This window comes from Ruegeria sp. CH10 (assembly GCF_056537125.1).
The window spans coordinates 449,378-505,152 of the sequence record NZ_JBQFQY010000001.1 but is presented as its reverse complement, the minus strand read 5'-3'; the positions used below and the strand labels follow the sequence as shown (position 1 = coordinate 505,152).

53 protein-coding genes and 1 riboswitch are annotated in these 55,775 nt (G+C 60.1%); of the genes, 29 read left to right on the top strand and 24 right to left on the bottom strand.

The window, feature by feature from the left end:
* Window positions 1–43 precede the first annotated feature (43 nt).
* Entirely contained in the window at window positions 44–1,417 is a 1,374-nt protein-coding gene (locus tag ACRZ94_RS02490) for an L-serine ammonia-lyase (protein WP_480796597.1), read from the bottom strand.
* A 1-nt stretch (window position 1,418) separates the two neighbouring features.
* Window positions 1,419–2,120 (bottom strand): glutathione S-transferase family protein, encoded by a 702-nt coding sequence (locus ACRZ94_RS02485; RefSeq protein ID WP_480796596.1) that lies wholly within the window; start codon window positions 2,118–2,120, stop codon window positions 1,419–1,421.
* A gap of 167 nt (window positions 2,121–2,287) precedes the next feature.
* Between ACRZ94_RS02485 and rpiA the strand changes: the two genes are divergently transcribed.
* The 6 genes from rpiA to ACRZ94_RS02455 all read left to right on the top strand — a co-directional run bounded on the left by rpiA (window position 2,288) and on the right by ACRZ94_RS02455 (window position 8,735).
* Window positions 2,288–3,073 carry a ribose-5-phosphate isomerase RpiA gene (rpiA, locus tag ACRZ94_RS02480; protein ID WP_480650538.1) on the top strand — a complete coding sequence of 262 codons (786 nt, stop codon included), beginning with the start codon at window positions 2,288–2,290 and terminating at the stop codon, window positions 3,071–3,073.
* A 391-nt stretch (window positions 3,074–3,464) separates the two neighbouring features.
* Complete coding sequence (gor, locus tag ACRZ94_RS02475) at window positions 3,465–4,823, top strand: glutathione-disulfide reductase (protein ID WP_480650540.1); 1,359 nt, start codon at window positions 3,465–3,467, stop codon at window positions 4,821–4,823.
* Between the two features lie 72 nt (window positions 4,824–4,895).
* Window positions 4,896–6,041 (top strand): FtsH protease activity modulator HflK, encoded by a 1,146-nt coding sequence (gene hflK / locus ACRZ94_RS02470; protein ID WP_480650542.1) that lies wholly within the window; start codon window positions 4,896–4,898, stop codon window positions 6,039–6,041.
* Entirely contained in the window at window positions 6,041–6,919 is an 879-nt protein-coding gene (hflC, locus tag ACRZ94_RS02465) for a protease modulator HflC (protein ID WP_480650544.1), read from the top strand. Before hflK ends, hflC begins: the two co-directional genes overlap by 1 nt.
* The gene (locus tag ACRZ94_RS02460) at window positions 6,919–7,113 is read left to right on the top strand and encodes a DUF2065 domain-containing protein (protein ID WP_480650545.1); all 195 of its coding nucleotides are present in this window, start codon (window positions 6,919–6,921) and stop codon (window positions 7,111–7,113) included. The genes hflC and ACRZ94_RS02460 overlap by 1 nt, the downstream gene beginning before the upstream one ends.
* A 185-nt stretch (window positions 7,114–7,298) precedes the next feature.
* Complete coding sequence (locus ACRZ94_RS02455; RefSeq protein ID WP_480651435.1) at window positions 7,299–8,735, top strand: Do family serine endopeptidase; 1,437 nt, start codon at window positions 7,299–7,301, stop codon at window positions 8,733–8,735.
* A 215-nt stretch (window positions 8,736–8,950) separates the two neighbouring features.
* Here the strand turns inward: ACRZ94_RS02455 and ACRZ94_RS02450 are convergent, their stop codons facing one another.
* From ACRZ94_RS02450 to ACRZ94_RS02430, 5 genes are all read right to left on the bottom strand, one after another.
* Window positions 8,951–9,619, bottom strand: coding sequence for a Crp/Fnr family transcriptional regulator (locus tag ACRZ94_RS02450; protein ID WP_480796595.1), 669 nt, complete (start codon window positions 9,617–9,619; stop codon window positions 8,951–8,953).
* 152 nt (window positions 9,620–9,771) lie between these two features.
* Window positions 9,772–10,377, bottom strand: coding sequence for an inner membrane-spanning protein YciB (locus tag ACRZ94_RS02445; RefSeq protein ID WP_480796594.1), 606 nt, complete (start codon window positions 10,375–10,377; stop codon window positions 9,772–9,774).
* 16 nt (window positions 10,378–10,393) lie between these two features.
* Complete coding sequence (locus ACRZ94_RS02440) at window positions 10,394–11,296, bottom strand: EamA family transporter (protein ID WP_480650551.1); 903 nt, start codon at window positions 11,294–11,296, stop codon at window positions 10,394–10,396.
* Between the two features lie 85 nt (window positions 11,297–11,381).
* Window positions 11,382–12,533, bottom strand: a complete 1,152-nt coding sequence (ftsY, locus tag ACRZ94_RS02435; RefSeq protein ID WP_480650553.1) for a signal recognition particle-docking protein FtsY — start codon at window positions 12,531–12,533, stop codon at window positions 11,382–11,384.
* 58 nt (window positions 12,534–12,591) lie between these two features.
* Entirely contained in the window at window positions 12,592–13,230 is a 639-nt protein-coding gene (locus ACRZ94_RS02430) for a lysoplasmalogenase family protein (RefSeq protein WP_480650555.1), read from the bottom strand.
* Between the two features lie 116 nt (window positions 13,231–13,346).
* On the opposite strand from ACRZ94_RS02430, the gene ACRZ94_RS02425 reads away from it, so the two are divergent.
* Window positions 13,347–13,742, top strand: a complete 396-nt coding sequence (locus tag ACRZ94_RS02425; protein WP_480650557.1) for a hypothetical protein — start codon at window positions 13,347–13,349, stop codon at window positions 13,740–13,742.
* 3 nt (window positions 13,743–13,745) lie between these two features.
* Here ACRZ94_RS02425 and xseA read toward each other — a convergent pair whose 3' ends face one another.
* Complete coding sequence (xseA, locus tag ACRZ94_RS02420) at window positions 13,746–15,239, bottom strand: exodeoxyribonuclease VII large subunit (protein WP_480650559.1); 1,494 nt, start codon at window positions 15,237–15,239, stop codon at window positions 13,746–13,748.
* A 75-nt stretch (window positions 15,240–15,314) separates the two neighbouring features.
* Here xseA and purD point away from each other — a divergent pair, with 75 nt between their 5' ends.
* Entirely contained in the window at window positions 15,315–16,577 is a 1,263-nt protein-coding gene (gene purD / locus ACRZ94_RS02415) for a phosphoribosylamine--glycine ligase (protein WP_480796593.1), read from the top strand.
* Window positions 16,578–16,668: 91 nt separating this feature from the next.
* Here the strand turns inward: purD and ACRZ94_RS02410 are convergent, their stop codons facing one another.
* Both ACRZ94_RS02410 and ACRZ94_RS02405 read right to left on the bottom strand, forming a co-directional pair.
* Window positions 16,669–17,457, bottom strand: coding sequence for an FG-GAP repeat domain-containing protein (locus tag ACRZ94_RS02410; RefSeq protein ID WP_480650563.1), 789 nt, complete (start codon window positions 17,455–17,457; stop codon window positions 16,669–16,671).
* Entirely contained in the window at window positions 17,457–17,780 is a 324-nt protein-coding gene (locus ACRZ94_RS02405; protein WP_480650565.1) for a 2Fe-2S iron-sulfur cluster-binding protein, read from the bottom strand. The genes ACRZ94_RS02410 and ACRZ94_RS02405 overlap by 1 nt, the downstream gene beginning before the upstream one ends.
* Window positions 17,781–17,907: 127 nt before the next feature.
* Here ACRZ94_RS02405 and ACRZ94_RS02400 point away from each other — a divergent pair, with 127 nt between their 5' ends.
* Entirely contained in the window at window positions 17,908–18,279 is a 372-nt protein-coding gene (locus ACRZ94_RS02400) for an OB-fold nucleic acid binding domain-containing protein (RefSeq protein ID WP_480796592.1), read from the top strand.
* A gap of 301 nt (window positions 18,280–18,580) precedes the next feature.
* Here ACRZ94_RS02400 and ACRZ94_RS02395 read toward each other — a convergent pair whose 3' ends face one another.
* Complete coding sequence (locus ACRZ94_RS02395; RefSeq protein ID WP_480796591.1) at window positions 18,581–19,075, bottom strand: hypothetical protein; 495 nt, start codon at window positions 19,073–19,075, stop codon at window positions 18,581–18,583.
* A 115-nt stretch (window positions 19,076–19,190) separates the two neighbouring features.
* Window positions 19,191–19,880 carry a glutathione S-transferase N-terminal domain-containing protein gene (locus ACRZ94_RS02390; protein WP_480796590.1) on the bottom strand — a complete coding sequence of 230 codons (690 nt, stop codon included), beginning with the start codon at window positions 19,878–19,880 and terminating at the stop codon, window positions 19,191–19,193.
* Window positions 19,881–19,998: 118 nt separating this feature from the next.
* Window positions 19,999–20,076: riboswitch (SAM riboswitch) on the top strand.
* A 59-nt stretch (window positions 20,077–20,135) separates the two neighbouring features.
* On the opposite strand from ACRZ94_RS02390, the gene metZ reads away from it, so the two are divergent.
* The 5 genes from metZ to ACRZ94_RS02365 all read left to right on the top strand — a co-directional run bounded on the left by metZ (window position 20,136) and on the right by ACRZ94_RS02365 (window position 26,783).
* Window positions 20,136–21,326 (top strand): O-succinylhomoserine sulfhydrylase, encoded by a 1,191-nt coding sequence (gene metZ / locus ACRZ94_RS02385; protein WP_480650573.1) that lies wholly within the window; start codon window positions 20,136–20,138, stop codon window positions 21,324–21,326.
* Between the two features lie 173 nt (window positions 21,327–21,499).
* Window positions 21,500–22,603, top strand: coding sequence for a GTP cyclohydrolase FolE2 (gene folE2 / locus ACRZ94_RS02380; RefSeq protein WP_480650575.1), 1,104 nt, complete (start codon window positions 21,500–21,502; stop codon window positions 22,601–22,603).
* Between the two features lie 189 nt (window positions 22,604–22,792).
* A complete protein-coding gene (locus ACRZ94_RS02375; RefSeq protein ID WP_480796589.1) occupies window positions 22,793–23,710 on the top strand; it encodes a hypothetical protein in 918 nt (305 codons plus the stop codon).
* 50 nt (window positions 23,711–23,760) lie between these two features.
* Window positions 23,761–25,209 carry a TrkH family potassium uptake protein gene (locus ACRZ94_RS02370; RefSeq protein ID WP_480650579.1) on the top strand — a complete coding sequence of 483 codons (1,449 nt, stop codon included), beginning with the start codon at window positions 23,761–23,763 and terminating at the stop codon, window positions 25,207–25,209.
* A complete protein-coding gene (locus tag ACRZ94_RS02365) occupies window positions 25,209–26,783 on the top strand; it encodes a thiamine pyrophosphate-binding protein (protein WP_480796588.1) in 1,575 nt (524 codons plus the stop codon). Before ACRZ94_RS02370 ends, ACRZ94_RS02365 begins: the two co-directional genes overlap by 1 nt.
* Before the next feature lie 50 nt (window positions 26,784–26,833).
* Here ACRZ94_RS02365 and ACRZ94_RS02360 read toward each other — a convergent pair whose 3' ends face one another.
* Window positions 26,834–28,573 carry a serine protease gene (locus ACRZ94_RS02360; RefSeq protein ID WP_480796587.1) on the bottom strand — a complete coding sequence of 580 codons (1,740 nt, stop codon included), beginning with the start codon at window positions 28,571–28,573 and terminating at the stop codon, window positions 26,834–26,836.
* 205 nt (window positions 28,574–28,778) lie between these two features.
* On the opposite strand from ACRZ94_RS02360, the gene ACRZ94_RS02355 reads away from it, so the two are divergent.
* Entirely contained in the window at window positions 28,779–29,708 is a 930-nt protein-coding gene (locus ACRZ94_RS02355; RefSeq protein ID WP_480650585.1) for a glycine--tRNA ligase subunit alpha, read from the top strand.
* 8 nt (window positions 29,709–29,716) lie between these two features.
* On the opposite strand, the gene ACRZ94_RS02350 is transcribed toward ACRZ94_RS02355, so the two are convergent.
* The gene (locus ACRZ94_RS02350) at window positions 29,717–30,343 is read right to left on the bottom strand and encodes a MarC family protein (protein WP_480650587.1); all 627 of its coding nucleotides are present in this window, start codon (window positions 30,341–30,343) and stop codon (window positions 29,717–29,719) included.
* A 97-nt stretch (window positions 30,344–30,440) separates the two neighbouring features.
* Here ACRZ94_RS02350 and ACRZ94_RS02345 point away from each other — a divergent pair, with 97 nt between their 5' ends.
* The 9 genes from ACRZ94_RS02345 to glmM all read left to right on the top strand — a co-directional run bounded on the left by ACRZ94_RS02345 (window position 30,441) and on the right by glmM (window position 42,664).
* Complete coding sequence (locus ACRZ94_RS02345; protein ID WP_480650589.1) at window positions 30,441–30,962, top strand: DUF6446 family protein; 522 nt, start codon at window positions 30,441–30,443, stop codon at window positions 30,960–30,962.
* 7 nt (window positions 30,963–30,969) lie between these two features.
* Entirely contained in the window at window positions 30,970–32,184 is a 1,215-nt protein-coding gene (gene gltS / locus ACRZ94_RS02340) for a sodium/glutamate symporter (RefSeq protein WP_480650591.1), read from the top strand.
* 9 nt (window positions 32,185–32,193) lie between these two features.
* A complete protein-coding gene (glyS, locus tag ACRZ94_RS02335) occupies window positions 32,194–34,392 on the top strand; it encodes a glycine--tRNA ligase subunit beta (RefSeq protein ID WP_480796586.1) in 2,199 nt (732 codons plus the stop codon).
* A 64-nt stretch (window positions 34,393–34,456) separates the two neighbouring features.
* Entirely contained in the window at window positions 34,457–36,997 is a 2,541-nt protein-coding gene (locus tag ACRZ94_RS02330; RefSeq protein WP_480796585.1) for a putative PEP-binding protein, read from the top strand.
* 186 nt (window positions 36,998–37,183) lie between these two features.
* Window positions 37,184–37,825 (top strand): cell wall hydrolase, encoded by a 642-nt coding sequence (locus ACRZ94_RS02325; protein WP_480650597.1) that lies wholly within the window; start codon window positions 37,184–37,186, stop codon window positions 37,823–37,825.
* Window positions 37,826–37,898: 73 nt separating this feature from the next.
* Window positions 37,899–39,266, top strand: a complete 1,368-nt coding sequence (locus ACRZ94_RS02320) for a multicopper oxidase family protein (RefSeq protein ID WP_480796584.1) — start codon at window positions 37,899–37,901, stop codon at window positions 39,264–39,266.
* Window positions 39,267–39,368: 102 nt separating this feature from the next.
* A complete protein-coding gene (locus ACRZ94_RS02315) occupies window positions 39,369–40,289 on the top strand; it encodes a dihydroneopterin aldolase (RefSeq protein WP_480650601.1) in 921 nt (306 codons plus the stop codon).
* Window positions 40,286–41,284 carry a dihydropteroate synthase gene (gene folP, locus ACRZ94_RS02310; protein ID WP_480796583.1) on the top strand — a complete coding sequence of 333 codons (999 nt, stop codon included), beginning with the start codon at window positions 40,286–40,288 and terminating at the stop codon, window positions 41,282–41,284. The genes ACRZ94_RS02315 and folP overlap by 4 nt, the downstream gene beginning before the upstream one ends.
* A 36-nt stretch (window positions 41,285–41,320) precedes the next feature.
* The gene (glmM, locus tag ACRZ94_RS02305; protein WP_480650604.1) at window positions 41,321–42,664 is read left to right on the top strand and encodes a phosphoglucosamine mutase; all 1,344 of its coding nucleotides are present in this window, start codon (window positions 41,321–41,323) and stop codon (window positions 42,662–42,664) included.
* On the opposite strand, the gene ACRZ94_RS02300 is transcribed toward glmM, so the two are convergent.
* Window positions 42,661–43,563, bottom strand: coding sequence for a DMT family transporter (locus ACRZ94_RS02300; RefSeq protein WP_480796582.1), 903 nt, complete (start codon window positions 43,561–43,563; stop codon window positions 42,661–42,663). The genes glmM and ACRZ94_RS02300 overlap by 4 nt on opposite strands.
* 78 nt (window positions 43,564–43,641) lie before the next feature.
* Window positions 43,642–44,664 carry a ketol-acid reductoisomerase gene (ilvC, locus tag ACRZ94_RS02295; protein ID WP_480650608.1) on the bottom strand — a complete coding sequence of 341 codons (1,023 nt, stop codon included), beginning with the start codon at window positions 44,662–44,664 and terminating at the stop codon, window positions 43,642–43,644.
* 131 nt (window positions 44,665–44,795) lie between these two features.
* Here ilvC and ACRZ94_RS02290 point away from each other — a divergent pair, with 131 nt between their 5' ends.
* Together ACRZ94_RS02290 and ACRZ94_RS02285 are read left to right on the top strand one after the other, a co-directional pair.
* Window positions 44,796–45,251 (top strand): Lrp/AsnC family transcriptional regulator, encoded by a 456-nt coding sequence (locus ACRZ94_RS02290; RefSeq protein ID WP_480650610.1) that lies wholly within the window; start codon window positions 44,796–44,798, stop codon window positions 45,249–45,251.
* Window positions 45,248–45,706, top strand: a complete 459-nt coding sequence (locus tag ACRZ94_RS02285; RefSeq protein ID WP_480650612.1) for an Lrp/AsnC family transcriptional regulator — start codon at window positions 45,248–45,250, stop codon at window positions 45,704–45,706. The genes ACRZ94_RS02290 and ACRZ94_RS02285 overlap by 4 nt, the downstream gene beginning before the upstream one ends.
* Before the next feature lie 6 nt (window positions 45,707–45,712).
* On the opposite strand, the gene ACRZ94_RS02280 is transcribed toward ACRZ94_RS02285, so the two are convergent.
* Window positions 45,713–46,414, bottom strand: a complete 702-nt coding sequence (locus ACRZ94_RS02280; RefSeq protein WP_480796581.1) for a GntR family transcriptional regulator — start codon at window positions 46,412–46,414, stop codon at window positions 45,713–45,715.
* A 234-nt stretch (window positions 46,415–46,648) separates the two neighbouring features.
* On the opposite strand from ACRZ94_RS02280, the gene ACRZ94_RS02275 reads away from it, so the two are divergent.
* Window positions 46,649–47,776: an aminotransferase class V-fold PLP-dependent enzyme gene (locus tag ACRZ94_RS02275; RefSeq protein ID WP_480650616.1), complete on the top strand. Its 1,128-nt coding sequence runs from the start codon at window positions 46,649–46,651 to the stop codon at window positions 47,774–47,776.
* A 12-nt stretch (window positions 47,777–47,788) separates the two neighbouring features.
* On the opposite strand, the gene ACRZ94_RS02270 is transcribed toward ACRZ94_RS02275, so the two are convergent.
* The 3 genes from ACRZ94_RS02270 to ACRZ94_RS02260 form a co-directional block, all read right to left on the bottom strand.
* Window positions 47,789–48,985, bottom strand: coding sequence for a UbiH/UbiF family hydroxylase (locus tag ACRZ94_RS02270; RefSeq protein ID WP_480796580.1), 1,197 nt, complete (start codon window positions 48,983–48,985; stop codon window positions 47,789–47,791).
* A 73-nt stretch (window positions 48,986–49,058) separates the two neighbouring features.
* Complete coding sequence (locus ACRZ94_RS02265) at window positions 49,059–49,307, bottom strand: hypothetical protein (RefSeq protein WP_480650620.1); 249 nt, start codon at window positions 49,305–49,307, stop codon at window positions 49,059–49,061.
* 86 nt (window positions 49,308–49,393) lie between these two features.
* Window positions 49,394–50,038, bottom strand: a complete 645-nt coding sequence (locus tag ACRZ94_RS02260; RefSeq protein ID WP_480796913.1) for a pyrimidine 5'-nucleotidase — start codon at window positions 50,036–50,038, stop codon at window positions 49,394–49,396.
* Window positions 50,039–50,138: 100 nt separating this feature from the next.
* Between ACRZ94_RS02260 and ACRZ94_RS02255 the strand changes: the two genes are divergently transcribed.
* Complete coding sequence (locus tag ACRZ94_RS02255) at window positions 50,139–50,786, top strand: GntR family transcriptional regulator (RefSeq protein WP_480650623.1); 648 nt, start codon at window positions 50,139–50,141, stop codon at window positions 50,784–50,786.
* 3 nt (window positions 50,787–50,789) lie between these two features.
* On the opposite strand, the gene ACRZ94_RS02250 is transcribed toward ACRZ94_RS02255, so the two are convergent.
* On the bottom strand, window positions 50,790–52,664 hold the full coding sequence (locus tag ACRZ94_RS02250) for a glycosyltransferase (protein WP_480650625.1): 1,875 nt from the start codon (window positions 52,662–52,664) through the stop codon (window positions 50,790–50,792).
* An 84-nt stretch (window positions 52,665–52,748) separates the two neighbouring features.
* The gene (carA, locus tag ACRZ94_RS02245; RefSeq protein WP_480650627.1) at window positions 52,749–53,915 is read right to left on the bottom strand and encodes a glutamine-hydrolyzing carbamoyl-phosphate synthase small subunit; all 1,167 of its coding nucleotides are present in this window, start codon (window positions 53,913–53,915) and stop codon (window positions 52,749–52,751) included.
* A gap of 184 nt (window positions 53,916–54,099) precedes the next feature.
* On the opposite strand from carA, the gene ACRZ94_RS02240 reads away from it, so the two are divergent.
* A complete protein-coding gene (locus ACRZ94_RS02240) occupies window positions 54,100–54,585 on the top strand; it encodes a GatB/YqeY domain-containing protein (RefSeq protein WP_480650629.1) in 486 nt (161 codons plus the stop codon).
* A 22-nt stretch (window positions 54,586–54,607) separates the two neighbouring features.
* Here the strand turns inward: ACRZ94_RS02240 and ACRZ94_RS02235 are convergent, their stop codons facing one another.
* Window positions 54,608–55,102 carry a DUF2244 domain-containing protein gene (locus ACRZ94_RS02235; RefSeq protein WP_480650631.1) on the bottom strand — a complete coding sequence of 165 codons (495 nt, stop codon included), beginning with the start codon at window positions 55,100–55,102 and terminating at the stop codon, window positions 54,608–54,610.
* A gap of 44 nt (window positions 55,103–55,146) precedes the next feature.
* Window positions 55,147–55,746, bottom strand: coding sequence for a DsbA family protein (locus tag ACRZ94_RS02230; RefSeq protein ID WP_480650633.1), 600 nt, complete (start codon window positions 55,744–55,746; stop codon window positions 55,147–55,149).
* Window positions 55,747–55,775 lie beyond the last annotated feature (29 nt).

Genomic DNA, 55,775 nt, shown 5'->3' with positions numbered 1-55,775 from the left:
ACGCTAATTGTTTTGCCGCTTGGGGCAAAGCGCCAATAGCATCTCAGCAGTTGGGAACATTCACGGCCAGGCCGCCCAGCGAGGTTTCCTTGTATTTATGATGCATGTCCATGCCGGTCTGGCGCATGGTCTCAATCGCGGCATCCAGAGGCACAAAATGCTGCCCATCCCCCCGTAGCGCCAGTGAGGCCGCCGAAACCGCCTTGATCGCGGCCAGTCCGTTGCGTTCGATGCATGGAACCTGCACCAGCCCCGCGACCGGATCGCAGGTCATGCCAAGGTGATGTTCCAAGGCGATTTCCGCCGCGTTCTCTACCTGCTCGGGGGTGCCCCCCATCACTGCGCACAGACCGGCAGCCGCCATGGCCGACGCGCTGCCGACCTCGGCCTGACACCCGGCTTCGGCACCTGAAATCGAGGCGTTATACTTGACCAGTCCGCCAATTGCGGCTGCGGTCAACAGGAAATCCTCAATGTGGCTTTCCGACGCGCCGGGCACGTGGTCCAGATAATAGCGCAGAACCGCAGGCAACGTCCCTGCAGCGCCATTTGTCGGGGCGGTTACAACCTGACCGCCCGCTGCGTTTTCCTCGTTCACGGCCATCGCATAGACGCTCATCCAGTCGTTGATGGTGTGAGGTGCGGTCAGGTTCATGCCACGCTCGGCCATCAGGGCGTCATAAATCCCCTTGGCCCGGCGGCGTACTTTCAGACCTCCGGGCAGGATGCCATCGGTGTTCAGCCCGCGTTCGATGCAATTGTTCATGACCTCCCACAACCGCGCCGTGCCCTTGGCAAAGCTGTCGGCGCATCCGCGTGCGATCTCATTCTCGCGTTTCATTTGTGCGATGCTTTTGCCGCTGGACTTGGCCATCTCAAGCATTTCAGCGGCAGAGTGAAAGGGGAACGGGATAGGGGGACCTTCGTTCTTGGCTTTGCCTTCGGCCAGTTCCTCTTCGGTCAGAACAAAACCGCCCCCGACCGAGTAGTAGACCTGACGCAGGATCACGTCCCCTTGTGCATCGGTTGCCATCAGGATCATCCCGTTCGCATGTCCGGGCAGAGTGTCGTCGTAGTCGAAGATCAAATCGGTTTTCGGATCGAATTTCAGGCGGGGCAGGCCCTCGGGTGTGACCGAATGGGTTTCGGCTATTTCTGCCAGTGCTTTCTCGGCCTTGTCATTGTCATAGCTCTCGGGGACGAAGCCTGCCAACCCCAGGATCGTGGCGCGGTCGGTGGCGTGGCCGACACCGGTAAAGGCCAGCGAGCCATGCAAGGATCCGCGCAGCCCGGCAAATTCAAAGGGCGAGGCGCGCATCAGGTCCAGGAACCGCGCCGCTGCCACCATAGGACCCATAGTATGAGACGAAGACGGGCCAATACCCACTTTGAACATATCGAACACGGAGAGAAACATGTTATGTAGCTGAGCCTTCCTGAGGATTAGCGTAACTTGGGGACGTGAATGGCGTTGGACCCAACCCCTCGGCTGCGATTGCGGCACGCGTTGCGAGGCGGGTTTCTGAGTGCATGAGAATGGCCTGAAGATAGGGGGTGTCCGGCAGTTGATACCAGCTGCGATCAGCCCGCGCGGGGTAAAGGGCCATCCATCGCATCTGACAGGCCAGGTAATAGGTCAGAACCGACGGTTGATCGGGTGACAGCCACACAGGTTTTTTTGCAGCCTCTGCATCCAGAATTGCCAAGTGCTGACGCAGGCGCGGGCGGATGCCAGTACGCAGGGTGTCGGCCTGCGCTTCATCGATATACTTTTCGGCGTAAAACAGGATGCGCAGGTCTGCATGCAGCGTGTTGGAGGCAAAAAACAGCCATTTCAGAAAACCCGCACGATCAGGGCTGTCAGGCGCAGGTGCCAGTTGTCCATGCGTATCGGCCAGCCACAGCAGGATGGCTGCGGTTTCAAAGATGGGTCCTTGTGGTGTTTCAAGCACCGGGATCAGGCCGTTGGGATTCAGCTTTCGGTAGGCCGCACTGTTGTGCGCATCCTGACGGCGATCCACCAAAACGGTCTCATAGGGTTGGCCCATCTCTTCCAGCACCAGTCTGATGACCAGTGAGGCATTGTCGGGGGCATAGTGTAGGCGATAGGGCGGTGTCATAAGGATTGTCTATATCGGATCAGGTGGGAAAAATGCGGCGATTGCGACGTTTCCCATCGGAAACACGCAGTTTTCTCCAGTGTTTGCTTGGGGTCGAGGCGATTTGGCTCTCGAAGTTGCGGGTTGCATTCCGTATAAACCCGCCAAGACAAGAGGGGAACGCTGCCATGTCACAAGAAATGTCGTCAATCGATAAGGCCAAATATGTCGCTGCCCGCAGCGCTGCCGACCTGGTGCAGGACGGTATGCGGGTAGGATTGGGGACAGGGTCCACTGCCGCGTGGATGGTGCGTCGCATTGGGGAAAGAGTGCAAGAGGAAGGGCTGCGGATCAAGGCTGTTCCAACCTCGAATCGCACCGCCCAACTGGCCCGCGAGGTCGGGATCGAGGTGGTCTCGCTGGATCAGGCCGGATGGCTGGATATGACAATCGACGGCGCGGATGAATTCGACGGAGAGCTGAACCTGATCAAAGGCGGCGGCGGGGCGCATCTGCAGGAAAAGATCGTGGCAACCGCCAGCGATCAGATGATCGTGATCGCCGATGCGGGCAAAGAGGTCGAAACGCTGGGCGCCTTCCCCTTGCCGGTCGAGGTCGTGCCTTTTGGCTGGCAGACCACGCGCACCCTGATCGAAGAGGCGCTGGACACGATGGATGTGCTTGGCAAGACTTCAATGCTGCGGATGAACGGCGAGGCGCCGTTTATCACGGACGAAGGCAACCACATTCTGGACCTGCACCTGCAACGGATCGGCAATGCACGGCAGTTGGCTTTTGTTCTGAACCAGGTGCCCGGCGTGGTTGAAAATGGGTTGTTTATCGACATCTGCGACAAGGTTGTCATCGGTCATGGCGACGGTCGTGTCGAACTGCGCGACCTGAACACGGGCACGACCGAGCTGGATCAGATGGTGGACGGCGGAGAGAACCTGTTTTCCGATCTGGCGGACTAAGGGTTGCAGCCAGGGCTTGCTTTTGTGGTCAGAGAAACCATGGCCATACGTGTTTTTTACTTAGTGTTCAGGGGGTGCAGCGCTGCCGGCCGTGTATTTTGGGTATGCTCTGCGCGTAGAGACTCAATTGGTGAAGTTTTTCCACGCTGACACAGTGCAAGGTAACAATTCGTCTATTCAACGGCCGCAGTTCTGCGGACTTTCCGTTGAAACGAATTCCGCAGCGCATATCTGACCAATTCATCGACGCGCTGCGACACTATTGGCCTGATCTGGACAGTCCCCGGAAAGAACAGCTTGCCAATCGTAAGCCTATGGACAGTGGCGCAAGATAGAGTACACCCCTAAGCATCGCGATGGCGCTTGCTGAAATCTGGAAGAGGCACGGTAAATGAGCTTTGATTATGATCTTTTCGTCATCGGAGGCGGCTCGGGCGGGGTGCGCGCGGCGCGCGTTGCGGCGGGCGAAAACGGTGCCAAAGTGGCGCTGGCCGAAGAGGACCGCTATGGCGGCACCTGCGTCATCCGGGGCTGTGTGCCCAAAAAGCTGATGGTCTTTGCCAGTGAGTTTTCCGGCATGGTCGGGGATGCGCGGGAATATGGCTGGGATATTCAACCCGGTGCCTTTGACTGGAGTACGTTCCACGGCAAGCTGGTGACGGAACTGGACCGGCTGGAAGGCATCTATCGCAATATCCTCAAGAACAATGGCGTCGAAAGCTTTGACCAGCGCGCGCATATCGTGGATGCGCATACGGTCGAACTGGCCGATGGTACGCGCAAAACGGCCAAGCATATCCTGATCGCCACCGGCGGACGCCCGGTCGTGCCTGAGTTTCCGGGGTCCGAGCTGGCCATAACTTCGAACGAGATTTTCCACCTGCCCAAGTTGCCCGAAAGCATCCTGATCGTTGGCGGCGGCTATATCGCCAGTGAATTCGCCGGCATCATGAACGGGTTGGGCGTGAAAACCACGCAGTTTTATCGCGGTGCGCAGATTTTGCGTGGTTTCGACGAAGAGGCGCGCGGTCTGATCTGCGAAGAAATGCGTCAGAACGGCATCGACGTGCGTCTGGGCACCAATGTGCTTGAGATGACCAAAGAGGGCGACAAGATCCGCGTTAAGGCGACCGACGGCACCGAGGATCATTTCGACGTGGTCATGTATGCTACCGGGCGCGCGCCGAACGCGGACAATCTGGGGCTTGAGGCCGTGGGCGTCGAACGCGGCCGCAAGGGTGAGATCATCGTGGATGAATACAGCCAGACCGGTGTGCCCTCGATCTATGCCATCGGGGATGTGACTGATCGTGTGAACCTGACCCCGGTTGCGATCCGCGAAGGGATGGCCTTCGTGGAAACTGTGTTCAAAGCCAACCCGACCCCGGTGGATCACGATCTGATCCCGACGGCGATCTTTACCCAGCCGGAATTCGGCACAGTGGGCCTCAGCGAAGAAGAGGCCGCCGCGCAGGAACCGGTTGAGGTGTATGCAACCTCGTTCAAACCGATGCAAAAGGCGTTTGCGGGGGGCACTCAGCGTGTTCTGATGAAGCTGATCGTATCGCAGGCCACCCGCAAGGTGCTGGGCTGTCACATTGTCGCGCCGGGCGCGGGTGAGATGATCCAGCTGGCCGGCATTGCCGTAAAGATGGGCGCTACCAAGGAAGATTTCGACCGCACCGTCGCCGTTCATCCGGTCATGGCCGAGGAACTGGTGACAATGCGGCAACCTGTTCGCACGGCTTGATTTGCAACCGCGCGCACACAAGTTACAAGGGAACCCGTGATCACACGGTCCAACACAAGGGAACAGAGACATATGGCGGGCAACAGCGGTGGCCCCTGGGGCGGCGGAGGCTCCTCAGGTGGCGGAGGAAATCGGGGCAATAACGGGGACGGGCGCAAGCCTCCCGAAGGCGACAGCCCGCAGATCCCCGAGATCGATGAGCTGATGAAAAAAGGCCAGGAACAGCTGCGCGTCCTTATGGGCGGTCGCGGTGGTTCAGGCCGTGGCGGAAACGGTCAGGGCAGCGGTGGGGGTGGTCCCATCTTTACCAAAGGTACTGTGCTGATCGGTCTTGTAGTTGGTGCAGTCCTGTGGGGCGCGGCCAGCTTTTATACCGTCAAACCCGAAGAACAGTCGGTTGAACTGTTCCTGGGTGAGTTTTCGGCCGTGGGCAATCCCGGCCTGAACTTTGCCCCGTGGCCCTTTGTGACGGCCGAGGTTATCCCGGTCACCCGCGAACAGACCGAAGACATGGGCGGCCGGAGCGCAAGTGACGATGGCCTGATGCTGACCGGCGACGAAAACGTGGTCGATATCGACTATCAGGTCGTCTGGAATATCAACGACCCGGCCAAGTTCCTGTTCAACCTGCGTGATGCGCGTCAAACGATCCGCGCTGTGTCGGAATCGGCGATGCGTGAGATCATCGCGCAAAGCGAACTGGCCCCGATCCTGAACCGCGACCGGGGTATCATCGGTGAGCGCCTGCAAGAGCTGATCCAATCGACCATGGACAGCTACGATTCGGGCATCAATATCGTCCGGGTGAACTTTGACAAGGCCGACCCGCCACAGGACGTAATCGCCGCGTTCCGCGACGTTCAGGCCGCCGCGCAGGAACGTGACCGCCTGCAAAACGTCGCCGACGCCTATGCCAACCGCGTTTTGGCCGAAGCGCGCGGTGAAGCCGCGCAGGTATTGGAAGAGGCCGAGGCGTATCGCGCCCAGCAGATCAACAGCGCACAGGGTGAAGCCAGCCGTTTCAGCGCGGTTCTGGAGGAATATTCCAAAGCGCCCGACGTAACCCGCAAGCGTCTGTATCTCGAGCGGATGGAACAGGTTTTGGGTGATGTCGACAAAATCATTCTGGATGAAAACACCGGCGGGAGCGGGCAGGGTGTTGTGCCCTATCTGCCGCTGAACGAATTGCGACGTAACTCGGGCGAGGAGAGCAACTGATGCGAAAGTCACCCATTATTCTCATCCTTGTCGTAATTCTGGGCGTCGTTGGCCTGTCGTCGATCTTTATTGTTGACGAACGCGAGCGCGCCTTGGTTCTGCAATTTGGTCGTGTTGTATCTGTCAAGGAAGACCCTGGTCTGGCCTTTAAAATCCCGCTGATTCAGGAAGTGGTGCGCTACGATGACCGCATCTTGTCGATTGATGTGCAGCCGCTTGAGGTCACACCTCTGGATGATCGCCGGTTGGTGGTCGATGCCTTCGCGCGTTATCGGATTTCAGACTTGAACCAGTTCCGTCAGGCTGTTGGTACAGGTGGTATTCCTGTCGCCGAGAATCGTCTGGACAGTATTCTGCGTGCGGAAACCCGCGAAGTGCTGGGTTCGGTGTCGTCCCGTGACATCCTCAGCTCGGATCGTGCGGCTTTGATGCTGCGTATTCGCAACAGCGCGATTGCCGAGGCGCGGGCGCTGGGCGTGAACGTGATCGACGTGCGTCTGAAGGCAACCGATCTACCGCAAGCCAACCTTGAGGCAACTTTTGACCGGATGAAGGCGGAACGTGAACGTGAGGCCACCGACGAACGTGCTCGTGGTAACGAGGCGGCGCAGCGTGTTCGCGCGCAGGCTGACCGGACCGTGGTCGAACTTGTGTCGGACGCCAACCGTGAGGCCGAGATCATTCGCGGTGAGGCTGACGCCGAACGCAACGCGATCTTTGCAGAAGCCTATGGCGCAGACCCCGAGTTCTTCGAATTCTACCGCTCGCTTACTGCTTATGAAAAAGCACTGGGTGGCGGCAATAGTTCGATGGTTCTGAGCCCGGATTCCGAGTTCTTCAACTACCTGAAATCGCCCACAGGGCAGAGCGGCCAGTAATGGGTCTGATCTTTCTGGCCTTCGGGCTGGTGCTGATTGTCGAGGGGCTGGCCTATGCGCTGGCCCCTTCGCTTATTGAACGCATGCTTGAGGCATTGCGAAGTTTGCCCGAACAGGCGCGGCGGCTGGCCGGTCTGCTGTGCGTTGTCAGCGGTCTGGTGCTGCTTTGGGCCGCATATCAGGTCGGGTTTTAACACGGGGTTTTCAATTGCCGGTGATTTCCCCGCGATCCTTAGTTGCGGGCTTTGACAAACCGACTACATTGGATGCCAAGCAGGGCCGCTTGCGGGCGATCCACCAAGAATTGACGACAAGGAGTTCCCAAGTGCAGGCACAAGCGCGCAGTATTTCCGTCCGGCGGGACGAGGTTGTTGGTTTCATGCGGCTGATGTGGTTGGCCGTTGCAGGGATGCTTCTTGTGCTGGCGCAGACCGTCGCCGCGCAGGCGCGGGGCGAAAGCCTGGCACCCTTGGCCGAAAAGATCAGCCCGGCGGTGGTTAACATCACCACCTCGACCCTGATCGAAAATCAGACGGGCCCTCAGGGCATCGTGCCCGAAGGCTCTCCGTTCGAGGATTTCTTCCGCGAATTTCAGGACCGCAACGGCGATGATCAAAACCGCCCACGCCGCAGCAACGCGCTGGGGTCGGGATTTGTGATCTCTGAGGATGGCTATATCGTCACCAATAACCACGTCATCGCTGAAGCCGATGAAATCCTGATTGAATTCTTCCCGGGCGATGGTCAACCGGTGAAGGAATTGCCTGCCAAGGTGATCGGCACGGATGAAAAGACGGACATCGCGTTGCTCAAGGTCGAGGCGTCAGGCCCGCTGCAATATGTGCAGTTCGGCGACAGCGACGTGGCCCGTGTGGGCGACTGGGTGATCGCAATGGGCAACCCGCTGGGGCAGGGGTTCTCGGTTTCGGCCGGAATCGTATCTGCCCGCAACCGCGCGCTGAGCGGATCGTATGATGACTACATCCAGACAGATGCGGCGATCAACCGGGGCAACTCGGGCGGGCCGCTGTTTAACATGGATGGCGAGGTGATCGGCGTGAACACTGCGATCCTGTCGCCCAACGGTGGCTCGATTGGCATCGGGTTCTCGATGGCGTCGAACGTTGTGATAAAGGTCGTCGATCAGCTGCGCGAGTTTGGCGAAACGCGCCGCGGATGGCTGGGCGTGCGCATTCAGGACGTGACCGAAGATATGGCCGAGGCGATGGGTCTGGACAAACCCGGCGGCGCGCTGATCAGCGATGTGCCGGACGGACCGGCCAAGGATGCGGGCCTGCTGGCCGGGGACGTGATCCTCAGCTTTGATGGGGTCGAGGTCGAGGATACGCGCGGTCTGGTACGGCAGGTCGGCGAGACGACAGTTGGTAAATCGGTCCGCGTGGTCGTGCACCGCGACGGGGGTACTCAGACCGTTCTGGTGACGCTGGGCCGTCGTGAGGACGCCGAGCGCGCCGAAGATGGGGAAGAGGAAACCCCGGATCAACCGGCCGACGAGAACGCGGATATCCTTGGTCTTACGATCTCACCGCTGACCGACACGCTGCGCACGGATATGGGTCTGGATGCCGAGGCGGAAGGTCTGGTTGTGACCGAGGTGGACGAGGCGTCAGAAGCCTTCGCCAAGGGGCTGCGGGCTGGCGATCTGATTACCGAAGCTGGCCAACAAAAGGTCACCTCGATCGAAGACCTCGAAACCCGCATGGAAGAAGCGCGCGAGGCCGGGCGCAAGTCGCTGCTGTTGCTGGTGCGCCGCGGTGGCGAACCCCGGTTCGTGGCGCTGAGCCTCGGCGAGTAGTCAACCGCATCAAATCCAAAAGGGCCGGAGCGTGTTCTCCGGCCCTTTTAATGTCCTGCTGTCAAGAAATGAGCCACACACCGGGGAAGGTGCGTGGCTCTGATACAGGGAGAGGTCAGTGGACAGATATCGGGGATGATTCTCTGACCTCCTACGGTAACATCTATTAACGTAGTCTTAATTTGAGCTTTGATCTGTGAAGCAGATCACAGGGGTCAGATCAGATCGGATTCGGCCAATTCCCGCAGGGCCTCAAAATCCTGAATCATCAGGCCGCCGCGTGTCGCTTCAACCACGTTATCCCGTTTCCAGGTGGAAATGGTCTTGGACACAGCCTCGCGCGTGGCACCGACAAATTCTGCCAGCTCGCTTTGCGATAGGGTGATGCGGTCTGTTGGATTGTCTTGCAATTCGGACAGATGCAGCAGCTTACGGGCCAGGCGGATCGGCATGGGCAGGAAGACCTGCTCATTCAATTGCGAGCCCATCCAGCGCATGCGCAACCCGGCCAGACGGATCAGATCAACGGCCAGATCGGGATGATTGCGCACTTGCGCCATCACATCCTGTTGTCGGACACGCAGAATACGTGAGGGCTCGGCCGCCGACACCGAGGCGGTACGGGGGCCGCTGTCGAACAGGGCGATCTCACCAAATACTTCTCCGGGGCGCATCAGTGTCAGCGACAGTTTGCGGCCGCTCATGGCCAGAAACGAAACCTCAAGCGTGCCTTCCAGAATGGCGTAGAGGGCATCACCCGCGTCGCCTTGTTCAAACAGGACTTCGCCCCGCTCAAGTGAGATTTCGGTCGCCTGAGCGGAAAGCATGGCTTTCAGCCTGTCGGACGCTTCGGACAGAAAGCCGCTGTCAGGGAAAGCCGTCATGAATGTTTGGTGCTCCGGCTGTGAGTGGTGTCACAACTTTCCACAGCTTCGGCATTTAGCCAAGGATTTTTGTCCTGTTTTCCCGGGTTTCACCGCTTGGACGTGGAAAACGCCATAAACGCATGGGGAGAATCTTGCTTTTTACCATTCACCTATTGGTGGTCCGGGTCGTCCATGTAACTTTGCAGCAGATTGAATTGCAACATCAGGAACACCATCAGCGCGATTGGAAACCCGAATGTCTCGATTTTGACCCACAGATCGGTCGACATGGTGCGCCAGACGAATTCATTGGCAACAGCGAGAACCGCAAAGCACCCGCACAGGCGCCGGGTCAGGATCATCCAGCCTTCGTGGCGCATGGGCAGCATCTCATCCAGAACGTAGGCGAGGTAGGATTTGCCCTGCAGCAACCCGATCCCAAGGATGACCGAAAACAGCCCGTAGACCAGCGTGGTTTTCATCTTGAAGAACCGCTCGTCATTGAACCAGGCGGTCAGGCCGCCGAAGAAGATGACCATGAAGGCGGTGAAGATCTGCATCCGGCTGAGTTTGCCCGTCAGGTACCAAAGCACACCCATCGCGGCCAACATGAGCGGCACAAAGATGATCGTGGCGACGATAAACCCCGAATACTCGATCCCGCCGATCAGAAAGCTGTCGTCGCGCAGACGCAGGTAGATAAAGAAGAAGGCCAGCGGCGGGCCCAGTTCCAACACCTGTTTCAGAAACGGATTGATCTTTTTTTCGTCTGTCATGTCGAATTCCTGCTGCTCACCCGCCCATTTCAACTATTACAGCGCCTAGTGCAATCAATGCCATCAACGCAATGCGTCTGGGGCCTACGGTTTCCTTCAAAACCAGCCAACCGATTAGGGCGGCAAAGACGGTTGAGGTTTCGCGCAGAACGGCGGCTTCTCCGACTTTGTCCAGACGTGTGGCCAGCATGATGGCGCCAAATGAAAGCGGGGCGATGATGGCCCCCGCCAACCCGCGCAGCATCAGAGGGCCAAGGGCGGGGCGGTGGATCATGGCGCGGTATCTGAGGGCGGCATAGATCGGCATCGCAAAGCCGTCGATCATGAAAAACCAGGCCAGAAAGGTGAACGGGTCGGCGGTGGCGCGGATGCCGTAGGCGTCATAGGTGGTGTAGAGTGCGACGAACAACCCGGTCGCAACCGCCAGCACCAGCGCAATCCCGAGCGTTTCGCGGTTGGTTTCGAGAAAGTGAAAATTGTAGACGGCGAGGCCAAAGATCCCCGTCAACAGGACAAAGACGCCGAACCATTGCAGCCCGGTAAATGTCTCGGAAAACAGCAGATAGGCCCCGATGACCGTGAATAGCGGCCCGGTGCCGCGGACGACCGGGTAGACGACGGTGTAAGAGCCTTTGGTATAGGCCATCGCTTGCAGAATCTTGTAGGTGATGTGGATCAGCCAGACGACGGCAAAGATGGGCCACATGAAGGGTTCCGGCCAGGGGACGACAAAAAGCGCAAGGGGTGCGGCCATCAGGCAATAGCATCCGTCGATTGCGCCCCGGGACATCCAGGGATCGTGACGACCTTTTTGCAAAGCGCCGAAAGCGGCATGCAGGAAGGCAGCCATCAGGGCCAGACCCAGCGCCAGCCGGTGGCCTGCTTCGGTGCCTTCGAGAGAGATCAGCCAGTCGCTCAATGATCGGCCTTTTGTTGGGTGGAGAAGCCGGGGGTTTTCCACCCCCGGACCCCCGGAGGATATTTTTGGACAGATGAAGTTCGGATCAGCTTTGATCAAGGCCGGTGAGAGCGGCGGCAAATTCTTCGGGGTCGAAGGGGGCGAGATCGTCGATTTGCTCACCTACACCGATGGCATGGATGGGCAGGCCGAACTTGTCTGCCAGAGCGACCAGCACCCCGCCTTTGGCGGTGCCGTCGAGTTTTGTCATCACAAGGCCCGAGACATCGGCCAGCTTACGGAAGGTTTCCACCTGGCTGAGCGCGTTCTGGCCCGTCGTGGCGTCGAGCACCAGTAGGGTGTTGTGGGGGGCGGTGTCGTCGACTTTGCGAATGACGCGGACGATTTTGGCTAGTTCCTCCATCAGGTCAGCTCGGTTTTGCAACCGGCCTGCGGTGTCGATCATCAGAAGGTCTGCGCCGTCCTGTTGCGCCCTTGTCAGGGCGTCGAAGGCGAGGCTGGCGGGATCTGAACCTTCGGGCGCGGTCAGAACGGGGACGCCGGCCCGGTCGCCCCAGACCTGCAGTTGTTCGACGGCTGCGGCGCGGAAGGTATCTCCGGCGGCGATGACGACCTTTTTGCCGGCGGATTTGAACTGGCTGGCCAGTTTGCCGATTGTGGTGGTTTTGCCCGAGCCGTTCACGCCGACGACTAGCACCACCTGCGGACGTTTGGGATAGATCGGCAGGGGTTTGGCCACAGGCTCCATCACGCGCGCCACTTCCTGCGCCAGAAGCTGTTTGATTTCCTGGGTCGAGAGTTTGCGGCCATAGCGCCCTTCGGCCATGTTGGATGTGACGCGCAGGGCGGTATCGACGCCCATATCCGAGGCGATCAGCAACTCTTCGAGCTGCTCCAGCATGTCGTCATCCAGCGCGCGCCTCAGGGCCGTTTTGGCCTCGTTGCGGCCAAACAGGCGACCCAGTACGCCCTTTGCAGGCGCAGCTTCTGGCGGAGGAGAGGCTGGCGTTGGGTCAACGGGCGCTGGATTTTGCACTGCAACGGGTTGCGGCGCTGGTGCTTCGGGAACCGGTTGCGGGGTTTCCGGTGCGGGTTCTGGCTGTGGCTCGGGCTCAGGGATAACTGGTTCAGGTGCGGTTGTTTCCTCACCGCCATCCTCGACGATCGCATCCAGCCCCTGTTCGAGGCGGGACGAGGATTTGAACAGCTTGTCCTTGAGCTTTGAGAAAAACGCCATTTTTGGTCTCCGCAGGTGTTCCCCTCACCTAATGCGGATTTGCGGCAGTTGCAAAGGGTCAGAGGAACGCGGCCAGCAATCCGGCCTGTGCGCCCCAGTACAGCGGCCAGACCAGATAGGGGGTCAGCTTTAAGGCCGGATGGTCGGGGGGCAGCAGGAACTTCTCGGTCGCCAGGATCAGGTCGGATGCGATAAAGGCCATCGCGGCAGGCAGAGCCCACCGCAGCGCGCCGGTTTCGGGCAGAGCCAGAACGGTGATCCCCATGCCCAGAATGATCGGGATGTAAGCCAGAACCGGGATTTTCAGATCCCCGGCGCGGGGGGCAAGCAGGGTGGCGGCGATGATGCCGAGGATGATCAGCGACCAGAAATAGCCGGGCTTGTCGAAGATGACAGACATGTCGCTGGCCGGGTGGGTCAGGAACAGGGCGATATAGGCGATGTGCCCGGCGGCAAAGGCCCCGATGCCCGCCATGAAGGTGCTGTCGGTTTCCCGCGACAACAGCGCATCGCCGATGGCACACAGGGCCAGCGCGGCGACCAGCAAAAGCGGCGCGCTTTGCTGAATTGCGATCACCGCCAACAGGGCGACCGAGGCCGTTTTCAGAACCGACCGCATGGCGCTGGCCGGGCGGGGCGACAGGGGCAGATAGGCCAGTGCACAAAGGCCAGCGAGCCCGAACAATAGGGGTGTCATCAAACCCTCCCTCGTTTTTTTCCAGCATGTTACGGGGCGATGCTGTCGTGCAAGCGGTGACGTTGAGGCAGAAATGGTGATTGGCCTCTGACCAGCGCATCTGACAGAATGCGGCCATGCTCAGACGTCTTGCGATTCTTCTGTTGTTGCCTGCGGTGTCCACCTCTGCACAATCCACCTTGTCGGGGGCAGAGTTCGATGACTATACGCGCGGAAAAACCCTGTTTTACGGATTTGAGGGGCAGGTCTATGGGGTTGAGCGGTATCTGCCCAACCGCCGGGTGATCTGGTCGTTTCTGGATGGCGATTGCAAAGAGGGCGTGTGGTATGAACGCGATGAGCAGATTTGTTTCATCTATGAAGACCGGCTGGACCCGCAATGCTGGGTCTTCACCCGTTCCGGGGCGGGGCTGATCGCGCAGTTCGAAGGCGACCCGGCGCAGACGGAACTCTACGAAGCTGAGGATGTCGGGGAAGAGATGGTCTGTTACGGGCCGGATGTCGGGGTTTAGCGCTTAGAACAGCGACCCCTGATCGGGCGCATCCTTTTTCGGTGTTTTCTTTGGCGCAGGCCGCTTGGCCGCAGGCTGGCCTGTTGTCAGCACACCGTCGGCAAATTCGATTTGCAGCGAGCTGTGTTTTTCGGCCTGCTTTTTCGTCGTCACCACCTGATCATCGGCGCGCACCACCGCATAGCCGCGTTGCAGGGTTGCCTTGTAGCTGAGCGTTTCGCGCAACCGGTCCGTGGCGTCCAGCTGTTGCCGCATCCGGTCCAGACGTGTGGTCTGTGCTGTGTTCATACGTTCGCCCAACCGGGACAGGGTTTGGCGCTGCACCTCAATCTCACGCTGGATGGGACGCAGGGACAGGCGTGAGGACAGGTTGCGCACCGCCTCTTGTCGGCTGGAAACCAGATTGCGCAGGGTTGAGGGGCGCAGATGAGCCGAGAGTTTCACCACTTGCAGATGGCGGTTCTGTACGCCGCGTTCCAGTGCGGGTGTCAGGCGATCTGCAATCAAATCAAGCCGTTGTCGGGGGGTGTTCAACAAGCTGTCCGGGCGCGGCAGGGCGCGGGACAGGTCGCGCAGGCGTTGGCTGCGGCGCTGCACGGCATCGGTCGCGGCGCGGGACAGGCGAGCGCCTTGCTCTCCGGTCCAGGCCAGCATTTCCATGCGCACAGGCACGGCCAGTTCGGCGGCGGCGGTGGGCGTGGGTGCGCGGCGGTCCGAGACGTAATCGATCAGCGTTGTATCGGTTTCGTGCCCGACGGCTGAGATCAAAGGAATATCCGAGGCCGCAGTGGCGCGCGCGACGATTTCTTCGTTAAAGCCCCAAAGGTCTTCGATCGATCCGCCGCCCCGTGCGACGATGATCAGGTCGGGGCGCGGCAGCGCGCCTCCGGGGGTTAGCTGGTTAAAGCCGTTGATCGCATTGGCGACCTCGGGCGCGCAGTTCGATCCCTGCACGGCCACCGGCCAGATCAGGACCTTGCGCGGAAAGCGGTCGCGCAGGCGGTGCAGAATATCGCGGATCACCGCACCCGAGGGCGAGGTGACCACGCCGATGATCTGCGGCAAATAGGGCAGGGGTTTCTTGCGTTCGGGCGCGAACAGCCCTTCGGCCTCAAGCTGTTTCTTGCGTTTCTCAAGCAGTGCCATTAGCGCGCCTTGGCCCGCGACGGCGACCTCATCGACGTTCAGATTGTATTTGGACTGCGCGCCAAAAGCCGTCAGGCGACCGGTGACGACGACCTCCAGCCCTTCTTCGGGGACCACCGACAGGCCCGAGACCTGACCCTTCCACGTGGTGCAGGCCAGCACGTTCTTGTCGTCCTTGATGTCATAATACAGATGGCCCGACCGCGCCTTGAACACGCGGCCAACCTCACCACGCACACGGATTCGGCCAAAGCTGCCTTCCAGCGTCCGTTTCACCTCACCCGAGATGTCCGAAACCGTATATTCTGGAGTGTTTTGGCCGGGAATGGGGTCGTCAAGCAGGTCGGACATTTCAGCGCCTTGTGTCAGATGTCCGCGCAGCTTAGAACGCGCGGCAGGCGAGGCCAAGCAGATCGGAGTGCATTCATGAATATCCTCATTCTCGGCAGCGGAGGGCGCGAACACGCGCTGGCCTGGGCGGTGATGCAGAACCCCAAATGCGACCGTCTGATTGTTGCGCCGGGCAATGCCGGGATTGCGCAGATCGCCGACTGTGCCGCGCTGGATATTGAAAACGGCGGGGCCGTTGTCAGCTTTGCCGATGAAAACGCGATTGATTTCGTGATCGTCGGCCCCGAGGCCCCCTTGGCCACCGGTGTGGCAGATCGTCTGCGCGAGGCCGGGGTGCTGGTGTTTGGTCCTTCGGCAGAAGCGGCGCAATTGGAGGCGTCAAAGAGCTTTACCAAGGAAATCTGCGACGCATCGGGCGCGCCGACAGCCGCCTATGCACGGTTCACCGAGGCCGCGCCGGCAAAGGATTACATCCGGGCGCAAGGCGCGCCGATTGTCGTCAAGGCCGATGGTCTGGCTGCGGGCAAGGGTGTGATCGTGGCGATGGACGAGCAATCCGCGCTGGACGCCATCGACGACATGTTCGGCGGTGCCTTTGGTGGCGCTGGCGCTGAGGTCGTCATTGAAGAGTTCATGGAAGGCGAAGAGGCGTCGCTGTTTGTGCTGTGCGATGGTGAGGACATCCTGTCCGTCGGCACCGCGCAGGACCACAAGCGCGTGGGCGAGGGCGATACGGGCCCGAATACCGGCGGCATGGGGGCTTATTCTCCGGCTCCGGTTCTGAGCGCCGAGATTGAGGCCCGTGCGATGGAAGAGATCGTCAAACCCACCGTGGCCGAGATGAAAAAGCGCGGCATGCCGTTTCAGGGCGTTCTCTATGCTGGTCTGATGATCAAGGACGGCCAGCCGCGTCTGGTGGAATACAACGTGCGTTTTGGCGACCCGGAATGTCAGGTTCTGATGATGCGGCTGGGGGCTCAGGTTCTGGATCTGCTTCATGCTGCGGCCGAAGGACGGCTGAGTGAGGCGCAGGTGAACTGGGCAGATGATCACGCGCTGACCGTGGTGATGGCGGCGAATGGGTATCCGGGGTCTTATGAGAAAGGCAGCGTGATTGGCGGCTTGGACAGTTTGCCCGAAGACAGCAGCAATATGGTGTTCCATGCGGGGACTAAGGCGGCGGACGGGCAGGTATTGGCATCCGGTGGCCGGGTTCTGAACGTGACCGCACGTGGTGAAACGCTGCAGGAAGCGCGCGACAGGGCCTATACGATGGTTGATGGCATTGATTGGCCGGGTGGGTTCTTCCGCCGCGATATCGGCTGGCGCGCGCTTTAGTCGGAAGGGCTCCCGCGCCCTGTCCTTGCATCGCAGATGCAACGCCAAAGGCCTTGGGCCTGGCAGCCCGCTGTCGCGGGTTGCGTCAGCGCTATTGGCAGGACATGACCTGGTTCAGTCTGTCGCCTGAAAAGGGGCCGAGATTTGTCTGCTGCCAACCCTCGTCATAAGACACGCTGACGATGTTGCGCCAATCCGCGCTGGCAACGACCACCTCTGGGCCTGTTTCGCAGTAACGTAACCCGCCAGTGATGAAAGCCTCACCAATGCGGTGATTGGTCAGGCCGGGCAGGGTTGCAATTTCGCTCAGTGCGCCGTCACGAAACCGCCAGATTCGGAGTGTTTTCGCCAGGTGCGGGCGGTCAACATAGGCGATCTCGACATGTCCATCGTTGTCCAGATCCCAAATAGCGGCCGGGGCGAGCCAGCGAAAGCGGGTGCCGATATGGGGTGTGGCGGCGATTTTTTCTCCGCTTGCGTTATAGATGGCGAGTTGCGCGCCAGTGTCTTGCCGGGATTCAACAACGATAACTTCGTTTGTGCCATCCAGATCGACATCTGCAAGACGAGGAGCCAGATCCTCAAACACCCGATCCTTAGGCAACTGGATGGTCAGGACGGTGCGCTTGTTGCCCGGCTGATCGGCTGCCTGATGAGCCGAAGTGTTTTCTACCGTGATCTCCAATGCACCATATTCGATATTGTCACCCAGAACGCCATGAGCGTAGCGTGTCGTAGGGTCTGTGTAACGTGCAGCGATTACGGTTTCTGCGGCTGTGACGACTTCAGTCCCGGCCAGCCACAAGCTTGATGCCAGTAGCGCGCCGCGTGCCCGACTTTGCCACAGGCGAACGGGCAGGCGCGGCGCTTTGGGGATCATCAGATCTGCTTCTCAGGCAGTTGAACGACCAGACCGTCCAGCGCGTCGGTAACCTTGATCTGGCAGGTCAGGCGCGACCGTTCTGGATCGGGTTCATAGGCAAAGTCCAGCATATCCTCTTCCATGTCGTCCTTGGCCGGAACCTTCTCGACCCAGTCGGGGTGGAGATAGACATGGCAGGTCGAGCAGGCACAGGCGCCGCCGCAATCGGCCTCAATGCCGGGAATATTGTTGTCACGGGCCCCTTCCATCACGGTCAGCCCGTTGGCGACGTCGACTGTATGTTCGGTACCGCTGTGCTCGACATAGGTGATCTTTGCCATTGCGTGCGTCTTCCTTTTTCGATTGTCGAATTCTTCCTTATTAAACGCATTTAGGTCTTTCCAGCCTCATTTGCGACTTAACACGCCGCGTCTGGACTTTCTTGTCATTTGTTCTATTTTTGTTCTTATGTTTGTCGCCCCTGTTACCCCAGCAGTTTCAAGCCGAGACTGGCCGCACCCACCTGCCTGTTTGCCCTGTGATCGGCTGGGCGACCCGCCCGAGGGCGCGCGCGTGGCTGTGGCCGGGCTGGTGATCCTGCGACAAAGGCCGGGAACGGCAAAGGGTGTGATCTTTCTGACGCTGGAGGATGAGACCGGCATCGTGAACGTGGTGGTCTGGCGCAAGATGTACGACCAATTCCGCCGCGCGGTGATTTCGGGGCGGTTGCTGAAAGTTACAGGCCGGATGCAGAAGGCTGACGCGGTGATCCATGTCATCGCGGAAGAGATCGAGGATATCTCGGGGATGCTGGATGTGCTGGTACGGGGGGAGGGATAGGTTATGTTGCAGAGACAAATTGCAAGCCGATTACATGAAAGAATAGTGTTGATCTGTCAGTCTAATTACAAAAGCTGTCGGGTATCTCACTATCGGATGATGGCTCTACTACAGCTTTGCCATCGAACCAGACAAGGTGTCGGCCCCAGTCTGCTCCAAACGCGTTCACTGGCGCGAAAACTGCCATTTGGGCGTTTTGATCATCACCAATGTAGTGTAAATTGCGGGCTTCTAGTTCAGGGACACGCATCATCCTCGACCCTTCAATTTGGTAAACCCTGTAGGATTGGTGTTTCGTGAGTCAATGCTCAGCCGTGGTTCCGCTATAGAATTGGACGCCGAGTACCGGGCTTCTGAGAACAGATTCCACGGAATCGCCCCTACCGTCGTCCCAACTGTCAAAAAGACGTGGCGAGATCGTACCGTCTTTGCCAAAAATCCAAGTCCCTGACGGCTTGGTAATCTCAATCCAGCCGTTGTCAAAATAACCCCAAATATAGAGGCGACCGCTGTCAGGGTCGTAAGGGCCAATAACCGGTGTCAAGTCGCCGGTTGGTGACCAAGCGTCATGCCCGAGTTCATTCTCATCGGGAAAGAAAAACTGTAACCGGCCCTCATATGCAGAAATAATGTGGGGTTCCAGGCCGGGAACGTTAGCAGGAACGTTAAAGCGCTCTAGCGGCACTGGGCCTTCGGGACGCGTTAGACAATGTTCAGCAGCGCGGATCTCTTCGGAAGCAATCAAAAGCGCGACAAACGCAGAACAGAGACCTAAAGGACGAGAAACAGACTTCATAAGAGTACCCGGAGCTATCAGAGGTATCCTCATCATAGATTTAAGAATCGCAGAACAAGTGCAGTAGATGTGCAGAGGCGGTGCAAAGCAGTTTTCAGGCTACTACTCGTGTATTTCACCGCTTGAACAAAACCCCTTGCGATTGCTTGTCCCTATGATCCCCGCGCAGTTCCGCGTGCAGCGCGCGGCCGGCCTGAACGCCGGGGCGGGCGCTTACAGTCTCCAGCCAGCGGGTGAAATGGGGTTTGTCCTCAAGCACTTGTTGCTGACCTTCCCAAAGGCTGGCCCAGCCCCAGATCGACATGTCGGCGATGGAATAGAAATCGCCCGCGACGTATTCATTCTCGGCCAGGCGGCGGTCCAGCACGCCGTATAGACGTCCGACCTCGGTGCGGTAGCGGTCTTGTGCGTAGGGCAGATCCTGCGGCGGGTCCATGTTGGGGGCGTATTTCAGAAAGTGATGCGCCTGACCGGCCATCGGGCCGACGCCGCCCATCTGCCACATCAGCCATTCCTCGACCGCGATCCGGTCACGCTCGGTCTCGCCATAAAACCGCCCGGTCTTGCGGGCCAGATACATCAGGATCGCGCCGCTTTCAAAAACCGAGATCGGCGCGCCGTCGGGGCCGTCGGGGTCAACGATGGCGGGCATCCGGTTGTTGGGCGCGATCTTCAGGAATTCGGGGTCGAACTGATCGCCCTTGCCAATGTTGATCAGGTGGGTGGTGTAGGGCAGGTCCATCTCTTCCAAAGCGATGGACACTTTCCAACCATTCGGCGTGGGCCAGAAATACAGATCGATCATGGTCTCTCCTTGGGTTGGGGGGATCATGCGGGTTTTCACCGGATCAGCAAGGGTTGCTTACGAAACCGTGACCAAAGGCCGGGCTTGACGTCAAACGGCCTTGGGCGTATTGCGCTGCCCAAAGCTACGTGGCGATTTGTTACCGGATTGCGGGCCACGCTAAACAACACCGCTAAAAGGTCAGGATGAAAGACCCCTTTCGCTTGGCCGCGTCTGGGGTTTTTTGTTTGCCCCCCGAGGGCTGAAAGGAATGACATGAGCGAGAGCTGGAACAAACGCACCCAAGCCGTCCATGGCGGCATCCGTCGCAGCCAATATAACGAAGTGTCCGAGGCGATCTTTCTGACGCAGGGCTTCGTTTACGAAAACGCCGAGCAGGCCGAGGCGCGGTTTATCGAAACCGGCCCGGATGAGTTCATCTATGCCCGCTATGGCAACCCGACCGTGTCGATGTTCGAACAGCGTGTTGCCGCGCTGGAAGGCGGCGAGGATGCCTTTGCCACTGCGTCCGGCATGGCGGCGGTGAATGCAGCGCTGACCTCGATGCTGAAGGCCGGGGATCACGTGGTGTCGGCCAAGGCTCTGTTCGGCTCGTGCCTGTACATTCTTGAGAACATTCTGACCCGCTATGGGGTCGAGGTGACATTCGTCGACGGCACCGATCTGGAGGCATGGCAGGCGGCAATCCGGCCCGAGACCAAAGCGGTTTTCTTTGAATCCATGTCGAACCCCACGCTTGAGGTCATCGACATCGAAGCGGTCGCAAAACTGGCCCATGCGGTGGGTGCGCTGGTGATCGTGGACAACGTGTTTTCAACTCCGGTCTTTTCGCGTGCGATCCAGCAGGGGGCGGACGTGGTGGTCTATTCGGCGACCAAGCATATCGACGGGCAGGGCCGCGCGCTGGGCGGTGTGATCATCAGCACCAAGGAATTCATCCGCGGCACGGTCGAGCCATACCTGAAACACACCGGCGGGGCGCTCAGCCCGTTCAACGCCTGGGTCATGCTGAAAGGGCTTGAGACGATGGCTCTGCGCGTCAACGCTCAGGCTGAGTCGGCGCAAACCATTGCCGAGGCACTTGAGGGCCATCCGGCGCTGGAGCGTACGCTGTATCCGGGGCTGAAAACCCATGCGCAGAACGCGCTGGTGCAATCGCAGCTGGGTGGTAAGGGTGGCACTGTTCTGTCGCTGGACATCAAGGGCGGGAAGGACGCCGCGTTCAAATTCCTGAATGCGCTGACGATCCCGGTGATCTCGAACAATCTGGGCGATGCGAAATCCATCGCGACCCATCCCGCAACAACCACCCATCAGCGCCTGACGGACGCCCAAAAGGATGAGCTGGGTATCACCCCCGGTCTGATCCGGTTCTCGGTCGGGCTTGAGGATGCGGGCGACCTGCTTGCCGATATTGAGCGCGCATTGGACGTTTCTCAGCAGTAAACGTGGCGTCAAAGCTGTTAGAAACCGGATCAAAGGACTGTGTGTGGGGTGGTAAATTGCTCATCCCGCACCGAAAATCGATCCGGGCTGTGTTTTCCGGCGTATATGGATAAACTGGAAAACGCGCCAAAGCTGTATATAGTCCGGCGATCAACCCCGAGGAACTGTGATCGATGAACGTGCACCCCCGTGACATTGACGACGCACCCGACCATGACGAAGCCGCTGCCGCGCTGAAAACGCTGCGCAAATGGGCCCAGTCCGCGACCGAGGCCGAGATAAGCCAGCTTGATCCTGCCATCGCCCGTCTGGTGCCGGGTCTGGTTCCAGTGAACTACCCCTCGCTGTCGCGGGACTACCCCGAGGGGTTCGAGGTTGATGCCGCCTATCGCGCCACGCTGCCCGATCTGCAAAACGGTCCTTCCAGCCTGATCCGGGGGGCGAAACAACAGATTCAGCATGTGGGGATTTCGAATTTCCGCCTGCCGATCCGGTTTCACCGCAAACAGGGCGAAGACCTGACGCTGGAAACCTCGGTCACCGGCACCGTCAGCCTGGATGCGGAAAAGAAGGGCATCAACATGTCCCGCATCATGCGCTCGTTCTACAAACATGCCGAGCGTACGTTCAGCTTTGAGGTCATGGAGGCCGCGCTGGACGACTATATGACCGATCTGGACAGCTTTGACGCGCGCATCCAGATGCGGTTTTCCTACCCGGACAAGGTCAAAAGCCTGCGCTCGGGTCTGGAAGGGTATCAGTATTACGACATCGCGCTGGAACTGGTTGAACAGAACGGCGTGCGTCAGAAGATCATGCATCTGGACTACGTCTATTCCTCGACCTGTCCCTGTTCGCTGGAGTTGAGCGAACATGCCCGTTCGACGCGGGGGCAACTGGCAACGCCGCATTCGCAGCGCTCGGTTGCGCGGATTTCGGTTGTGGTGGATTGCGATGCCGATTGCCTTTGGTTTGAGGACCTGATCGAACTTTGCCGTCGGGCCGTGCCCACGGAAACGCAGGTCATGGTCAAGCGTGAGGACGAACAGGCTTTCGCAGAGTTGAACGCGGCCAACCCGATCTTTGTTGAGGATGCCGCCCGTCTGTTCTGCGCCCAGCTTTTGGCCGATCACCACGTTGGCGATTTCCGCGTCGTGGCCAGCCATCAGGAAAGCCTGCACAGCCATGATGCAGTCTCGGTCCTGACCGAAGGGCCGACCTTCGTCTCGCCCAGCCTCGATCCGCGTTTGTTCGCGACCCTGTTTCACGTCGGCTGATAGGGCGGGCGCGTCAAAGCCTGAAAATTGAGCTTGGCGGCGAATAATTGCCGCAGCGCAGCAAAAAATGCTGCGAATGCACCGTTTTTCGCGTAATACTGGCTCCGAGTGCAGCCGTGGCGCATGCTGCAAGCCTTTGTGCCACTCTGAAAGGAAGCCGAGACGTGAAACGCTCCGGGACTTCAAACTTTGGCACTTCGCCCGAAATTTCAGGGCGGGGCAGGGGTCTTCTTCCGTTTGAAGGTTGCATCGCTTTCACAGGAGAAATCACTAATGAATCCGATTACCCAACCGCTGGAGTTCCAGGCGGCGGCCATTCGCATGGCCGGCTACGCGGTTAGCAACCAGCTGAAGATCATGCAAATTCTGGCAAGCTCGGCGATGGAGCTGCCCTTTGCTCCGGTACACGCGCTGCATGCGTCGTCCTCGGCGCCGGCACCCGTCACCCCACGCCCCGCGGCCAAACCCAAGGCGGCGACCAAGCCTGTAGCAAAGAAGAAAACGGCGCCTGCGCCGAAGACAAAACCTGTTGTTCGCGCCCGAAAAGCACCCTTGGCAAAGGTCGAATCGCCTAAGGCTGAGGTGGCGAAGGCAAAGCCCGTCGCGGCCCAAAAAACGGCTGAGACCAAGCCTGCCGTGACAAAGCCGGCCGAAGCCGCCAAGCCCGCTTCGCGCACGCGTCGTGCGGCCCCTAAGCCTGCAGCGCAAACTGCACCGAAGGCTGCCGCAGCAAAACCCGCGGCCAAGGCAGCGCCCAAACCTGCGGCCTCGAAACCTGCGCCAAAGACTGCAGAGCCCAGACCCGCGGCCCGTCCGGCCCCGGCCACAGCGGTAAAGCCCGTCGCGGCCAAAGCCCAAACTGCAGCACCGAAAGCGGCGGCTGCCAAACCTGTTGCGCCTAAGGTTGCGGCGAAACCCGCTGCTCAGGCAAAAACCGCTAGCCCGAAGGCTGCGGCGAAGCCGGTCAGCGCTGCGAAAAAACCTGCGAACGCTCAGGCACCGGCAACATCGACCGGGGCACCGAAAGCCGCACCCCCGCAGCGTCGGACACGCGCGCCGTCCAAGCCGCCCGCGATGCCCACACCTGCGGCTAAAACGGACACGTAAACGGGACATCCGCTTGACTCAGTCGTGCAGGCGCGCCAACGCTGCGCCTCATGACGGATATGCGCCCGGTTGGATATGTGATTGGCCTATTGGTCGCCATTCTTGGGGCGACCATGATGCTGCCTATGCTGGCGGACCTCATCGAGGGGCGGGGCGAGTGGCATGTCTTTCTGGAAAGCGGCGTTATCACCATGCTGACAGGCGTTGTCCTGTCGATCAGCTGCTCGAACGGGGTGGGCGAAGGTCTGACGATCCGTCAGACCTTTTTGCTGACCACCGGCGTTTGGGTCGCGCTGCCGTTTTTCGGGGCGATCCCGTTTTTGTTTGGTGAAACCGAACTGCGCTTTGTCGATGCCTATTTTGAGGCGATGTCCGGCCTGACAACCACTGGTTCGACGGTGATATCGGGGTTGGATGAGTTACCGCAGGGCCTGTTGCTCTGGCGCGGGGTGCTGCAATGGCTGGGCGGTATTGGGATTATCGTTGTCGCCATGGTGTTCCTGCCCGAGCTTCGGGTCGGCGGGATGCAGATCTTCCGCTCGGAAGGGTTTGAGACCATGGGGAAAATCCTGCCACGCGCGCAAGAGATCGCGGGGCAGATCTCGCTGATTTACGTGTTTCTGACTGTGGTCTGTGCCCTTGTTTACGCCGGTCTGGGGATGGGGTTCTTTGATGCGCTGGTGCATTCCCTGACCACGATTTCGACCGGCGGATTCTCGAATTATGACGCGTCGTTCGGGACGTTTTCCGGCCCCGCAGAATATGCGGCATCGGTGTTCATGATCCTCGCGGCTCTGCCGTTCGTGCGCTATGTGCAGTTTGCAAATGGCAACACGAGTTCGATCTGGAAAGACAGCCAGATACGCGCCTTTCTGGCGACCATTCTGGTGCTGGTTGTCATCATGGCGGTGTTTCTGACCTCGGTCTTTCCGCATCATTGGGAACAGGCGGTCCGTGAGTCGTTGTTCAACATCACCTCGATCATTTCCGGTACGGGCTATGCCAGCGTCGACTACATGGGCTGGGGCAGTTTTCCGATCATGCTGTTTTTCCTGATCGGGCTGATTGGCGGCTGTGCGGGCTCGACCGCCTGTTCGATCAAGATCTTCCGCTATCAGCTTTTGTTCGCCTCGATCAAAACCCAGATTCGCCGCATCCGCTCACCCCATGGTGTCTTCACACCGCAATATGACGGGCGCCCGATTGGCACGGATGTTCTGACCTCGGTCATGAGCTTTTTCATGTTCTTCGTCGTCTCGCTGGGGGTGCTGGCATGGGCGCTGGCGTTGACGGGGCTCGACTTTATCACCGCTGTTTCGGGGGCCGCGACGGCCTTGGCCAATGTGGGGCCGGGGCTGGGGGACCAGATCGGCCCGGCGGGTAACTTTGCGGGGTTGAACGACACCGCCAAGTGGATGTTGTCGATCGGGATGCTAGTCGGGCGGCTGGAACTGCTGGCCGTTTACGCGCTGTTTACCGCGCAATTCTGGAGAAGCTGATGAAAAGACCTCTGGGTGCCCAGATTTCCCATATGCTGAGGGATCGGGGCGTTGACGTGATCTTTGGCATCCCCGGTGTACATAATCAGGAGATGTATCGGGGGATCGAAGAGGCCGGTATCACGCATGTTCTGGCCCGCCACGAACAGGGTGCGGGTTTTATGGCCGATGGTTATGCCCGTGCAACCGGCAGGCCGGGGGTGGCCTATGTGATCACCGGGCCGGGGCTGTGCAATATCATGACGCCGATGGGGCAGGCTTATTCGGATTCAGTTCCCATGTTGGTGATGTCCTCCTGTCTGGATGAAACGGCGTCCGTACAGGGCCAGTTGCACCAGATGAAAGACCAGCGCGGCGCGGCGGATACCGTGGCGGACTGGTCCTGTCAGGCCAATACCGCGCAAGCTGCTTATGGGCTGGTTGAGCGTGCGTTTGAAGAATTCGAACTGGCGCGCCCGCGGCCCAAGCATATACAGGTTCCGATTGCGCAGCTTGAGGCCGATGCCGACCCGGCACCTTTTCCCAATCAGCCCGGCCTGCGGTCCAAGGTGGTGCCGCCGGATGTGGCGCCGCTGATGTCCCTGCTGAATATCTCGAACCGCCCGCTGTTCATTCTGGGCGGTGGGGCGCGGTCGAACCTGTGGCGGCAAATTCTGACGCAACTGGGTGCGGCCTGTTTCACCACATATGCCGGGCGGGGGAAGGCCGGGCTGGGCTATGCGCTGGATTTCGGGGCCACGCTGCCGCGACCGGGCAGTGCGGATGTCATCGGGTCCGCCGACCTGGTGGTTGCCGTTGGCGCGGAACTGGGTGAGGTCGACCTGTGGCGCGACACGCTGGGGCATTCTTCGCATCTGGTGCGGGTCGATCTGGACCCGCAGGTTCTGTCTGACCGCCACCGCGCCGGGATCAAACTGCAGGTTGATGGCGAAAGCTTTGCCCATGCCCTGTGGGCTGCGATTGATGCGGTGAAGCCCGCCACCGGCTGGACCCGGGAAGAGGTCGCCGAGGCCCGCCAGCGCTGGCGCGCTGAATCCGATGCCGAACGTCCGGGGATTGTGCCCGTGCTGGACGCCCTGCGCGATGCGATGCCTGCGGATACGATGATCTATTCCGACATGACCCAATTCGCCTATGTCGCGAAAGAGGTCTGGGATATGGCCTTTCCCTATCACTGGCACCATCCCACCGGGTTCGGCACGCTGGGCTATGCACTGCCCGCCGGGATCGGTGGCGCGGTGGCACGGCGGGGCAAGCCCACGGCTGTGATCGCGGGGGATTACGGCTTTCACTACACGATGATGGAGCTGGGCGTGGCGGTTGAGCTTGGCCTGTCTCTGCCCATTATCCTATGGGACAATGGCAAACTGAAAGAGATCGAGGACAGCATGGTTCGCGGTCAGATCGCGCCCAACGCGGTGGTCGCGCAGAACCCCGATTTCTGCAAACTGGCCGAGGCGTTTGGGGCGCTGTCCGCCGCGCCATCCACTCTGGATGAGATGCAAGAGGCTGTACGCAGAGCTTTCGATGCACCGGTCCCAACCCTGATCCGCGTGACGCCAGACATCCTTTGAACGAAAAACGCCGCCCCGTGGGGCGGCGTATCCTTGGGCTGAGGCCGGGATCAATCCCAGCAATGTACCAGAACGGTCATCCCATTGGCGCGGCGGCTCAGCTCATTTGGTGAGACCTCAGATGCGGCTTGGCCGGGCTGAGGTTCAACGCCCGCCTGCTCCAGGGCGGCATTCAGACGCTTGGCGGTGGCGGCAAGGCTGACCGACGCGGGCAGGGTGCGCCCCTCGGACGGGGTGGGCAGCAGCATTCCCACGACTTGTCCGTTGCCGTCAAAGACCGGACCGCCCGCATCACCGGGCTGCGCCGCAAGGGCCAGACGCTTGACGCCATCTTCCCCGTTCAGGCCGCGCACATCGCTGATCTGGCCATAGGTCAGGGTCGGGGCTCCCAGCGCGCCCTGATAGGAAAAGCCCGACACTGCAACCTCGGACTGAATCCGGGGTGTGCTGGCGCTGAACTCGGCGATGTTGATCGGCGCTAGGCTGCGGCGGGGGCGCAGGACCGCGACACCCAGATCGGTATCCGCCCACGCCACCTGAACCTCTTGATCGTCGTTCAGAGTGATGCGGGTGCAGCTGTCCGTGGCCTCAGACACGGTCAGGATCGTACCGCTCGCATCGGTGAAAAAGCCCGAACGCGACAGGCGCGGTTTGCGGATTTGCAGGCCCGATACCAGATCGATCCGCTGATCGGCATCCGCGCCGGCCCCGGCATCCAGAACCGCGTCATTGGTTGCAAAGCTGGCCTTGATGGCCGCCAGAACACGGGCCCTCCGCGCGTCATCGCCTTCGGGCCAGACCAACGTAAAGCCCTTGATCTTGCCGTCGTTCAGTGTGGACTCGGTATAGGACACGACGCCATTGCCGCGCCCTTCCAGGGTAAAGCGGTCTCTGCCCAGCTGTCGCGGACCGTCCAGAGGCACGATTTCCAGCGATTGCATCACCTCATACAGTGCGCGCAGGGTGTCGCGGTTGCCTTGCTGGCTGATCAGCAGCGCCTTGGCGTCCAGATCGTTGGTGCTGTTGAAATGCGCAAAAGGGGCCTCATAGCGGTCGAACGCCATCACACCCAACGGCAGGTCCAGATCGATGCCCGCCTGCATGTCCGAATGACGGGCCATCCCGACGCTGATCAGCGGTTCGTTATAGTCGTCCATCAGTTGCTGGCGCTGGGCCGTGGTCAGAACGCCGGTGGCTTCAAACCCGTTAAAGCGCTGCCAGTCGCCCATGGACCGGCGCGTGCCCGCACCAAACGCGCCATCGATGGTGGAATTGTAGAACCCGGCGGCTTGCAGGGCGGTTTGCAGGCCGCGACGGTCTTCGGCGGACAAAAGACGCTCGGACTGCAGGGCCTGCGACCGTGTTTCATCCGACGGCTGAGGGGTCAGCCCGGCCGTGTCCGGGTCAGGTTGCGGGGCCGGATCAACAGGCGCGTTCACTGCGCCCTGATTCAGAGAGCTGGTTCCAACCGGCCAGAACTGCTGACCCAGAGAATTCGAAAACGCGATATAGCTGTCTGCGGGAATCTGCCCCTCGGCCCGGTAGACCTGTAGGACCTGCTCAGCATCGCCGCGCAAATAGGGGCCAATAACAATGGCATACCAGCCAGAGTTCAGGCGAAATCCGTTCACATCTGGCAGGACATTCGCGTATGCCTGTGCACGTTCCTGCGCCTCACGCAGGGATGGGCGTGCTTCGACCTGCACCCAGACGCCCGCGTCCTGCTGCGCTGAAACGGCACCGACGCCGATGGAAAATAGAAACAAAATTACAGTGAATATGCGTGTCATTGTCTGCCCGTGTCTGCGGTGTTTTGGCTTTGTGGCAGAGTACGCGAATTGCGGCGCGAAACGCCATGCCCGGAATACGGGGAATTTCCAGTGTGGCGGCGCAGTGACAGATGGGCGGCACTGGCCCGTTGACGCCCCTTGGCCCCTTGCATAGGAAGGGTCAAACCCATCGGAACCGGGCGCGGATGCGTCCAAAGGGAATGTCATGACCGAACCCAACAGCGCACCTCGTTCATTTCAGGAAATTATCCTGCGACTTCAGACCTATTGGGCGTCGAAAGGCTGCGCCATCCTGCAGCCTTATGACATGGAGGTGGGCGCAGGGACGTTCCACCCGGCGACGACGCTGCGCGCCTTGGGGTCCAAAGCGTGGGCTGCGGCCTATGTTCAGCCGTCCCGCCGCCCGACCGATGGGCGCTATGGCGAGAACCCGAACCGGTTGCAGCACTATTACCAGTATCAGGTGCTGATCAAACCCAGCCCGCCGGACCTGCAAGAGCTGTATCTGGGCTCGCTTGCGGCCATCGGCATCGATATGGACCTGCATGACATCCGCTTTGTCGAGGATGATTGGGAAAGCCCAACTTTGGGCGCATGGGGTCTGGGCTGGGAAGTCTGGTGTGACGGTATGGAAGTCAGCCAGTTCACCTATTTCCAGCAGGTCGGCGGCCATGACTGCGCGCCGGTATCAGGCGAACTGACTTATGGGCTTGAGCGTCTGGCCATGTATGTATTGGGCATCGACCACGTTATGGACATGCCGTTCAACGACCCGCAATCCCCCAGCCCACTGACCTATGGCGACATCTTCAAACAGACCGAGGAAGAGTACGCCCGCTGGAACTTTGACGTGGCGAACACTGAAGTGCTGCTGCGCCATTTCGAAGAGGCCGAGGCCGAATGCGCCGCCATTCTGGCGCAGGAACATGACGACCCGAAAACCGGCAAGCGCATTGTCATGGCGCACCCGGCCTATGACCAGTGCATCAAGGCCAGCCATGTCTTTAACTTGCTGGATGCGCGCGGCGTGATCTCGGTAACGGAACGTCAGGCCTATATCGGCCGCGTTCGCGCGCTGGCGAAACAATGCGCGGATGCGTTCCTGCTGACCGAGGCCGCCGGGTTCGAGGTGTAATGGGGCGCTCAGGCCAAACCGGGCAGCAGCACTTTCAGGCCATCAGCGATCATGCTGACGGCGATGGCCGACAGGATCATGCCCATGAAGCGGCTCATGATCACGCGGGCGTTGTCCGACAGGCGTTTGGCCAGGGCCGAGGCGTTCCAGAAGGTGATGAACAGCAAGAACAGCACCGCCAAAAATACCCCCGCGTAAAGAATGGCGTCTGCGGGTTTCGCGATGTGATGTGCATAAAGGATCAGCGTGGTGATCGTACCCGGGCCCACCAGAATGGGGAATGCCAGCGGGTAGAAGGCCACCGTCGCGGGTTCGGGATAGGATTGCTGCTCGCCTTTGGTTCCGTGATGCGGGGTGCTTTCCTTACCGCTCAGCATGTTCAGGCCGATCATCAGAACGACCAGCCCACCAGCGACGCGCAGGTCGTCCACGCTGATGCCGAACAGACCCAGCGCCTTGTTTCCGACCGCCGCAAACGCCGCGCCAAGGATCAGGCAATAGAGGGCCGTTTTCGCCGCCACCTTGCGTTGGTCAACGGGGGGCAGGCCGTCGGTAACGCTCAGGAAAATGGGCAGGTTGGTGATCGGGTTCATGATCGCAAACAGCGCGCCGAAGAACCCAACGGCAAGGGTCATGTCCATTCCAGAAACCTCATTCCCTTCTGTAATGGTTCGGAAACTGGCCTATTTCCCCTAAAGTTGAAAGAGGCCGCGTGATCAGGATGTTGAAAAGATGACGGGAAAACTGCTTGCACTTATCCTTGTGGTGTCCGCCATCGCGGCCGGATTCGGCATGTACTACCTTCAGGTCTACGGGTTCTACTATGATGTTGAGCCGAACCCCGGTCAGGACGTTGCGATACTGGCTCAAGGCGCGACAGATCCGCAGCCGATCCCGTATTCGGCGTTTCAAGCGATTGACGCCGACAGTTCCCCCATCCGCTACCGGGCCTGTTTCCAGACCGATCTGAGCGCCGAGGATCTGGCCGCGTTTCAGCCTGTTGAAAACCCCGAGCCGCTGACCGCGCCGGGCTGGTTTGACTGCTACGATGCCGTAGCCATCGCTGACGCGTTGAAAACCGGGCAGGCGCAGGCGTTCATCGGGGCTAAGAATATCCACTATGGTGTGGATCGCATCGTGGCCGTGACCTCGGATGGAAAAGGCTATGTCTGGCACGCCCTGAACAATTGCGGCGAAAAAGCCTATGACGGAACCGTGGTGGGCGAGGAATGCCCACCCCGACCCGAAAGCTGAGGGCCCCATGACCGACGCCGCGCTGCACGTTCCCAATTTCCTGACCGCCACGCTGGGCATCGCGGTCTATCTGATCGGGGCCGAGATAAATGCGCGCGTCGCAATGCTGCGTCAGTTCAATATCCCCGAACCGGTCACGGGCGGTTTGCTGGCCTCGTTCACGCTGTTGTTTCTGTATCTTGTGACGGGCCTTGAGCTGAGTTTCGATCTGTCTGCGCGTGACTTCCTGCTGATCGTGTTCTTTGCGGGGATCGGGCTGAACGCCCGGTTGGCTGATTTGATTTCCGGCGGCAAGCCTCTGTTGCTGCTGCTCATTTTAACGCTGTTGACGATCATAGCCCAAAACGTGGTCGGCGCTGCCGGAGCGGTGGCGTTCGGCTATCCGGCGCAGGCGGGGGTTCTGTTCGGCTCAGCCGCCCTGATCGGTGGGCATGGCACTGCCATCGCCTGGGCACCCGAGGTTGGTGCAGTCACCGGCCTAAGTGGTGCGACCGAATTGGGTGTGGCCGTGGCGACTCTGGGCCTTGTTCTGGCGGCGGTGGTGGGCGGGCCTATTGCCCGCTTTCTGGTTGAGGGTAAGAACCTGACCCCGGATCGCCCTGACGAAGAACATACGGTCGGCCTGCCGGACGAGGCGACCGAGGCCGAGGCCAAGATCGATCACCTCACCATCATGCGCGTTCTGCTGCATCTGAATCTGGCCATCATCTTCGGCTATATGCTGAACGAAGCAATTGATGCGACGGGGCTGAAGCTGCCTCTGTTCGTGCCCTGCCTGATCATGGGGATCGTGATTGCCAATATCCGCGCGGCTCTGGCACCCAACGCGCCGCCCGTATCGCGGACACCATCGCTGGCGTTGATCTCGGAATTCTCGCTGGGCGCGTTTCTGGCCATGTCATTGATGAGCCTGCAGCTATGGACCATTGCCGAACTGGGTCTGGCCATCGTCGTCATCATGGCAGCACAGACGCTGTTTGCCGTGGCTTTCGTGATCTGGGTGCTGTTCCCGGTGATGGGCGGCAACTATCGCGCCGCTGTTCTGTCCGCCGGGTTCGGCGGCTTTGCCCTGGGCGCGACCCCCACCGCAATTGCCAATATGACCGCAGTAACCAAGCGATATGGCCCATCGCCTATTGCCTTTATTGTGCTGCCCCTTGTATCCGCCTTCTTTGTGGACATCGCCAATGCCGTCGTCATTCAGACGATCGTAAATTTCTAAGGACCGAAAATGCCCGACCTGCTGATCGAACTGTTTTCCGAGGAAATCCCCGCCCGCATGCAGACCCGCGCCGGTGAGGACCTGAAAAAGCGGATCACCGATGGTTTGGTCGAGGCGGGCCTGACCTATGCCGGCGCGGCAGCGCTGACCACGCCCCGCCGCCTGACGCTGGCGATTGAGGGGCTGTTGGCCGAAAGCCCCACCATCCGCGAGGAACGCAAAGGCCCCAAGGTCGGCGCGCCGGACAAAGCCATTGAGGGCTTTCTGCGCGGTGCGGGTCTGACCCGCGACCAGTTGGAAGAGCGTGATACGCCCAAAGGCGCTGTCTATTTCGCCACCATCGAAAAGCCGGGCCGCCCGGCGGCCGAGATCGTGGCCGAGGTGCTTGAGGCGACCATCCGTAACTTCCCCTGGCCCAAATCGATGCGCTGGGGCAGTGGCCCCCTGCGCTGGGTCCGTCCGCTGCATTCGATTCTGTGTATTCTGTCGGATGAGACGGGCGCGCAGGTCGTTCCACTGGACGTCGACGGCATTCAGTCCGGCGACACCACCGCCGGCCATCGCTTTATGGCCCCGGCTCGGTTCGCGGTGACCTCGTTTGACGACTATTCCGCCAAGCTGAAAAGCGCCTTTGTGGTCCTGAACCCGTCTGACCGGGCCGAGCATATCTGGAACGACGCCCAGAACATGGCTTTTGCTGCCGGTCTGGAAGTGGTCGAGGACAAGGGTCTGCTGGCCGAGGTTGCCGGGCTGGTCGAATGGCCCGTGGTGCTGATGGGGCAGATCGACGATGAATTCCTGAACCTGCCGCCCGAGGTGCTGCAGACCTCGATGAAAGAGCATCAGAAGTTCTTCTCGGTCCGCAATCCCAAGACCGGCCGGATTGAACGGTTCATCACCGTTGCCAACCGCGAGACCGCCGACAATGGCGCGACCATTCTGGCAGGCAACCAAAAGGTTCTGTCCGCCCGTCTGGCCGATGCGAAATTCTTCTGGGAAAATGACCTGCGGATCGTCAAATCCGATGGTTTCGAGCCTTGGGTCGAGAAGCTGGATGTGGTGACCTTCCACGCCCAGTTGGGATCGCAGGGTGAGCGGGTGGCGCGGATCGCTGCGTTGGCGCATGAGCTGGCAACCGCTACTGGCGCAACGCCCGCTTTGGCGATGATGGCTGCGCAGGGGTGCAAGGCGGATTTGTCATCGGAAATGGTTTACGAATTCCCCGAGCTTCAGGGCCTGATGGGCCGCTACTATGCCGACGCCGCCGAACTGCCAGCCGAGGTTGGGAAGGCGAGCGAGGAGCATTACTCGCCCCTCGGCCCTTCGGATGATGTGCCCACTGCGCCGGTCTCGGTGGCGGTTGCGCTGGCCGACAAGCTGGACACGCTGACCGGGTTCTGGGCCATTGATGAAAAGCCCACCGGATCGAAGGACCCCTTTGCTTTGCGCCGTGCCGCGCTGGGCGTGATCCGGTTGATCCTGACCAATGATCTGCGGCTGCCTTTGAACGCGACCTTCGAAAGTGCGCTGAAAATCCTGCTGAAACTGCCCGAATGGCAGACCGCATTGCTGGAGGCCAAGGCCAAACAAGCTACAGCCGAAGATGCCGACGCCGCCGCGCAAGAGGTGCACGGTCTGGCTCATCAGGTCGAAGCGGCCAGTGCCATAGTGGCTGCGGCGCCAGCGGATCTGCTGTCCTTCTTCCACGACCGCCTCAAAGTGTTTTTGCGCGATGAGGGCATCCGCCATGACATTATCGATGCCTGCATCGCGATGGAGGGGAATGACGACCTCAACCTGCTGGTCAAACGCGCCCGCGCGCTGAACGCTGTCATTTCGACCGAGGATGGCGAGAACCTTGTGCAGGGCTTCAAACGCGCCAACAACATCCTGACCCAGGCCGAGGAAAAGGACGGCGTCGAATATTCCTACGGTGCGGATGTGAAATTCGCCGAGACCGACAGTGAAAAGGCGCTGTTTGCGGCCCTTGATGGGGTTCAGGACAAGATCGACGCAGCGCTGAAGGCCGAAGACTTCCCCGCTGGCATGTCCGCAATGGCGGCGCTGCGCGGTCCGGTCGATGCGTTTTTTGAAGATGTTCAGGTCAACACCGACAATGACATCCTGCGCCGCAACCGTCTGAACCTGCTCAGCCAGATCCGTCAGGTCTGCTCCAGCGTGGCGGACCTCAGCAAGATCGAAGGCTAAGCCAGAACGCCCTTGCGCCAGTGGTGCAGGGGCTTATGCTGCGTGCAAACCAAAAGGTGCCGCAGTGCAGAATAATCCGCATACCACTTTGATTACGACCGACGCGCCCGTGGCCACGACAACCCATGGCGGGCGGGCGAAATGCCTGCAACGTCTGGTCCGGCTGGATTTGCCAGTGCCACGCACGGTGGCATTGTCCTTTGATGCAGTGCAGAAAATCGCCGAAGGGCAGGTGCCTGATATCGCGGCCATTCTGGATCAGTTCGATCAGAGCGCGTTGTTGTGCGTAAGGCCCAGTTCCGAAGACCCCGATTGGGGCGGTCCGGGGGCGGTTCTGAACATCGGCATGAATGATGCCCGCTATGTTGACCTGTCGGATTCCATGGGGGCCGAGGCCGCCGCTGCCCTGTATCTGCGCTTTGTCCAAAGCTACGCGATCCATGTGGCGCGTCTGGATGCGGATGTGTTTGACGACATTGATGCCGATGGGTGCGAAGGTTTGCGTCTGTCCCTGCAAGCCTACGAAGGTGAAACCGACGAGGCCTTTCCGCAGGATCAGGGAGAGCAGCTGATCGGCGTGCTCAGATCGATGGCGCGGGCGTGGGATGGCACCTCGGCCCGTTTGTTGCGGCAGGCCAAGGGGGCACCGGCGGATGCCGGGCTGGGGCTGGTTATTCAGGAGATGATCCCGGGCGTCGGGCAGGGTGAGTGCGGCTCAGGCGTGTTGCAGCTGATCGACTCGACGACTGGAATGCCTCAGATCACAGGCCGGTATCTGAGCCAAAGCCAGGGGCGCGATGCGCTGGGGGACGACGTTGCCGCCCTGTATCTGGAAAAGGACCCGCGCGGGAAATCTTTGGAAGAGGTCGCGCCCGAAGCCTTTGCCAGCCTCAAAGCGCATGCGGCGTTGATGCGGACCAAACTGCGCGAGGAAATGCAGGTCGAATTTGTTATCGAAAATGGCCATGTGCACATTCTGGACGGTGTGCGCGTGCAACGCAGTGCGCGCGCTGCGCTGCGGATTGCTGTGCGGCTGGCCGAAGATGGCATCATCCCACCGCAAGAAGCGGTAATGCGCGTCGATCCTCATTCGTTGAATGAGATGTTGCACCGGCAGGTCCACCCCGAAGCGCGCCGCGATGTTCTGACCACCGGGATTGCCGCCAGCCCGGGTGCGGCTACCGGCAAGATCGTATTCACGGCGGCCGAAGCGCAGGCCAGCGCCGCACGCGGTGAGCCCTGTATTCTGGTGCGCCGCGAAACCTCGCCCGAGGATGTGCGTGGTATGCATGCCGCCGTCGCTGTTCTGACCGAGAAGGGCGGCATGACCAGCCATGCCGCTGTGATTGGACGGGGACTGGGTCTGCCGTGTATCGTCGGCGCCTCTGAGATGCGGTTTCAAACCAAGAAACGTCTGCTTTCGGCCCCTGATGGCCGCGTGTTCAAAACCGGAGATACGCTGACGATCGACGGCACGTCAGGGCAGGTGTTAGCCGGACAGCCCGCCATGCTTGAGGCCGCGCTGGATGATTGCTTCCAGACGCTGATGGGATGGGCGGACAAAGAGCGTGACATTGCCATTCGCGCCAACGCCGATACGCCTGCCGATGCGCAGACCGCGCGCAATTTCATGGCGCAGGGGATCGGCCTGTGCCGGACCGAGCATATGTTCTTTGATCCGGGCCGCCTGATCGTAATGCGCGAGATGATCTTTGCCCAAACCCCATCTGGTCGAGCCGCAGTGCTGGCGCGTCTTTTGCCCATGCAGCGTGAAGATTTCGTGCAGCTTTTCCGGATTATGGAAGGGCAGCCCGTCTGCATCCGCCTGTTCGATCCGCCCTTGCACGAATTCCTACCGACCACGCGCAGCGGGCAGCGTGAACTGGCCGAAGCCTTGGACCTGCCGGTGTCAGACGTAGAACGGCGCGTGGCGGCGATGACCGAATACAACCCCATGCTGGGGCTACGCGGTGTTCGGTTGGGCGTGACCGTGCCGGAAATCTACGACATGCAGGCCCGCGCCATTTTTGAGGCCACGCTTGAGGCCAGCAAAGACGGGGCCCCCGTGGTGCCCGAGGTTATGATCCCGCTGGTCTCCGCCAAGCGAGAGGTCGAGCTGGTTAAATCCCGTATCGACTCTGTCGCCGCCGCCGTCGCCAGCGAACGGGGGCAGGAGTTCGAATATCGACTGGGTGTCATGGTCGAGACGCCGCGCGCCTGCCTGCGGGCTGACGAAATCGCGCCGCAAACCGCGTTTCTGAGCTTTGGTACCAACGACCTGACCCAGATGACCTATGGCCTGTCGCGCGATGATGCGGGGCGGTTCATGTCAGCCTATGTGCGTCAGGGTGTTTTTGCCGAAGACCCGTTCCATGTTCTCGATGCCGATGGTGTTGGGGAACTGCTGAAACTGGGATCTGAGCGTGGACGTCAGGCGCAGCCGGAAGTTACACTGTCCGTATGTGGCGAACACGGCGGCAATCCCGAATCAATCGCCCTTTGCCGCGACCTTGGGTTTGACTATGTATCCTGCTCTCCGTTCCGGGTGCCGGTCGCTCGGCTGGCTTCCGCTCAGTTGGCGATTTCGTCCAGACTTGGGGGTTGACTTGGGCCCAAAGCCCTAGGATTAGTGGTTTTCAGGTGATCTTGTGGCGAGAGTTTTTTCGCTCACGGGCGGTTTTCCACTTGCTTTTTCTTCTGAACTGGACGTCCTGACCGGATTGCGCTAGATGCCTCGTCGCGCCCGCCGGGGGAGGGTACGGCGCGATAAGTGCCTGTGCGAGGTTATCTGATGCTACGATACATACTGGCTGCTGCCACCATGGCGGCAACCATGCTGCCGAGTGTGTCTTTCGCTGAAAGGGAAGCCACCGATACTGCCAAAAGCGAACTTGTCAGCCGGACCGAAGTTCCCGGCCAAAATTTTCGCGACTATCTGACAATGTTCAAGCCGCGCAAAGCGCTTGAGCCAAAAACTGTTTCCTACTCCAAAGACTGGCTGGACCAACAACCCAAAGCCAGCGGAGATGAGAATTTCAACTGTCTGGCCGAGGCCCTGTATTTTGAGGCGCGGGGCGAAAGCGTGCGCGGACAGTTTGCCGTGGCCGAGGTCATCCTGAACCGTGTCAAAAGCAGCCGTTTCCCGAATTCGCTGTGCGGTGTGATCAAGCAGGGCACCGGCAAGAAATACCAGTGTCAGTTCACCTACACCTGTGACGGCCATAAGGAAGTCATCCGCGAGAAAAAAGCCTATGAGCGTGTGTCCAAAGTGGCGCGTGCGGCGATTGACGGGATCTCGAAAGAACTGACTGAGGGCGCCACGCACTACCACACCACCGCAGTGCGCCCGTCCTGGTCACGCGTCTACAAAGAAACCGCGCGGATCGGTGTTCATATTTTCTACAGGCACAACTATCAAACCGCGAGCAACTGATTGACGCACCCGCGCTGGAAGCTTGCTGGCGCGGGGCGTTCTATGATCTAGATTGCGGGCCAGGAGGCCCGCAATGATATTTTCCCGCCGTGTTTTTCTGAAATCTGCCGCTGCCTTGACGATGCTGCCAAAGGCCTCTTTGGCGAAGCCCGCCCATTTGGTCGCACAAACAGCTACGCAACGGATTGCGCCCGAGGGCTTTCCTGACACGCCGGTCTGGACCTATGGCGGCAGCGTTCCAGGGTCTGAGATCAGGGTGCCGCAGGGCGGGCGCGTTCAGCGCCGGTTGGTCAACGATCTGCCCCAGCCTACAACGGTGCATTGGCACGGTATTCGGATCGATAACGCGATGGACGGTGTGCCGGGCCTGACACAGGACCTTGTCGCGCCGGGGGGAGGTTTCGACTATGACTTTATTGTGCCTGATGCGGGAACTTATTGGTATCACGCACATAATCGCTCGGTCGAACAGGTGGCGCGCGGGTTGTACGGACCTCTGATCATCGAAGAACCCCAAGCCCCGGATGTGGATCAGGACCTGACCCTGATGCTGGATGACTGGCGTTTGGACCCCGAGACGGCGCATATCGTGGAGGATTTCGACAATGGCCACGATCAAAGCCATGCCGGGCGGCTGGGCAATCTGGTGTCCGTCAACGGGCAGTTCGATCCCGTCTTTTCCGTGCAAACCAATGAGCGCCTGCGCCTGCGCCTGATCAACGCGTCGAACGCGCGGATCTATGATCTGTCACTGGACGGGTTAGCGGGATGGATCGTGGCACTTGACGGAATTCCGCTGGAAACGCCGCTGCGGGTTGAGGAGAGCTTTCCACTGGCACCGGCACAGCGCGCCGACCTGATTTTGGATGTTCAGGCCGAGACGACGGCAAGCCTTGTCAGCCTTGAGCGTGAGGGTGGATTTGGCCTCATGCGGTTTGCGGTGTCGGGGCAGGCGGCCCGAACCGCGCGCACGGGAATAACCCCATTGCCATCAAACCCTTTGCCGCGTCTGGAATTGGACGGCACACCCCTGCACCAGATGCGTCTGCAGGGCGGGGCGATGCGTTGGCTGGACTCGGCCAAGCTGGGCGGGACCGACCTGTCCGGTCAGGAACTGGCGCAATTGGGTCGGTTCTGGGCGCTGAATGGTTATGCGGAGCGTCCGCAGACCCCGTTTCTGGATGCGCCTCTGGGGTCCGCTCACAGGATTGAGTTTGTCAACGAAACCGCCTTTCCGCATGCCATGCATCTGCATGGGCACCACTTTCGCCTGATCCTGGCCGATGGCAGCCTCGGGCCCTGGCGCGATACGGTTCTGGTCGGGCGGGGCGAGACGCGGCAAATCGCGTTGGTGACGGACAATCCGGGCGATTGGCTGCTGCATTGTCACATGCTTGGGCATGCCGCTTCGGGCATGATGAGCTGGTACCGGGTGTCCTGACGCCGCATTCGGTGACTAGAATGGCGCGTGAGGCAGTGCTATACGCCCGCGCATCGTTTAGTTTTGGCTGACCAGCCCACCCAGCACGAAAAGGTCCGTTGCATGAGCTCTGAAATCCGTCTTGCCTTTGCGCACCCGTCCGAGCGCTCTGAGGCGACAGCGACGCGCGGCCCGCTGGATCGTATCTCGTTGCGGGATCATATCGTCGAGGTTGAGATCGGCGCCTTTCAGGCCGAGCGCGGCACGACGCAGCGCATCTGTTTCAACATCGTGGTCGAAGTGCAGCCGCTGACCGATCCGATTGACGATGACGTGGATCGCATCCTGTCCTATGACCGTGTGACCGAGGCGATTGCCCATGAACTGGCCGCCGAACGTCTGAACCTGCTTGAGACGCTGGCCGACCGTGTGGCGGAACGTATTCTGCTTGAGCCTCAGGCTGTAAGGGCCTTTGTTCGCATCGAAAAACTGGATCGGGGTCCCGGCGCTCTGGGTGTTGAAATCGTGCGCGGAAAGGACACGGTTCACCATGAAGTGGTCGAGGAAGAACGCCCGCATCCCCGGCTGGTCTTCCTGTCGAATGAGGCGATTGCCTCGGACAATCTGACCGGGTGGATCGATCAGTTGGAAAACCGTCAGCGCCCGCTGATCCTGTGCGTCGGCGCGGCAGAGATGCCCGTTTCGCAAACCGGGCACGCGATGACGCAGCGCCGGATTGACCTGCTGGCGATCGAGCAGAACGCATGGGTTCTGGCCGCCCGCGACCACCGCTGCGTGGTTGTTTCGACCCGGACCGAGCTGGACTGGGCCATGAAGAACGGCCAGATCAGTGTCTGGGCCCCGTCCAAGATCGTGCTGGATGCGGTGGATGGCCCCTCGGCAGCTCCGTCGGATGCGGTTGCATTGGCGGCGTGGTTCGCGGCCACGTTCGAGGCCAGTGAAATGATGGTGATCGGCGGCGCTTTGCCGACCGACCCCCAAACGCCGCTGCGTGCTGTTTCAGTGGATCAGGCACAGTTGTGAGCACCTATTACCGTCCGCTGGTTCAGCATGGCCAGGCCCGACCTGCTGGGGCCGTGCCTCTTGCTGGGCAGGACCTGTGGTTCACCCATGCTGAGCGGATTTCGCGGTCCGCCGCGCCGGTTATTGTGACAGCGCAAGACATTCCTGAGGACATTCTGACCCGTCTGAGCCGCCCAAGGGCCGGTATTGCGGGTTTGGATGTGAACCGCCCGCAGATCATGGGTATCCTCAATGCGACGCCCGACAGTTTCTCGGATGGAGGGCTGCACAATTCAGTCGAGGCCGCGGTCGCATCTGCAGAGCGGATGGTTCAAAACGGTGCCAGCATTCTGGATATCGGCGGCGAGTCGACCCGCCCGGGTGCCTCTTACGTTCCCGAAGACGAAGAGATCGCGCGCACCCAACCCATTATCACAGCGATCCGAGCCAAAACCGATGCGTTGATTTCAATCGACACGCGCAAGGCCAGTGTCGCGCAAGCCGCGTGGGAGGCTGGCGCGGGCCTGATCAACGATGTGTCCGGGTTTACTTTTGACGAACAACTGGCCCCGTTCTGTGCGGGGGTGGGGGCTCCGGTCTGTGTGATGCACATGCAGGGCGATCCGGCGACGATGCAGGATGATCCGCAGTACGCCGACGTTCTGCTGGACGTTTATGATTTCCTCGATGGCATGGTCGCACAGTTGGAACGGCTTGGCCTGAGCCGGGATCAGATCGTTGTGGATCCCGGTATCGGATTTGGAAAAAACCAGGATCACAACCTGGCATTGTTGCAAAACATAAGTCTTTTCCACGGAGTCGGCTGTCCGATTTTACTGGGCGTGTCGCGCAAAGGCTTCATTGGCCATATAGGGCAAGAACCCCGCAAGGATGCTCGGGCACCGGGTTCCATCGCCGTGGCCTTGGCGGGATTGGCGCAGGGGGTGCAGATCCTGCGGGTGCATGACGTGGCCGAGACCTCTCAGGCCTTGCGTCTGTGGGCTGCGGTCCGGTAATCCCATTCGCAAAGAGTTATTTGACGGAGTTTGAAGATGCGCAAACTGTTCGGAACCGATGGCGTGCGGGGTACTGCCAACACGCATCCGATTACGGCCGAGATGGCCTTGCGCATTGGGGCGGCTGTAGGGCGGTACTTCCGGCGGGATCATTCCTCGGCCCATCGGGTGGTGATCGGCAAGGATACGCGCCTGTCCGGGTATATGCTGGAAAACGCGCTGACGGCGGGGCTGACGTCTACGGGCATGAACGTGCTGTTGCTGGGGCCGGTGCCGACACCTGCGGTCGGGCTGATGACCCGCTCGATGCGGGCCGATCTGGGGGTCATGATTTCGGCCAGCCACAACCCGGCCGAAGATAACGGGATCAAGTTCTTTGGCCCCGATGGCTATAAGCTGTCGGATCAGGCCGAGCTTGAAATCGAACGCCTGATCGAAGAGGGCGTTGAGCCGACGCAGGCGCAAAACATTGGTCGGGCACGCCGCGTGGACGATGCGCGTTTCCGCTATGGTGAGCGGATCAAATCTTCGCTGTCGCGCAGTGTGCGGCTGGACGGGTTGAAAGTGGTGGTCGATTGCGCCAATGGCGCAGCCCACCGCACCGCGCCCGAAGTCTTGTGGGAGCTTGGGGCCGATGTCATTCCCGTCGGCGTCGCGCCAAACGGTAAGAACATCAACCTGAATTGCGGATCGACAAAACCTCAGCTGGCGGCCGAGACGGTCGTGGCCCATGGCGCGGATGTGGGGATTTGCCTTGATGGCGACGCTGACCGCGTGGTGATGGTGGACGAGAACGGTCAGGTGGCCGATGGCGATCAGCTGATGGCGCTGCTGGCGACCAGCTGGGCCAAGGCCGATCGCCTGCAAGGCGGCGCGCTGGTTGCGACGGTAATGTCGAACCTTGGGCTGGAACGCCATCTTGAGGCGCAGGGCCTGCGGCTGGAACGCACCGCTGTTGGCGATCGCTATGTGGTCGAACGGATGCGTGAGGGCGGGTTCAATCTGGGCGGTGAGCAATCGGGCCACATCGTCATGAGCGACTACGCCACCACCGGTGATGGCCTTATGGCCGGTCTGCATTTCCTGGCCGAGATGGTGCATTCGGGACGCAAAGCCTCGGAACTGTCCGTGCAGTTCGAAACCGTTCCGCAATTGCTGAAGAATGTGCGCTATCAGGATGGGCAGGCCCCGCTGGAAAACAGCACTGTCAAAGCGGCCATTGCGGATGCCGAATCCCGTCTGACCGGGCAAGGGCGCCTGTTGATCCGAAAGTCGGGCACGGAACCTCTGATCCGGGTGATGGCGGAATGCGAGGATGACACGCTGCTGACTCAGGTCGTTGACGGTATCGTGGCCGAGGTTGAGGCCGTCGCCGGCTAACGCCCGATCAGCATTTTGCGCAGGCTGAACCACTGGCTGATGGCCAGCCCGGTCAGGATCATCACAAGGGCGATGTAGAATCGCAGGGGCAGGGCTTCGGACAGGATCCACGCCCCGAAAATCATTGACCAGATCGGCACCTGATAGTTGACCAGCGTCATGAACACAGACCCCGCGCTGCGAATGATTGATACGCGCAGCAGCGTGGCAAAGGCTGTGGGTAACAGCCCCAGGGCGATGATCGCAAGGCCGGGGCGGGTGCCCTCCCACCGGGGCAGGCCCTCGGTCATCACCATGATCGGCACCAGCAAGGCGGCCCCCACCACCAAGGACAAGGCGGCCAGCGTGACCGGATCAATAGGCGGGCAGCGCCGGGTCAGGATCGAGGCGCAGGAATAGCACAGGGCGGCGGCGATACAGGCCAGCTGCGCCACGGGTTCCGCGCCCTGACCAATCTGCATCAGACCGGGGCCGATCAGAACCAATGCGCCGCAAAATCCCAATGAGACGCCCAGAAAACGGCGAAGGTTCAGCGGCTCATCTGAGAAGAAATGCGCCAGTGGCAGAACCATCAGGGGAATCGCGGCCATCGACAGGCCCGCAAAGGCCGAGGGCACATATTGCTGCCCCCAGCTCAGCAGCATGAAAGGCAGCGCGGTCGATAATACGCCTGTGATGGCGATGTAGAACCACAGTGTCGGATTGCCGGTTGGCATCTTGCGCCCGGTCAGCGCCATCATCGCCAGCAACGTCACCGCCCCCAGCGTGGTGCGTGCGGTGGCGACTGTGACGGGCCCATACCCCTCTAGCGCTATGGCGACCACCATGAACGTCCCACCCCAGATGAGGCCCAGAGTGATGACGCCGCTCCAATCGCGGGATGTGGGTTGGTCAACCATGATACGCCTTGGGAATTGAGGCTGCAGTGACAAAAAAGGGCGGCACAATGGCCGCCCTTTCCGAAAGACCCGTCAGGATCAGTTCTTTTCCTTGTCGACCATTTTACCAGCCGAGATCCAGGGCATCATGGCGCGCAGTTTTGCGCCGGTTTCCTCGATCATGTGCTCGTCATTGGCGCGGCGCGACGCTTTGATGGTCGGCTGACCAACGGCGTTCTCCAGCATGAAGTCGCGAACGAATTTACCCTGCTGGATGTCGTCCAGAACCGCTTTCATGCGCGCTTTGGTCTCGTCGTATTTCAGGATACGCGGGCCGGTGACATACTGGCCGTATTCGGCTGTGTTCGAGATCGAGTAATCCATGTTCGCGATGCCACCTTCATAGATCAGGTCCACGATCAGCTTCACTTCGTGCAGACACTCGAAATAGGCCATCTCGGGCGCATAGCCTGCCTCTACCAGTGTTTCAAAGCCGCAGCGGATCAGCTCGACCAGACCGCCACACAGAACGGCCTGCTCACCAAACAGGTCGGTTTCGCATTCTTCGCGGAAGTTGGTCTCAATAATGCCCGAGCGACCGCCACCGATGGCCGAGCAATAGGACAGGCCGATTTCCAGCGCTTTGCCGGTTGCGTCGTTGTTCACGGCTACCAGGCAGGGCACGCCGCCGCCTTTGACATATTCGCCACGCACGGTGTGGCCGGGGCCTTTGGGGGCCATCATGATGACGTCCACGCCTTCTTTCGGCTCGATCAGGCCAAAGTGGACGTTCAGGCCGTGGGCAAAGGCAATCGCTGCGCCGGGCTTGATGTTGTCATGCACGTATTTCTTGTAGGTCTCGGCCTGCAGTTCGTCGGGCATGGTGAACATGATGACGTCGCACCACGCGGCGGCTTCGGCGATACCCATCACCTGCAGACCTTCACCTTCGGCTTTTTTGGCCGAGGGCGAGCCTTCGCGCAGGGCGATGACCAGGTTCTTGGCACCCGAGTCGCGCAGGTTCAGCGCGTGTGCGTGGCCCTGGCTACCATAGCCCAGAATGGCCACTTTTTTGTCTTTGATCAGGTTGATGTCGCAATCGCGATCGTAATAGACGCGCATGATTTCGGTCCTTTCAGTTGCGGTTGCTGTGCTTTTAGTTCCGTTGATCTTAGATGGCGAGCGGTGAACCATTGAGTATTTGCGAAAAAGATGAAAAATTATTCATCAGATAGCGAGGTTTTGAAAAATTCATGCTTGATGATCTGGATCGGCGCATTTTGCGCCATTTACAACCCGAGCCTACACTCTCCATGGCCGAGCTGGCCGAACGGTGTGGGATCAGCCAGGGTGTTTGCTGGCGCCGGGTGGAAAAGATGCAGGCCGCAGGTGTTATTCAAGGGCAAGAGGCGGTCATCGACTGGGCCGCGCTTGGCTACACGGTCGAGGTCTCGTTGCGGGTGACGTTGGACAAGACCCAACCCCGCGCCTTTGATGAGTTCACGGCCGCCGCGCGGGTTGTCCCCGAAGTGATTGAAATCCAGACCTTTCTGGGGCGTGTCGATGTGCGGCTTTCGGTGCTGGCGCGTGACATGTCCCATTATCAGGAAGTTTACCGCGACCGCATTCTGACCCTGCCGCATATCGCCGACATCGAGGCCCTGATGCATATCGCGCGGGTGAAATCCAACGAGGTCTTGCCGGTATGATCGATCTGGATGACACCGACCGGCACATTCTGCGGGCCTTGGCGCAGGACGCCACCCAAAGCGCGGGGGCTTTGGGGCGCAAACTGGGGCTGTCTCAACCCGCCACGTGGCGGCGTATCCGGCGGCTGGAAACGGCGGGTATCATCCGGGGCCGTCGTCTGCGCCTGAACGCCGAGGCGCTGGGATTCGGTGTCACGGTTTTCCTGGGCGTCAAACTGGCCCGAAAAGGGCAAATCAGCCTTGAGGATTTCGAGCGCGCCGTCAGCGCCATCCCCGAGGTTCAGACCGTCGAACACGTGCTGGGTCTTTACGATTATCGCCTGCGGGTGGTGGCCCGCGACCTGTCTGATTTTGAGCGTGTTCTGCGACGCCGGATCATGACCTTGCCGGGCGCAGGCGATGTTGAGGCAAACGTGCTTCTGAGCGAAGAGAGGCTGCCCGGCCCGATTGGCTAGGGCCGGTCAGTATCTGGTACGGATGCAAAAGCCGGGATGATGCGTCATCCGGGCAAAGGTCATCGGCACGCCGTCTTTCCACGTGGTGCGCTCCAGTTGGATCATCGATGTTCCGGCGGTGGTGCCCATGAACTCGGCCAGACGCCCGTCTGCGGAAATCGCGCAAAAGGCGATCTCAGCCTCGGTAAATGGCGCGACGTTCAGCAGCCATTCATGCGGGCCCTGATCGCTCAGGTCGGCATGCTCGACATCGGGAACCGAGTCGATGTTGATCCAGCGTTCTTCAAGCTGAAAGGGACGGTTATCGGCGTAGTGCATGCAGATGACATGCAGCACCCGTGCATCCGGTGACACGCTGAGCTGCGAGGCAAGCCAGCCAGGGCTGGGCACGATGTTCCGCTCAACCAAGGCATATCGATAAGCTGAGTTTTGGCCCTCAACTGTTTGGCGTGTCAGCGAAAATTCAAGTTTGGCGTGTTTGCTGGGTTCCTTCTTGACCCGCGTGCCGCTTTTGCGCTTACGCTCGACAAATCCCTGTTCAGCCAGTTCGCGCAAAGCCCGGTTAACGGTAGCGCGTGCACAATTGAATTCCTCGGCCAGCTGCGTTTCGGTGGGCAGCAATGATCCCTGTGGCCAAATCCGGTTCTCAATACGACGTTTGACTTCGTCCCGTATGACTTGAAAACTGATCCGCTTTTGAGCAGTCACGAGAAGCAATACCTTTCTTCTACAAAGTGTATGTATCTGTTCAGAAACACCTCAGGGTGTAAAGGGGTGGTGACACTATTTGGCGTCATGTTGAGGTACATTTAATGTTGGAGCAGTTAATTTTAGGGGCGGGAAATAAAGTTCCGTTGCGTCAGTTGCTTGCGCAAGATAACTGCCTTACCAATCCCGGAGGCACGAGTCACGTGGCCAGAGAACTGCTTGAAAGGACAATTCATGCCGGCGCTTTTGAATAGTATTGACCCCGATGGGCTTGAGGAGTTTTCGGTCGTCTTCACGGACCGCTCTCTGAACCATATGTCGGCTCGGTTTCAGACCGTCATGCGTGATATCTCAGCGATGCTTAAGGATGTGTATAACGCCGATGGGGTCGCTGTGATTCCGGGCGGCGGCACCTACGGGATGGAGGCCGTGGCCCGTCAGTTTGCGCGCAATGCCAACGTTCTGGTCGTGCGGAACGGGTGGTTCTCTTACCGTTGGAGCCAGATCATCGAATCTGCGGAACTGACGGCCTCGGCCACGGTGCTCAAGGCGCGGCAGACCGGAAATTCCAACCCGTCGCCCTTTGCCCCTGCGCCGATCGAAGAGGTGGTTGCCGCGATCCGTGAACAGCGCCCTGATGTTGTCTTCGCGCCCCATGTCGAGACATCGGCCGGCCTTATTCTGCCCGATGACTACGTGACCGCGATGGCCGAAGCCGCACATGAGGTCGGCGCGCTGATGGTGCTGGACTGCATTGCCTCGGGCTGTGCCTGGATTGACATGAAGGCTACGGGCGTCGATGTCCTGATCTCGGCCCCTCAGAAAGGTTGGAGCGCCTCGCCCTGTGCCGGTCTGGTCATGCTGTCTGAACGGGCTGAGGCGCGGTTGGAGCAGACAAGCTCGGACAGTTTCGCTGTCGATCTGAAGAAATGGCGTCAGATCATGCAGGCGTATGAAAATGGCGGGCATGCTTATCATGCGACCATGCCCACGGACGCATTGCAGGCGTTCCGCGACACCATGATTGAAACCCGCGACTATGGCTTTGAAAAGCTGCGGGATGCGCAATGGGCCTTGGGCAACGGTGTCCGCGCCATGCTTAAGGAAAAAGGCGTTGTGTCGGTGGCCGCAGATGGGTTTGGCGCGCCGGGTGTTGTCGTCAGCTATACCTCGGACGCCGAGGTGCAGAATGGCAAAAAGTTCGCGGCCCTTGGCATGCAGATCGCAGCCGGTGTGCCGCTGCAATGCGATGAGCCCGAGGGATTCAGCACCTTCCGTCTTGGCCTCTTTGGGCTGGACAAGCTGTATGATGTGGACGCCACGATTGCGCGGCTGAAGCGCGTACTGGATCAGGTTCTCTGATCCCCTTGGGCCTCAGCGTACGCCGAGGCCCATCTGCATCAGCGTCTTACGCACAGGCGGCAGGGAATAAAGCGCATTCAGCCCCATCGCCCGCGCATCACGTAGCGGCCGTGCCTCGATCATCGAGGCGCGGTTCAGCAGGTCGATACCCTTCACGCGCATCTCAACCTCGGTATGGCGCGCCTTGTGATAGGCATCGAGCATTTGGACGTCACCCAAACCCTCGGGGCGGGCTTGGGCCAGATCCAGCAGACTGCGCAGATCGCCCAACGACATGTTCAGACCTTGTGCGCCGATGGGCGGCACCACATGGGCGGCCTCGGCCATCAAAGCGATGCGTTCTCCCGAAAGACGCTCGGCCGATTGGCTGATGATCGGCCAGATCGTCCGGCGCGAAGCCAGTTTCAACGACCCGAACAACCCGCAAGAGCGTTCGGTCATCAACGCTTCGAAGTCTTCCGGCGCGGTGTTCAACAGCTCAACCGCACGGGGGCCGCGCTCCATCCAGACAATGGCTGACGACGGCTGACCCTGCCAGTCGGGCAGGGGCACCAGGGTGAACGGCCCGCCCGACCGGTGAATCTCGGTTGAGACATTCTCGTGCGGGACCGGATGTGTTACGGCGAAAGCCAGCGCCTTTTGGCCGTAGCGTGTGGTGTGGACATTGATCCCGGCTGCCTCGCGCATGGGCGAATTCCGCCCGTCCGCCGCCACCACCATTTTACAACGGACACGGCTGCCATCACTCAGGCCCACGCGGGCCTCAACGGTACGGGTGAACAGGCTGACGGTGCCGGTGCCGGGGCGGAAATCCACGTTGGGCAGTTCTGCCAGACGGGCGACCATCTCGCGCCGCAACAGCCAGTTGGGCAGGTTCCAGCCAAAGGGCTGGTCCGAGATATCGGCGGCGTTGAAATCGCGCACCACGCGGGGTTCGGGCACGTCGCCGCCTGCGTCCACAATGCGCATGATCTGCAACGGTGCGGCGTGGGCGTCCAGACGCTGCCACAACCCGCATTGTTCCAACAGCCCTTGTGCCGGTTGCAGAAACGCCGTGGTCCGCAGGTCGGACCCGTCCACGTCACGCTCGGTGATGGGGGGGGTGGGGTCGACACAGATCACGTCGAACCCAGCGCTTCCAAAGGCCGCCGCAGCGGTCAGCCCGGCGATTCCTCCGCCGGAAATCAGGATGTCACAGCTGTCTTTCATGACCTTGGCCTCCGTTTTGGCAAAACCTAGTGCGGTTCCGCGCAAGGTGCCAAGTGACATCCTGTCCCGTGCATCAGCCGCGTGAAATCAGGATGAGGATCAGGAACATCACCGGAACCATCATCACGGCGGGGATATAGAGACCCGGAAGCCCGAACAACAGGGTCGAACAGCCCCACATGCTTACGATGGCAAGGGCGGTATAACCCCAATCATCACCTTCGGCGTGGGCGGCATCCTTGGCCATCCAGCCGAACAGGGGGATTGCAAACAACAGGCGCTGCCAAATGGGCAGGCGCCGAGGCATCTCGATCGCGCTCATGGGGTCTCCGATTCTGTTCGTCGCTGAGGCGCATATAGGGGCGTTGCTGCAGCTGCAGAATGTGCAGATCGTCGCAGTGTGACAGCCTATCGCAGACGCGCCAGAAACGCGGTTAGATCATCGGTGTGGTGGTGAATATGATCGGCCTCATGCGGCTCGGGCGCGACGTGAACTGTGCGCATTCCCATAGCGTGGGGGGCGGCCAGATTGCGGGGGTCATCCTCGAACATCGCCGCTTGCGCGGTGTCGATTCCATCCTGCGCAAAGATCGCCTCGAACGCGGCTTTTTCCGGCTTGGGGCGATAGCCCGCATGTTCAACCCCATAGATCGCGTCGAACAGACCGCTCAGGCCGCGCGCCTCAAGCACACGTTCGGCATAAGGGGCGCTGCCGTTGGTATAGACGATGCGGCGACCGGGGAGGGAACGGATATGGTCGGCCAGCTCGGCATCGGTGTCCATATGACTCATGTCGACCTGATGCACCGCATGCAAATAGGGGTCGGGGTCCAGATCATGCTCGGCCATCAGACCGGCCAGCGTGGTCCCGTATTCCCGCCAATAATGCGAGCGCAGTCGGTCGGCTTCGGCCCGGTCCACACCGATGGCCTGCACCACGTAATCCGTCATCAGCACCTCGATCTGATCGAACAGGCGCATGTGGGGCGGGTAGAGGGTGTTGTCGAGATCAAACACCCATTGAGTGACGTGGGAAAAGGCTGGTTTCACCATGCCTTGGGTGTAGAGCGCGAACGCCCGGTTTTCAATGCCGCTCTTGATCCGGGGGGCAGGTGACGGATAGACATGACCGAACGAGGAGACGAACCACCCAATGCCCCAATCCAGACAGCCGTCCAAAGACGCCTATAGCCTTATACTCGAAGCGATTGATGTGGGTGTTTATCGCCCAGGCGACCGCCTTGTCGAAAGTGAGCTGGCAGAGAGGTTCGGTGTCTCGCGCACTCCGATCCGCGAGGCGCTGCAGCGGTTGGAAACCCAGTCTCTGCTGGAACGGGATGGCCGGTCGCTGATTGTAGCCTCGCTCACCCATAACCAGATGGCCGAGCTTTATGTGGTGCGGCGTGAGTTGGAGGGGCTTGCCGCACGTCTGGCCGCCAAACACGCGACGGATGAAGAGATCCGGGTGCTACAGGAAATGGTCGCCGAAGATGATGCTTTGGTGAACGATCCCTCAGCCCTGTCGCGCGCGAACAGACGCTTTCACGAGCAGATTCATCTGGCTTCGCATAACCGCTATTTGGTGCAGCAGCTGGATCTTGTGCATCGGACTATGGCGCTGATGGCAACGACATCACTGGCCGTCGAGGGCCGCGGGGAGGTTGCCCAAAGCGAGCACAAGGCGATAGTTGATGCGATCGCCACCCATGACGAGGATGCGGCAGAACGGACCCTGAAAGAGCATATCTCGGTCGCTTTCATGACCCGTTTGAAACAGGATGCGACCCGGCGCGAAGGCTGAACGCTAGGAGACCGGGGTTTCTTCACTGGCCTGGCCATGCTGTGTCTTGTCCCAAAAGAACGGGTCAAGTGCCAGTTCCCACAGGGCTTTGTACGCGGCCAGCACGCCCAATGGGAAGTAAAGCGGCATCGTCACGAGCCACGGCAGCAAGAACCGTCTTTCCTGTGCTGCGACGGCCAGCACTCCGGCCAATAGGTTGACGAATTCGGCAAACAGGAACAGGCCGATCAGAGCAGCCATCCCCGCCGCAGGCAGGATCGGATCAACCGGACTGCTGAGACCAAAGGTGGTCAGCCAGAACAGCCACAGGACCGGGGCCAGTAAAAACTGCCCCAGCGTCCCCAGAAAAAACGCCTGAACCCCCAGAAAGCGCCAGAGGCCCAGATCCCGCAGCAACCTGACGGGCGAGCGCATGTGCACAAGATAGGTGACCATGAAGCCCTTAAGCCATCTCGAACGCTGACGAACCCAGGGCCAGGCGCGAAAGTTGGCCTCTTCGTAGGTTGCTGTGTCGACCATCTCGGTACGATAGCCCGCACGGGACAGACGCACGCCAAGATCGGCGTCTTCGGTCACGTTATGGGCATCCCATCCGCCCAGTTCCAACAGCTTGTCGCGGCGAAAGAAGAAGGTTGTTCCGCCCAGGGGCACAACCAGACCAAGCCGTGCGATGCCCTGCAGAACCACCCGGAACCAGCTGTTGTATTCGATGGTAAAACAGCGTGACCGCCAGTTCGTGCGAGGATTGTAGTAATCCAGCACCCCTTGCAGGCAGACCACGTCCGGCGCGGCCTGCGCGAAATCACGCACGACCCGTTCGATCTGATCGGGTTGCGGGGCATCTTCGGCGTCCCAGACACCGATGATGTCCCCATGACAGAAATCCAGCGCATAGTTCATCGCCCGGGGCTTGGTGGTCAGACCGTTGCGTTCCGGTACTTCGACGGTTCTGATCCAACTGGGCAGGTTGACCTTGGCCAACGTGGATCGTGTCAGATCATCGCTTTGTTCGAGGACCAACACGACGTCCAACAGCGCTTTGGGGTAGGTCAGCCGCTTCAACCGGCGGATAAGCGCGCCTGCAATTTCTTTCTCTTTATACAACGGCACCATGATCGAGACTCGCGGCAAAGCCTGCGGCGGGGTTGGTGCCGGTGGGTGTTTCCCCTCAATCATTCTCTGCCAGAGGTAGCTCATCACCCCGGCAAGGCGCAGTGACAGGAACAATAATAGGCTTAGAACTGCGGCACCCACCAGTACGGCCACGCCGGCCAGAGGGAAAAGGGCCAGTAGTGCAGCGGCAAAAACGACCGCGAAGGCCGGACCGATACGAGACCGCAAAGTCCAGGATCGACAGCTTTGCTCAATATCCACTCGGGTCTCGGCGGCTTTGGCCAAATCGTCAGAAAACACGTTTGCGATGGCGGTCTCGATCTGGTGGGCCGACGCAAGGACGGGAATTATGACCAGGCCTGTGTCCTGCAGTTCATCTCGCACGGTTGTGAATAGATCGGTCCGTTCTGTTGCAACCAGTAGGATGGGACCAATACGCTGCCAGGGAATGACACTGTGGGTCAGCCAGAACGTGGCCGGTTTGATTGCGCATAGTTCGGGGTCTGGGGGGACGTTGCCAAGATCGGCGATTTGCAAGCCAGATTGTTCGGATACGGCATCCAATACATCCTGTCGGTCGACCCAGCCTTCGGCCACAAGGATTTCACCCAAAGGGGCGCGTTGCCACGTTTGCAGAAACAGCGCTTCGTCCAGTTGGGATTGGGTGATCAGACCGCGATCAAGCAGGCACACCCCCAATGGTTTGCGATGCCGTGCAGGGATTGGCGCGGCATGCGCGAAATGCTGCAGGCTATGCTGAACCATAAAGAAACAACCCTGAAACGGTGACCCGTTGTCAGGGTTGCTCAACTTAGGTTAACAGCCGGTTAACCATGGCCGGTCTTCGTATTAAGCCTGTGCTTTTTGCGCGGCCATCGCATCGGCAAAGCGTTCGAACAGATAGAAACTGTCCTGTGGGCCGGGCGAGGCCTCGGGGTGGTACTGAACCGAGTACACGGGACGTTCGGTCATGCGGATGCCGCAGTTCGAGCCGTCAAACAGCGACCGGTGGGTTTCCACTACACCGTCGGGCAGGGACTGGGCATCCACTGCAAAACCATGGTTCATCGAGGTGATCTCGACCTTACCGGTGTCCAGATCCTTGACCGGGTGGTTTGCTCCGTGGTGGCCGTGATTCATCTTGACGGTCTGACCGCCGAGGGCCAACGCCAGCATCTGGTGTCCCAGACAAATGCCAAAGACGGGCAGGTCGGTGGTGCCAAGAACCTCTTTGATCATCGGAACGGCATATTCCCCAGTGGCCGCCGGATCACCGGGACCGTTGGACAGGAAGACGCCGTCAGGGTTATGGGCCAGCACCTCGGCCGCGGTCGCTGTGGCAGGCAGGACGGTCACATCGCATCCGGCCGAGGCCAGACAGCGCAGGATGTTGCGCTTGGCACCATAGTCAATGGCGACAACCTTGTGCGCCGGGGCCTCCTGACGGGTATAACCGTCGGGCCAGGCCCACCGCATCTCATCCCAGCGATAGCTTTGGGCGCAGGTGACCTCTTTGGCCAGATCCATTCCTTCCAGCCCGGCAAAACCGCGCGCGGCGGCAACCAGAGCTTCGATATCGAAATTACCCTCGGGGTCGTGGGCCAGGGCCACATGCGGTGCGCCTTGCTGGCGGATGGCACGGGTCAGGCGGCGGGTGTCGATGCCGCCAATGGCGATGCGGCCACGACGCGTCAGCCAGGTTTTCAACTCTTCGGCCGAGCGCCAGTTCGAAGGCTCGGTCGGGTCCCATTTGACCACCATGCCAGCGGCAACAGGGTCGCCTGTCTCGTCATCCTCGGGGTTCACGCCGACATTGCCGATATGGGGGAAGGTAAAGGTCACGATCTGGCCCGCATAGGACGGGTCGGTCATGATCTCCTGATACCCGGTCATTGCGGTGTTAAAGCACAGCTCGGCGACGGTCTGACCGGTGGCACCAAAGCCCATCCCGTAGAACAATGTGCCGTCGGCCAATGCCAGACATGCGGTGGGCTTGGACGGGGCGTTCTGGGCCATGGCGCGACTCTCCTGCAAGGTAAACCGGCGCATACCTAAGGGGGTTCCGCCTTTGGGTCAAGCCTGTTCAAATTTTGGGCTATTGTTATATTTCAATGACTTAGAGATATTCGCTTCCGGTTGTGTCGCGCTTTTTGTTTCGATATGGTCGGGGTTCCTTTTTCCATGGGGATGGACAGATCATATGGATATGCGATCACGGGTGAACACCGCCCTGAAGCAAGCAATGAAAGACAAGGAAGCCGAGCGTTTGTCGACGCTGCGGCTGATCAATGCGGCCATCAAGGACCGCGACATCGCCTCGCGCGCGTCGGATAACGAAGAGGCCAAGGGCTGCGGCGATGCCGAGGTTCTTGAAATCCTTGGGAAAATGACCAAGCAGCGCAAGGAAAGCGCCCGCGCCTATGAAGAGGGCGGACGGCTGGATCTGGCCGAGCGTGAGCTGCGCGAAGTTGAGGTGATCGAGGAATTCCTGCCCAAGCAATTGGATGAGGACGAGGTCTCGAAAGCCATTCTGACCGCAATCACGGCGACCGGAGCAGGCTCGATCCGCGATATGGGCAAGGTGATGGGTGAGCTTAAGACCCGGTACACCGGCCAGATGGATTTCGGCAAGGTCGGCCCGATGGTCAAAGACCACCTATGCGCCGCCTCCAGCGGCAGTTGCTGAGACCTTTGGAAATCTGAAACGGCTACGACTGCGCGACCGGTTCGCGCAGTTTTTTCATGAGGTCATCGTATAGCGCGATCCGTTCATCCTCGGACAGGAACGCGCCGATCTCGACCTCGCGACCGTCGCCTGTCAGGGTGACATAATTCGGCACGGGTCCACCGCGTTCATGCATTTCAGGCCGGGCCCAGTATCGGTTGCAGGTCCATTCCTGCTGACCGCTGCGCGGATCGTGATGCACCAGATGCGCCTGTGTGCCGGTCAGGGTCAGAACTTCGAACACGCTGCGCGCGCGGTAGTTGGTCTGGATCGCCAGCCAAAGCCCCAGCACCGTCAACAGCAGGAAGGGCAGCAGCCCCCACAACACCACCGATCCCAGCATCGCCAGCACCGGGATCAGCCCAAACAGAAACACGGACAGGATCACATACATCGCCCCGCGCGGTGGCAGCGAGTTATGCGGCCAAAGGCGCAGTTCCTGTTCCGTGTCAGAGGTCTGATTCCAACGATAGGGCATGGCGGAAAACTAGCGTATTGCAGGTTCGAGTCTAACGGAAATGATCAGGCCACGTGGCCGACCCGCGCCCAGGACAGCGCATCGTCCAGCCGGTCGTCGCCCCAGAAAACCTCTCCGCGGACAACAAGGCTTGGGGCGCCGAATATGCCCAGTTTTATCGCCTGATCCGTTTGCGCCTCAAGCGCGGCCACCGTGTCGGGGCTGCGGGCGCGTGCCAGGATCATGCGCGGGTCTTGCTGGCACCTGTGCAGGGCCTCGGTGATGGCGGTTTCGCTGCCGGCCTCGACGCCTTCTTCGAACCAGATGCGATAGAGTATTTGCGTAAATGCCTTGCCCCAGCCATCCCCCATCCCCAGCAGCGCCACCTGATTGGCCAGTGCAAGGTCCGAGATCGGGTAGGGCGCAGGCAGGCGGGCATGGATGCGATACTTGGCGGCGCGGCGCTCAATATCGCGCCACATATAGGCGGATTTGACCGGTTTCCCTGCAAAAGGGATGTTCTGCTGGTCCTGCATCACACTGCGCACATTGAAGGGCCGCCAGTGGACCGAGGCGTCTTTTTCAGCGCACCAGTCATCCAGTCGCATGATGGTCAGAAAGCTATAGGTGCTTCCGATCGAGTACCAAAAGTCAATTTCAGGCATGAGAGACCCCCGGACTGCCGGTTGTGTCA

What these genes read in the sequence shown, in the direction of transcription:
- ACRZ94_RS02490 (WP_480796597.1), bottom strand. Translation starts at nt 1,417, where the DNA reads ATGTTTCTCTCCGTGTTCGATATGTTCAAAGTGGGTATTGGCCCGTCT.
- ACRZ94_RS02485 (WP_480796596.1), bottom strand. Translation starts at nt 2,120, where the DNA reads ATGACACCGCCCTATCGCCTACACTATGCCCCCGACAATGCCTCACTG.
- rpiA (WP_480650538.1), top strand. Translation starts at nt 2,288, where the DNA reads ATGTCACAAGAAATGTCGTCAATCGATAAGGCCAAATATGTCGCTGCC.
- gor (WP_480650540.1), top strand. Translation starts at nt 3,465, where the DNA reads ATGAGCTTTGATTATGATCTTTTCGTCATCGGAGGCGGCTCGGGCGGG.
- hflK (WP_480650542.1), top strand. Translation starts at nt 4,896, where the DNA reads ATGGCGGGCAACAGCGGTGGCCCCTGGGGCGGCGGAGGCTCCTCAGGT.
- hflC (WP_480650544.1), top strand. Translation starts at nt 6,041, where the DNA reads ATGCGAAAGTCACCCATTATTCTCATCCTTGTCGTAATTCTGGGCGTC.
- ACRZ94_RS02460 (WP_480650545.1), top strand. Translation starts at nt 6,919, where the DNA reads ATGGGTCTGATCTTTCTGGCCTTCGGGCTGGTGCTGATTGTCGAGGGG.
- ACRZ94_RS02455 (WP_480651435.1), top strand. Translation starts at nt 7,299, where the DNA reads ATGCGGCTGATGTGGTTGGCCGTTGCAGGGATGCTTCTTGTGCTGGCG.
- ACRZ94_RS02450 (WP_480796595.1), bottom strand. Translation starts at nt 9,619, where the DNA reads ATGACGGCTTTCCCTGACAGCGGCTTTCTGTCCGAAGCGTCCGACAGG.
- ACRZ94_RS02445 (WP_480796594.1), bottom strand. Translation starts at nt 10,377, where the DNA reads ATGACAGACGAAAAAAAGATCAATCCGTTTCTGAAACAGGTGTTGGAA.
- ftsY (WP_480650553.1), bottom strand. Translation starts at nt 12,533, where the DNA reads ATGGCGTTTTTCTCAAAGCTCAAGGACAAGCTGTTCAAATCCTCGTCC.
- ACRZ94_RS02430 (WP_480650555.1), bottom strand. Translation starts at nt 13,230, where the DNA reads ATGACACCCCTATTGTTCGGGCTCGCTGGCCTTTGTGCACTGGCCTAT.
- ACRZ94_RS02425 (WP_480650557.1), top strand. Translation starts at nt 13,347, where the DNA reads ATGCTCAGACGTCTTGCGATTCTTCTGTTGTTGCCTGCGGTGTCCACC.
- xseA (WP_480650559.1), bottom strand. Translation starts at nt 15,239, where the DNA reads ATGTCCGACCTGCTTGACGACCCCATTCCCGGCCAAAACACTCCAGAA.
- purD (WP_480796593.1), top strand. Translation starts at nt 15,315, where the DNA reads ATGAATATCCTCATTCTCGGCAGCGGAGGGCGCGAACACGCGCTGGCC.
- ACRZ94_RS02410 (WP_480650563.1), bottom strand. Translation starts at nt 17,457, where the DNA reads ATGATCCCCAAAGCGCCGCGCCTGCCCGTTCGCCTGTGGCAAAGTCGG.
- ACRZ94_RS02405 (WP_480650565.1), bottom strand. Translation starts at nt 17,780, where the DNA reads ATGGCAAAGATCACCTATGTCGAGCACAGCGGTACCGAACATACAGTC.
- ACRZ94_RS02400 (WP_480796592.1), top strand. Translation starts at nt 17,908, where the DNA reads ATGTTTGTCGCCCCTGTTACCCCAGCAGTTTCAAGCCGAGACTGGCCG.
- ACRZ94_RS02395 (WP_480796591.1), bottom strand. Translation starts at nt 19,075, where the DNA reads ATGAAGTCTGTTTCTCGTCCTTTAGGTCTCTGTTCTGCGTTTGTCGCG.
- ACRZ94_RS02390 (WP_480796590.1), bottom strand. Translation starts at nt 19,880, where the DNA reads ATGATCGATCTGTATTTCTGGCCCACGCCGAATGGTTGGAAAGTGTCC.
- metZ (WP_480650573.1), top strand. Translation starts at nt 20,136, where the DNA reads ATGAGCGAGAGCTGGAACAAACGCACCCAAGCCGTCCATGGCGGCATC.
- folE2 (WP_480650575.1), top strand. Translation starts at nt 21,500, where the DNA reads ATGAACGTGCACCCCCGTGACATTGACGACGCACCCGACCATGACGAA.
- ACRZ94_RS02370 (WP_480650579.1), top strand. Translation starts at nt 23,761, where the DNA reads ATGACGGATATGCGCCCGGTTGGATATGTGATTGGCCTATTGGTCGCC.
- ACRZ94_RS02365 (WP_480796588.1), top strand. Translation starts at nt 25,209, where the DNA reads ATGAAAAGACCTCTGGGTGCCCAGATTTCCCATATGCTGAGGGATCGG.
- ACRZ94_RS02360 (WP_480796587.1), bottom strand. Translation starts at nt 28,573, where the DNA reads ATGACACGCATATTCACTGTAATTTTGTTTCTATTTTCCATCGGCGTC.
- ACRZ94_RS02355 (WP_480650585.1), top strand. Translation starts at nt 28,779, where the DNA reads ATGACCGAACCCAACAGCGCACCTCGTTCATTTCAGGAAATTATCCTG.
- ACRZ94_RS02350 (WP_480650587.1), bottom strand. Translation starts at nt 30,343, where the DNA reads ATGACCCTTGCCGTTGGGTTCTTCGGCGCGCTGTTTGCGATCATGAAC.
- ACRZ94_RS02345 (WP_480650589.1), top strand. Translation starts at nt 30,441, where the DNA reads ATGACGGGAAAACTGCTTGCACTTATCCTTGTGGTGTCCGCCATCGCG.
- gltS (WP_480650591.1), top strand. Translation starts at nt 30,970, where the DNA reads ATGACCGACGCCGCGCTGCACGTTCCCAATTTCCTGACCGCCACGCTG.
- glyS (WP_480796586.1), top strand. Translation starts at nt 32,194, where the DNA reads ATGCCCGACCTGCTGATCGAACTGTTTTCCGAGGAAATCCCCGCCCGC.
- ACRZ94_RS02325 (WP_480650597.1), top strand. Translation starts at nt 37,184, where the DNA reads ATGCTACGATACATACTGGCTGCTGCCACCATGGCGGCAACCATGCTG.
- ACRZ94_RS02320 (WP_480796584.1), top strand. Translation starts at nt 37,899, where the DNA reads ATGATATTTTCCCGCCGTGTTTTTCTGAAATCTGCCGCTGCCTTGACG.
- ACRZ94_RS02315 (WP_480650601.1), top strand. Translation starts at nt 39,369, where the DNA reads ATGAGCTCTGAAATCCGTCTTGCCTTTGCGCACCCGTCCGAGCGCTCT.
- glmM (WP_480650604.1), top strand. Translation starts at nt 41,321, where the DNA reads ATGCGCAAACTGTTCGGAACCGATGGCGTGCGGGGTACTGCCAACACG.
- ACRZ94_RS02300 (WP_480796582.1), bottom strand. Translation starts at nt 43,563, where the DNA reads ATGGTTGACCAACCCACATCCCGCGATTGGAGCGGCGTCATCACTCTG.
- ilvC (WP_480650608.1), bottom strand. Translation starts at nt 44,664, where the DNA reads ATGCGCGTCTATTACGATCGCGATTGCGACATCAACCTGATCAAAGAC.
- ACRZ94_RS02290 (WP_480650610.1), top strand. Translation starts at nt 44,796, where the DNA reads ATGCTTGATGATCTGGATCGGCGCATTTTGCGCCATTTACAACCCGAG.
- ACRZ94_RS02285 (WP_480650612.1), top strand. Translation starts at nt 45,248, where the DNA reads ATGATCGATCTGGATGACACCGACCGGCACATTCTGCGGGCCTTGGCG.
- ACRZ94_RS02275 (WP_480650616.1), top strand. Translation starts at nt 46,649, where the DNA reads ATGCCGGCGCTTTTGAATAGTATTGACCCCGATGGGCTTGAGGAGTTT.
- ACRZ94_RS02270 (WP_480796580.1), bottom strand. Translation starts at nt 48,985, where the DNA reads ATGAAAGACAGCTGTGACATCCTGATTTCCGGCGGAGGAATCGCCGGG.
- ACRZ94_RS02265 (WP_480650620.1), bottom strand. Translation starts at nt 49,307, where the DNA reads ATGAGCGCGATCGAGATGCCTCGGCGCCTGCCCATTTGGCAGCGCCTG.
- ACRZ94_RS02260 (WP_480796913.1), bottom strand. Translation starts at nt 50,038, where the DNA reads ATGGTGAAACCAGCCTTTTCCCACGTCACTCAATGGGTGTTTGATCTC.
- ACRZ94_RS02255 (WP_480650623.1), top strand. Translation starts at nt 50,139, where the DNA reads ATGCCCCAATCCAGACAGCCGTCCAAAGACGCCTATAGCCTTATACTC.
- ACRZ94_RS02250 (WP_480650625.1), bottom strand. Translation starts at nt 52,664, where the DNA reads ATGGTTCAGCATAGCCTGCAGCATTTCGCGCATGCCGCGCCAATCCCT.
- carA (WP_480650627.1), bottom strand. Translation starts at nt 53,915, where the DNA reads ATGGCCCAGAACGCCCCGTCCAAGCCCACCGCATGTCTGGCATTGGCC.
- ACRZ94_RS02240 (WP_480650629.1), top strand. Translation starts at nt 54,100, where the DNA reads ATGGATATGCGATCACGGGTGAACACCGCCCTGAAGCAAGCAATGAAA.
- ACRZ94_RS02235 (WP_480650631.1), bottom strand. Translation starts at nt 55,102, where the DNA reads ATGCCCTATCGTTGGAATCAGACCTCTGACACGGAACAGGAACTGCGC.
- ACRZ94_RS02230 (WP_480650633.1), bottom strand. Translation starts at nt 55,746, where the DNA reads ATGCCTGAAATTGACTTTTGGTACTCGATCGGAAGCACCTATAGCTTT.